At 46.3% G+C, this 55,188-nt stretch carries 63 protein-coding genes and 1 other RNA gene (2 of these 64 only partly in view); 27 read left to right on the top strand and 37 right to left on the bottom strand.

The features are described 5' to 3' along the window. A protein-coding gene (locus OU814_RS15690) for an orange carotenoid-binding protein (RefSeq protein WP_017287658.1) crosses the window boundary here: on the bottom strand, positions 1–589 show its 5' portion. 371 nt of this gene lie to the left of the window's left edge; the window shows 589 of its 960 coding nt (coding positions 1–589); it begins with the start codon at positions 587–589; its stop codon lies off the left edge, out of view. A 256-nt stretch (positions 590–845) separates the two neighbouring features. On the opposite strand from OU814_RS15690, the gene OU814_RS15695 reads away from it, so the two are divergent. The 3 genes from OU814_RS15695 (at position 846) to OU814_RS15705 (ending at position 3,777) form a co-directional block, all read left to right on the top strand. Continuing rightward, the gene (locus OU814_RS15695; protein WP_268184149.1) at positions 846–1,865 is read left to right on the top strand and encodes an ABC transporter ATP-binding protein; all 1,020 of its coding nucleotides are present in this window, start codon (positions 846–848) and stop codon (positions 1,863–1,865) included. A gap of 6 nt (positions 1,866–1,871) precedes the next feature. Beyond that, the gene (locus OU814_RS15700) at positions 1,872–2,747 is read left to right on the top strand and encodes an ABC transporter permease (protein ID WP_268184150.1); all 876 of its coding nucleotides are present in this window, start codon (positions 1,872–1,874) and stop codon (positions 2,745–2,747) included. A gap of 382 nt (positions 2,748–3,129) precedes the next feature. Then, positions 3,130–3,777 carry a Uma2 family endonuclease gene (locus tag OU814_RS15705; RefSeq protein WP_268184151.1) on the top strand — a complete coding sequence of 216 codons (648 nt, stop codon included), beginning with the start codon at positions 3,130–3,132 and terminating at the stop codon, positions 3,775–3,777. Positions 3,778–3,871: 94 nt separating this feature from the next. Here the strand turns inward: OU814_RS15705 and OU814_RS15710 are convergent, their stop codons facing one another. Next, a complete protein-coding gene (locus OU814_RS15710) occupies positions 3,872–4,927 on the bottom strand; it encodes an EAL domain-containing protein (protein ID WP_017287662.1) in 1,056 nt (351 codons plus the stop codon). 259 nt (positions 4,928–5,186) lie between these two features. Here OU814_RS15710 and trpD point away from each other — a divergent pair, with 259 nt between their 5' ends. Beyond that, complete coding sequence (gene trpD / locus OU814_RS15715; RefSeq protein ID WP_017287663.1) at positions 5,187–6,224, top strand: anthranilate phosphoribosyltransferase; 1,038 nt, start codon at positions 5,187–5,189, stop codon at positions 6,222–6,224. 2 nt (positions 6,225–6,226) lie between these two features. Then, the gene (locus OU814_RS15720; RefSeq protein WP_326498310.1) at positions 6,227–7,426 is read left to right on the top strand and encodes a glutathione S-transferase family protein; all 1,200 of its coding nucleotides are present in this window, start codon (positions 6,227–6,229) and stop codon (positions 7,424–7,426) included. A 23-nt stretch (positions 7,427–7,449) separates the two neighbouring features. Here the strand turns inward: OU814_RS15720 and OU814_RS15725 are convergent, their stop codons facing one another. The 3 genes from OU814_RS15725 to OU814_RS15735 all read right to left on the bottom strand — a co-directional run bounded on the left by OU814_RS15725 (position 7,450) and on the right by OU814_RS15735 (position 9,009). Further along, the gene (locus OU814_RS15725; protein ID WP_268184152.1) at positions 7,450–7,782 is read right to left on the bottom strand and encodes a DUF5615 family PIN-like protein; all 333 of its coding nucleotides are present in this window, start codon (positions 7,780–7,782) and stop codon (positions 7,450–7,452) included. A gap of 5 nt (positions 7,783–7,787) precedes the next feature. Continuing rightward, positions 7,788–8,009 carry a DUF433 domain-containing protein gene (locus OU814_RS15730; RefSeq protein WP_026148565.1) on the bottom strand — a complete coding sequence of 74 codons (222 nt, stop codon included), beginning with the start codon at positions 8,007–8,009 and terminating at the stop codon, positions 7,788–7,790. A gap of 205 nt (positions 8,010–8,214) precedes the next feature. After that, a complete protein-coding gene (locus OU814_RS15735; RefSeq protein ID WP_268184154.1) occupies positions 8,215–9,009 on the bottom strand; it encodes a winged helix-turn-helix transcriptional regulator in 795 nt (264 codons plus the stop codon). Between the two features lie 81 nt (positions 9,010–9,090). Here OU814_RS15735 and OU814_RS15740 point away from each other — a divergent pair, with 81 nt between their 5' ends. After that, on the top strand, positions 9,091–10,242 hold the full coding sequence (locus OU814_RS15740; RefSeq protein WP_268184155.1) for an acyl-CoA dehydrogenase family protein: 1,152 nt from the start codon (positions 9,091–9,093) through the stop codon (positions 10,240–10,242). Between the two features lie 143 nt (positions 10,243–10,385). On the opposite strand, the gene OU814_RS15745 is transcribed toward OU814_RS15740, so the two are convergent. The 8 genes from OU814_RS15745 to OU814_RS15780 all read right to left on the bottom strand — a co-directional run bounded on the left by OU814_RS15745 (position 10,386) and on the right by OU814_RS15780 (position 16,619). Next, positions 10,386–10,874, bottom strand: a complete 489-nt coding sequence (locus OU814_RS15745) for an AAC(3)-I family aminoglycoside N-acetyltransferase (RefSeq protein WP_268184156.1) — start codon at positions 10,872–10,874, stop codon at positions 10,386–10,388. Positions 10,875–11,425: 551 nt separating this feature from the next. Beyond that, on the bottom strand, positions 11,426–12,172 hold the full coding sequence (locus OU814_RS15750) for an anti-sigma factor (RefSeq protein WP_268184158.1): 747 nt from the start codon (positions 12,170–12,172) through the stop codon (positions 11,426–11,428). Positions 12,173–12,191: 19 nt separating this feature from the next. Then, on the bottom strand, positions 12,192–12,779 hold the full coding sequence (locus OU814_RS15755; RefSeq protein WP_268184159.1) for a sigma-70 family RNA polymerase sigma factor: 588 nt from the start codon (positions 12,777–12,779) through the stop codon (positions 12,192–12,194). Positions 12,780–13,034: 255 nt separating this feature from the next. Continuing rightward, positions 13,035–13,676, bottom strand: coding sequence for a CHRD domain-containing protein (locus tag OU814_RS15760; protein ID WP_017287672.1), 642 nt, complete (start codon positions 13,674–13,676; stop codon positions 13,035–13,037). Between the two features lie 337 nt (positions 13,677–14,013). Beyond that, positions 14,014–14,466, bottom strand: coding sequence for an HNH endonuclease (locus tag OU814_RS15765; protein ID WP_268184160.1), 453 nt, complete (start codon positions 14,464–14,466; stop codon positions 14,014–14,016). Next, positions 14,463–14,846: a hypothetical protein gene (locus tag OU814_RS15770; RefSeq protein ID WP_268184161.1), complete on the bottom strand. Its 384-nt coding sequence runs from the start codon at positions 14,844–14,846 to the stop codon at positions 14,463–14,465. Before OU814_RS15770 ends, OU814_RS15765 begins: the two co-directional genes overlap by 4 nt. After that, positions 14,846–15,409 (bottom strand): hypothetical protein, encoded by a 564-nt coding sequence (locus OU814_RS15775; protein WP_268184162.1) that lies wholly within the window; start codon positions 15,407–15,409, stop codon positions 14,846–14,848. The genes OU814_RS15770 and OU814_RS15775 overlap by 1 nt, the downstream gene beginning before the upstream one ends. Before the next feature lie 34 nt (positions 15,410–15,443). Next, the gene (locus OU814_RS15780) at positions 15,444–16,619 is read right to left on the bottom strand and encodes an anion transporter (protein WP_268184732.1); all 1,176 of its coding nucleotides are present in this window, start codon (positions 16,617–16,619) and stop codon (positions 15,444–15,446) included. A 100-nt stretch (positions 16,620–16,719) separates the two neighbouring features. On the opposite strand from OU814_RS15780, the gene OU814_RS15785 reads away from it, so the two are divergent. Next, complete coding sequence (locus tag OU814_RS15785) at positions 16,720–17,007, top strand: YkvA family protein (RefSeq protein ID WP_268184164.1); 288 nt, start codon at positions 16,720–16,722, stop codon at positions 17,005–17,007. 133 nt (positions 17,008–17,140) lie between these two features. Here OU814_RS15785 and OU814_RS15790 read toward each other — a convergent pair whose 3' ends face one another. The 3 genes from OU814_RS15790 to OU814_RS15800 form a co-directional block, all read right to left on the bottom strand. Further along, positions 17,141–17,494, bottom strand: coding sequence for a DUF1257 domain-containing protein (locus tag OU814_RS15790; RefSeq protein WP_017287678.1), 354 nt, complete (start codon positions 17,492–17,494; stop codon positions 17,141–17,143). A gap of 170 nt (positions 17,495–17,664) precedes the next feature. Beyond that, positions 17,665–19,173 (bottom strand): stress-responsive protein Ycf46, encoded by a 1,509-nt coding sequence (gene ycf46, locus OU814_RS15795; RefSeq protein ID WP_268184165.1) that lies wholly within the window; start codon positions 19,171–19,173, stop codon positions 17,665–17,667. Positions 19,174–19,238: 65 nt separating this feature from the next. Further along, the gene (locus OU814_RS15800) at positions 19,239–19,568 is read right to left on the bottom strand and encodes a hypothetical protein (RefSeq protein WP_017287680.1); all 330 of its coding nucleotides are present in this window, start codon (positions 19,566–19,568) and stop codon (positions 19,239–19,241) included. Positions 19,569–19,677: 109 nt separating this feature from the next. On the opposite strand from OU814_RS15800, the gene OU814_RS15805 reads away from it, so the two are divergent. From OU814_RS15805 to OU814_RS15820, 4 genes are all read left to right on the top strand, one after another. After that, the gene (locus OU814_RS15805) at positions 19,678–20,163 is read left to right on the top strand and encodes a hypothetical protein (protein ID WP_017287681.1); all 486 of its coding nucleotides are present in this window, start codon (positions 19,678–19,680) and stop codon (positions 20,161–20,163) included. A 108-nt stretch (positions 20,164–20,271) separates the two neighbouring features. After that, positions 20,272–21,042, top strand: coding sequence for an imidazole glycerol phosphate synthase subunit HisF (gene hisF / locus OU814_RS15810; protein ID WP_017287682.1), 771 nt, complete (start codon positions 20,272–20,274; stop codon positions 21,040–21,042). A 139-nt stretch (positions 21,043–21,181) separates the two neighbouring features. Beyond that, the gene (locus OU814_RS15815) at positions 21,182–21,502 is read left to right on the top strand and encodes a hypothetical protein (RefSeq protein WP_017287683.1); all 321 of its coding nucleotides are present in this window, start codon (positions 21,182–21,184) and stop codon (positions 21,500–21,502) included. An 80-nt stretch (positions 21,503–21,582) separates the two neighbouring features. Next, entirely contained in the window at positions 21,583–22,818 is a 1,236-nt protein-coding gene (locus OU814_RS15820; RefSeq protein ID WP_268184169.1) for an AAA family ATPase, read from the top strand. 55 nt (positions 22,819–22,873) lie between these two features. On the opposite strand, the gene OU814_RS15825 is transcribed toward OU814_RS15820, so the two are convergent. The 3 genes from OU814_RS15825 to OU814_RS15835 are packed head-to-tail and all read right to left on the bottom strand — an operon-like array spanning position 22,874 to position 24,798. Further along, positions 22,874–23,329, bottom strand: coding sequence for a DUF29 domain-containing protein (locus OU814_RS15825; RefSeq protein ID WP_268184171.1), 456 nt, complete (start codon positions 23,327–23,329; stop codon positions 22,874–22,876). 30 nt (positions 23,330–23,359) lie between these two features. Then, positions 23,360–24,244: an alpha/beta fold hydrolase gene (locus OU814_RS15830; protein ID WP_017287686.1), complete on the bottom strand. Its 885-nt coding sequence runs from the start codon at positions 24,242–24,244 to the stop codon at positions 23,360–23,362. Continuing rightward, positions 24,241–24,798: a 2'-5' RNA ligase family protein gene (locus OU814_RS15835; protein ID WP_017287687.1), complete on the bottom strand. Its 558-nt coding sequence runs from the start codon at positions 24,796–24,798 to the stop codon at positions 24,241–24,243. Before OU814_RS15835 ends, OU814_RS15830 begins: the two co-directional genes overlap by 4 nt. A gap of 130 nt (positions 24,799–24,928) precedes the next feature. Between OU814_RS15835 and OU814_RS15840 the strand changes: the two genes are divergently transcribed. The 3 genes from OU814_RS15840 to OU814_RS15850 all read left to right on the top strand — a co-directional run bounded on the left by OU814_RS15840 (position 24,929) and on the right by OU814_RS15850 (position 25,825). Continuing rightward, positions 24,929–25,195, top strand: a complete 267-nt coding sequence (locus tag OU814_RS15840; RefSeq protein ID WP_017287688.1) for a YciI family protein — start codon at positions 24,929–24,931, stop codon at positions 25,193–25,195. 49 nt (positions 25,196–25,244) lie between these two features. Continuing rightward, an RNA gene (gene ffs / locus OU814_RS15845) (signal recognition particle sRNA small type) lies at positions 25,245–25,341 on the top strand. A 112-nt stretch (positions 25,342–25,453) separates the two neighbouring features. Next, positions 25,454–25,825, top strand: a complete 372-nt coding sequence (locus tag OU814_RS15850; protein ID WP_017287689.1) for a phasin family protein — start codon at positions 25,454–25,456, stop codon at positions 25,823–25,825. A gap of 131 nt (positions 25,826–25,956) precedes the next feature. Here OU814_RS15850 and corA read toward each other — a convergent pair whose 3' ends face one another. Continuing rightward, positions 25,957–27,117: a magnesium/cobalt transporter CorA gene (gene corA / locus OU814_RS15855; protein ID WP_017287690.1), complete on the bottom strand. Its 1,161-nt coding sequence runs from the start codon at positions 27,115–27,117 to the stop codon at positions 25,957–25,959. Positions 27,118–27,225: 108 nt separating this feature from the next. On the opposite strand from corA, the gene OU814_RS15860 reads away from it, so the two are divergent. The 5 genes from OU814_RS15860 to OU814_RS15880 all read left to right on the top strand — a co-directional run bounded on the left by OU814_RS15860 (position 27,226) and on the right by OU814_RS15880 (position 31,609). Then, positions 27,226–28,029 carry an MlaE family lipid ABC transporter permease subunit gene (locus tag OU814_RS15860; RefSeq protein ID WP_017287691.1) on the top strand — a complete coding sequence of 268 codons (804 nt, stop codon included), beginning with the start codon at positions 27,226–27,228 and terminating at the stop codon, positions 28,027–28,029. A 213-nt stretch (positions 28,030–28,242) separates the two neighbouring features. Further along, positions 28,243–28,779 (top strand): P-loop NTPase family protein, encoded by a 537-nt coding sequence (locus OU814_RS15865; protein ID WP_017287692.1) that lies wholly within the window; start codon positions 28,243–28,245, stop codon positions 28,777–28,779. A gap of 65 nt (positions 28,780–28,844) precedes the next feature. Next, positions 28,845–29,426 carry a dCTP deaminase gene (dcd, locus tag OU814_RS15870; RefSeq protein ID WP_017287693.1) on the top strand — a complete coding sequence of 194 codons (582 nt, stop codon included), beginning with the start codon at positions 28,845–28,847 and terminating at the stop codon, positions 29,424–29,426. 186 nt (positions 29,427–29,612) lie between these two features. After that, a complete protein-coding gene (gene gntT / locus OU814_RS15875; protein ID WP_017287694.1) occupies positions 29,613–30,923 on the top strand; it encodes a guanitoxin biosynthesis MATE family efflux transporter GntT in 1,311 nt (436 codons plus the stop codon). A 311-nt stretch (positions 30,924–31,234) separates the two neighbouring features. Then, positions 31,235–31,609 (top strand): hypothetical protein, encoded by a 375-nt coding sequence (locus OU814_RS15880; RefSeq protein WP_017287695.1) that lies wholly within the window; start codon positions 31,235–31,237, stop codon positions 31,607–31,609. A gap of 61 nt (positions 31,610–31,670) precedes the next feature. On the opposite strand, the gene cobT is transcribed toward OU814_RS15880, so the two are convergent. The 5 genes from cobT to OU814_RS15905 all read right to left on the bottom strand — a co-directional run bounded on the left by cobT (position 31,671) and on the right by OU814_RS15905 (position 35,074). After that, entirely contained in the window at positions 31,671–32,774 is a 1,104-nt protein-coding gene (gene cobT, locus OU814_RS15885; protein WP_268184177.1) for a nicotinate mononucleotide-dependent phosphoribosyltransferase CobT, read from the bottom strand. After that, the gene (locus OU814_RS15890; RefSeq protein ID WP_268184180.1) at positions 32,767–33,504 is read right to left on the bottom strand and encodes a DUF2232 domain-containing protein; all 738 of its coding nucleotides are present in this window, start codon (positions 33,502–33,504) and stop codon (positions 32,767–32,769) included. Before OU814_RS15890 ends, cobT begins: the two co-directional genes overlap by 8 nt. After that, on the bottom strand, positions 33,497–33,874 hold the full coding sequence (locus OU814_RS15895; RefSeq protein ID WP_051077856.1) for a hypothetical protein: 378 nt from the start codon (positions 33,872–33,874) through the stop codon (positions 33,497–33,499). Before OU814_RS15895 ends, OU814_RS15890 begins: the two co-directional genes overlap by 8 nt. 87 nt (positions 33,875–33,961) lie before the next feature. Continuing rightward, a complete protein-coding gene (locus tag OU814_RS15900; RefSeq protein ID WP_017287699.1) occupies positions 33,962–34,315 on the bottom strand; it encodes a hypothetical protein in 354 nt (117 codons plus the stop codon). Positions 34,316–34,495: 180 nt separating this feature from the next. Further along, a complete protein-coding gene (locus OU814_RS15905) occupies positions 34,496–35,074 on the bottom strand; it encodes an L-threonylcarbamoyladenylate synthase (protein ID WP_268184183.1) in 579 nt (192 codons plus the stop codon). A gap of 170 nt (positions 35,075–35,244) precedes the next feature. Here OU814_RS15905 and OU814_RS15910 point away from each other — a divergent pair, with 170 nt between their 5' ends. Together OU814_RS15910 and OU814_RS15915 are read left to right on the top strand one after the other, a co-directional pair. Further along, the gene (locus OU814_RS15910) at positions 35,245–35,511 is read left to right on the top strand and encodes a BrnT family toxin (protein ID WP_017287701.1); all 267 of its coding nucleotides are present in this window, start codon (positions 35,245–35,247) and stop codon (positions 35,509–35,511) included. Between the two features lie 2 nt (positions 35,512–35,513). Then, positions 35,514–35,771 (top strand): BrnA antitoxin family protein, encoded by a 258-nt coding sequence (locus OU814_RS15915; protein WP_017287702.1) that lies wholly within the window; start codon positions 35,514–35,516, stop codon positions 35,769–35,771. A 66-nt stretch (positions 35,772–35,837) separates the two neighbouring features. On the opposite strand, the gene OU814_RS15920 is transcribed toward OU814_RS15915, so the two are convergent. Together OU814_RS15920 and OU814_RS15925 are read right to left on the bottom strand one after the other, a co-directional pair. After that, positions 35,838–36,794 (bottom strand): XdhC family protein, encoded by a 957-nt coding sequence (locus OU814_RS15920; RefSeq protein ID WP_268184186.1) that lies wholly within the window; start codon positions 36,792–36,794, stop codon positions 35,838–35,840. 3 nt (positions 36,795–36,797) lie between these two features. After that, positions 36,798–37,367 (bottom strand): hypothetical protein, encoded by a 570-nt coding sequence (locus tag OU814_RS15925; RefSeq protein ID WP_144056187.1) that lies wholly within the window; start codon positions 37,365–37,367, stop codon positions 36,798–36,800. A 153-nt stretch (positions 37,368–37,520) separates the two neighbouring features. Between OU814_RS15925 and OU814_RS15930 the strand changes: the two genes are divergently transcribed. Beyond that, positions 37,521–40,385 carry a methyl-accepting chemotaxis protein gene (locus OU814_RS15930; RefSeq protein WP_190652840.1) on the top strand — a complete coding sequence of 955 codons (2,865 nt, stop codon included), beginning with the start codon at positions 37,521–37,523 and terminating at the stop codon, positions 40,383–40,385. Positions 40,386–40,447: 62 nt separating this feature from the next. After that, positions 40,448–41,515: a potassium channel family protein gene (locus tag OU814_RS15935; protein WP_017287707.1), complete on the top strand. Its 1,068-nt coding sequence runs from the start codon at positions 40,448–40,450 to the stop codon at positions 41,513–41,515. Positions 41,516–41,631: 116 nt separating this feature from the next. Here the strand turns inward: OU814_RS15935 and OU814_RS15940 are convergent, their stop codons facing one another. The 9 genes from OU814_RS15940 to mgtE form a co-directional block, all read right to left on the bottom strand. Continuing rightward, on the bottom strand, positions 41,632–41,982 hold the full coding sequence (locus tag OU814_RS15940; RefSeq protein WP_268184188.1) for a type II toxin-antitoxin system PemK/MazF family toxin: 351 nt from the start codon (positions 41,980–41,982) through the stop codon (positions 41,632–41,634). Beyond that, positions 41,983–42,213, bottom strand: a complete 231-nt coding sequence (locus OU814_RS15945; protein WP_017287709.1) for an Arc family DNA-binding protein — start codon at positions 42,211–42,213, stop codon at positions 41,983–41,985. A 45-nt stretch (positions 42,214–42,258) separates the two neighbouring features. Further along, on the bottom strand, positions 42,259–43,761 hold the full coding sequence (gene crtH, locus OU814_RS15950) for a carotenoid isomerase (RefSeq protein ID WP_017287710.1): 1,503 nt from the start codon (positions 43,759–43,761) through the stop codon (positions 42,259–42,261). Between the two features lie 122 nt (positions 43,762–43,883). Then, positions 43,884–44,879 carry an aspartate carbamoyltransferase catalytic subunit gene (locus tag OU814_RS15955; protein WP_268184191.1) on the bottom strand — a complete coding sequence of 332 codons (996 nt, stop codon included), beginning with the start codon at positions 44,877–44,879 and terminating at the stop codon, positions 43,884–43,886. 72 nt (positions 44,880–44,951) lie between these two features. Continuing rightward, positions 44,952–46,271, bottom strand: coding sequence for an AAA family ATPase (locus tag OU814_RS15960; protein WP_268184193.1), 1,320 nt, complete (start codon positions 46,269–46,271; stop codon positions 44,952–44,954). Positions 46,272–46,277: 6 nt separating this feature from the next. After that, positions 46,278–48,794, bottom strand: a complete 2,517-nt coding sequence (locus OU814_RS15965) for an nSTAND1 domain-containing NTPase (protein WP_268184195.1) — start codon at positions 48,792–48,794, stop codon at positions 46,278–46,280. Positions 48,795–48,979: 185 nt separating this feature from the next. Next, a complete protein-coding gene (locus OU814_RS15970; protein ID WP_268184197.1) occupies positions 48,980–49,312 on the bottom strand; it encodes a DUF5615 family PIN-like protein in 333 nt (110 codons plus the stop codon). Next, positions 49,309–49,539, bottom strand: a complete 231-nt coding sequence (locus tag OU814_RS15975; RefSeq protein ID WP_268184199.1) for a DUF433 domain-containing protein — start codon at positions 49,537–49,539, stop codon at positions 49,309–49,311. Before OU814_RS15975 ends, OU814_RS15970 begins: the two co-directional genes overlap by 4 nt. 284 nt (positions 49,540–49,823) lie before the next feature. Beyond that, on the bottom strand, positions 49,824–51,176 hold the full coding sequence (mgtE, locus tag OU814_RS15980; RefSeq protein WP_268184201.1) for a magnesium transporter: 1,353 nt from the start codon (positions 51,174–51,176) through the stop codon (positions 49,824–49,826). 95 nt (positions 51,177–51,271) lie between these two features. On the opposite strand from mgtE, the gene OU814_RS15985 reads away from it, so the two are divergent. The 3 genes from OU814_RS15985 to OU814_RS15995 all read left to right on the top strand — a co-directional run bounded on the left by OU814_RS15985 (position 51,272) and on the right by OU814_RS15995 (position 53,968). Next, entirely contained in the window at positions 51,272–51,964 is a 693-nt protein-coding gene (locus OU814_RS15985) for a GerMN domain-containing protein (RefSeq protein ID WP_268184203.1), read from the top strand. 147 nt (positions 51,965–52,111) lie between these two features. After that, positions 52,112–52,234: a hypothetical protein gene (locus OU814_RS15990; RefSeq protein WP_036044547.1), complete on the top strand. Its 123-nt coding sequence runs from the start codon at positions 52,112–52,114 to the stop codon at positions 52,232–52,234. A 90-nt stretch (positions 52,235–52,324) separates the two neighbouring features. Beyond that, positions 52,325–53,968 (top strand): MBL fold metallo-hydrolase, encoded by a 1,644-nt coding sequence (locus tag OU814_RS15995; RefSeq protein ID WP_017287714.1) that lies wholly within the window; start codon positions 52,325–52,327, stop codon positions 53,966–53,968. Here OU814_RS15995 and msrA read toward each other — a convergent pair. Next, on the bottom strand, positions 53,953–54,597 hold the full coding sequence (gene msrA / locus OU814_RS16000; RefSeq protein WP_017287715.1) for a peptide-methionine (S)-S-oxide reductase MsrA: 645 nt from the start codon (positions 54,595–54,597) through the stop codon (positions 53,953–53,955). The genes OU814_RS15995 and msrA overlap by 16 nt on opposite strands. 282 nt (positions 54,598–54,879) lie before the next feature. On the opposite strand from msrA, the gene OU814_RS16005 reads away from it, so the two are divergent. Further along, on the top strand, positions 54,880–55,188 hold the 5' portion of the coding sequence (locus tag OU814_RS16005) for a LabA-like NYN domain-containing protein (protein ID WP_017287716.1). 297 nt of this gene lie beyond the right edge of the window; only the first 309 of its 606 coding nucleotides appear in the window; the start codon lies at positions 54,880–54,882; its stop codon lies beyond the right edge, outside the window.

Genomic DNA, 55,188 nt, shown 5'->3' on the forward strand with positions numbered 1-55,188 from the left:
TGTCGATACCTTCAATCTTGACTTGAGTACGCTGAGCTTCTGCTTTTGGAGCGACGACGGGTTCAGAAACTCGGTTGTAGCTGCCCAGTTTATTGACGTCGTAGCCCATGTTGACGACTGAATTACGCAACACAGTAATTTGCTGACCTTGATCTAGACCTCTCAAGGATTGCAGCACTGCAGAAGCGTTGGCAGATAAGGTGTATCCGGTTGGAATGGGGGCGACGATGCCTTGCTCCATCCATTGTCCAAGCTGATACCAGAAACCAAGTTTGATGTTTGCCGACCAGGTGGAGTAGGTACGGCAAATCGGCGTGTCGGCATTGTTTGCTAAGTCACACATGACCTGAGTTTGCTCAGAAAACGGCATTCTCTTGATTTGCGCTAGGGTCGATTCTGCAAATTGCATGCTTGCAGCGCCGGGAGCCGCGATCGTGATCGTCTTGCCCATTTCGAGGAAGGCAAACCATGTCCAGGCGAGCTGGTCTTCTGCACTCAATTGATTGAATCGAGCAGTGAGGGCAGGTACAGCATCGGCTGCGAGAGTGTTGGGGAAAATACTACGCGCTGAGTCAATCGTAATCGCCATAAGAATACCTGCAATATTGGAGTGAATTCAGTGGGAAGTGTCACTCAGAACACTTGGGTCGCTCTGTTTCCTCACTAACCATTAGTCTACATCAAAGTTAACAATTCTCTTTATATTTATTTACATTTTTCTAATCTGGCGAAATCAATGCTGCATTTTTCATAAATATCGCCAATTCATCAGAAATCAAGGCATACAGTTCTTAGAATAGGGAGGAGAAGTCTTCATGTTTTGATACAAATCTAGGAGCGGTGGTATGACTTCTGCGGTACGAATTGAGAAATTACAGAAGCGCTACGGCTCAGTTGAAGCCGTGAAAGAGGTTTCGCTAGAGATTCAGCCTGGTGAGATTTTTGGGCTTTTAGGGCCAAATGGAGCCGGGAAAACAACGACGTTGCGGTGTTTGTGTACGTTGACGGAACCGGATGCGGGAAAAATCGAAGTGTCGGGAATTAGCGCGATCGACAATCCCCGGGCTGCGCGTCAAAAACTGGGCTACGTGGCGCAAGAAGTCGCGATCGATAAAGTTCTCACGGGTCGCGAACTGCTCGAACTGCAAGCCGCCCTTTACCATTTGCCAAAGCAATCGATTCAGGAACGAATTGCCGAGGTTCTCAATTTATTAGGACTCAACGAATGGGCGGATAAAAAGAGCGGCACTTATTCTGGAGGCTTGAAAAAACGGCTCGATCTAGCGGCGGGATTGCTTCATCAACCAGACGTACTGGTTCTGGATGAACCCACGGTTGGATTAGATATTGAAAGCCGAGTGGTCGTTTGGAATTTCCTGCGCCAGTTACGCGAGCAAGGCACGACCGTTTTAATTACGAGCCATTATTTAGAAGAGATTGATGCACTTGCCGATCGCGTAGCGATTATCGATCGCGGAGTGGTGATTGCATCGGGAACGCCTTCGGAGTTGAAAGATCAAGTGGGAGGCGATCGCATTACGCTACGCATTCGAGAGTTCTCTCCGATCGAGGAAGCAGAAAAGGCAAAGTCTTTATTAGAATCAATTCCGGTCGTTCAAGAAGTGATTATTAATGAGGCACAGGGGAATTCGTTAAATCTCGTTGTTGCGCCCAATAGTGATGCACTGATGACGGTGCAGCAAGCGCTTCAGCAAGCGGGGTTACCGACCTTTGGCATTGCTCAGGCTCGTCCGAGTTTGGATGATGTCTATCTTGCAGCAACGGGTCGAACTTTAATGGATGCGGAACTTGCGGCAGCCGCAAGCCGAGATCCAAAAGCAGAACGTAAACAAAGCATGAGGTAGTCAATTATGAGCACAACGATTACTCCTTCAAAACCTGCGTCAGAGCAGAAAATCGCGATCGCTCAACCGAATTTGTTGGGCGAGTTTCTACAAGAAACATTGGCGATGACGCGCCGCTTGTTTATTCAACTGCAACGCCGCCCTTCTACTTTGGTTGCGGGTATTGTTCAACCGTTGATGTGGTTGATTTTATTTGGAGCACTGTTTCAGAATGCGCCGCAAGGATTGTTTGGCAATCAGGTGAATTATGGACAGTTCCTCGGCGCGGGCGTGATTGTATTTACAGCATTTGGAGGAGCGCTGAATGCCGGACTTCCAGTGATGTTCGATCGAGAATTTGGATTTCTCAATCGGTTACTCGTCGCACCATTGGCTTCTCGGTTCTCGATTGTGATGGCTTCTGCAATTTTCATCACGACTTTGAGTTTGATTCAGACTGCGGCGATTATTGCGATGAGCGCATTTTTAGGCTCAGGATTGCCGAGTGCGATCGGGCTTGCATTAGTCGCTTTGATCGTGTTGCTGTTAGTTGTTGCAGTCACAGCATTAAGTTTAGGATTGGCGTTTGCGTTGCCGGGACATATTGAGTTGCTTGCCGTGATTTTTGTCACGAATTTGCCGCTACTGTTTGCAAGTACTGCGTTAGTTCCGTTGTCGTTTATGCCGACTTGGTTGCAAGTTGTCGCAACTTTGAATCCTTTGAGTTATGCGATCGAGCCGATTCGCTATCTCTATTTGCATCCAGACTGGAATCTCGGCAGTGTGATCATGCACGCTCCGTTTGGCAATGTGACTTTGGGTGGAGCCTTGCTAATTTTGGTAGGGCTTTGTGCGATCGCGCTGATCAGTGTTCAGCCTTTGATGAAGCGCCGCTTGGCTTAAGCGGGTATTCCCCAGGTCAAAATTCTTCGTTAGAGTTAGGTTTCGACCTCGCTCAGCCCTGGATGTTACACCCATCTCACTCCAGGTTAGAAAAAGAGCAAAAATCCCCGCGCATTTCACTTTGTCTCAAATGTGCGGGGATTTTTGCTCTTTTATAGATACCAAGAAAGTCGTGCTTCTAGATAATCACGATCATCCCTCTTCACTGTGCAAAAATTATGGCTACTAGCGTCTGTACTCTAGCACTCACCGAATCTATACCAAAACTTCGGCATTCGGCTCAATTCCGGTAATCACTTCTTTTCTCACTGACTCAATCAAGCCACTCTGTTGACTTCTTCTCACAAATAACATTTCTCACTCTAGAAAACGGGTTGACATCATGACGCTTACTATTCCAATCAAGGCGCTTCAACTTGCTCCTGGCAGCACTGTTAGCATTCATAACGTTTCATGGCAAGACTTTGAAACGCTTCTCGCTGACTTAGGTGAAAAGCGAAACACGCGCATTGCATACTATCAAGGCACACTAGAAATCATGTCTCCACTGGCCCGCCACGAACGTCCTCACCGAATTATTGCGCATATTCTGACCGTCATTCTCGAATTACAGGGGCGCGATTGGGAAGATTTTGGTTTCACAACCCTTAAACGTCCTGAAGTCGCTGGCATTGAGCCTGATACTTGTTTCTACATTCAAAATGCTCACCGAGTTCAAGGCTGTACTGACCTCGATCTAGACATCTATCCCCCGCCCGACCTTGCGATTGAGGCTGATGTGACCTCGCTCACAACAGTCAGCGCTTATCAAGCCATGAAAGTTCCTGAAATCTGGGTGTACCGTAAACAGACTCTAAAAATTAGTGTTCTTGATGGAGATCGCTACGTTGACTCTTCGAGCAGTCCAACCTTCCCCAATTTGCCCATCACAACCTTGATTCCTCAACTGGTACAAAGTGCGATCGATCAAGGGACGAGCCAAATGCTACGGAACCTTAGAACTCAATTCCGTCAATCTAATGAACCATGAGTGACTTCCACGTTCAAGATGGCTCTGCACCTTACTTCTCTAACTCGATGAGAAATCAAACTTAGAGAAAAGTCTCATCTCAGGAAAGCAAGTTTTAGCAGACAACTTTTTCAGGCGTTGCGCCGATCGGAGTTTGACCGGGCATACCCAAACCGAAGCCTTGACCGAGGTTGACTCCAATCGATCGACAAAATTCGATGTCTTCTAGGGTTTCTAACCCTTCCGCCAAGACCGTAATTTCAAGCTCTTGGGCAGCTTGAACAAAGCTCTTGACCATGACTTGCTTCATTTCGTATCGGCTACAGCCGTGGACAATTCGACGATCGAGCTTAATCACATCTGGTCGCAACTCGGTACAGTAATGATCGAGCGCAACATTACTTCCCAAATCATCGAGTGCTAATCCGAACCCATTCGCCCGAATTTGGTGAATGACTTTATGCAGATTGGGATGATGGGTCAACGCTTCAACTTCGGTCAGTTCAAATACGATTTGCCCTGGATGCAGCCCTAAATCGAGAATCTGCTGAAAATTCTGTTCTAACGATTCGGGATTATGTGCGATCGCATTCGGTAAGACGTTAATAAAAAAGATGGGACGATCAGACTGATTCCATTCTGCTAGGGCTGTTAAGCAAATCGATCGTGCCAAATTATCAAATTCGCGCGTCAAATTCATCGACAGTGCTGCATCGATCAATTGCTGTCCATTGAACTGTTGCCCTTGAGCATTGCGCGCTCTGGCTAAACATTCATGTGCGACCACCCGACGCGAATCGAGATCAAAAATCGGCTGGTAATTAAAAAATAATTGTTGCTTTGCCAGAACTTGGAAAAACCAGGCGTGTTTGACCAGCTTTGTCATTTGGTGCAGCGGCTGGGCTTTCAGAAATTCATGTAGCAAATGTTGAGCATCTAACGGCGATCTCGTCAGAACATAGCGTGACATCGCTTGACCAATCTCAGAAACTCGCTGGCAAAGCCCAACAAAGAGCGCAGAGAGTTCAAATTCGCTGACTGCACGATAGAGCAGTTGCGGCAAAGCTGCAACTTTCTGAAACCCCAATTGATACAATGCTAAATGCGTTTCTCGATCTCCCGGCTGGACGACTAAATTCAGCGAGGGATTGAATTGATTCTGAATCTGCACAAACAAACACCCTTTCCTTTGCAAGCTGAATGCTAATAATGCAATGGAGATGACCTGATACCCTTCTCAGCACAAGTCGCGAAAAATTTGCTACTTGATTTGGCGGATAAATAATCCGCATCTCCACGGTATCAAGGATTGATCGAATCTTGGGTCATTTGCCCATTACTTCATGTAATTTCCACAATTTGGGTGAAAAATCCGCAAGAAATCCGATGCATGAGATTATTTTAAAGCGCTATTTCGCCCTATATTTTCTATGATTTCCCCGACAATAGAGACTAATCAATGGTCAGAACTGCTTCAGCAAATTCTCGATCGAGATTCTTTATCGATCGAACAAGCTTCAACCCTCATGCAGGGCTGGCTCAATGATCAGATTCCGCCCGTTCTATCGGGTGCGATTTTAGCTGCATTACAGTCGAAGGGGGTTTCAGCCGCAGAATTGGCGGGGATGGCAACGGTTTTGCAGTCTCAGGCACACGTGAGCGATCGCCTGGCTTTCCCTGTGATTGATACTTGCGGAACGGGGGGAGATGGGGCTTCAACGTTTAATATTTCGACGGCAGTTGCGTTTGTGGCGGCGGCAGCAGGGCTGCGTGTGGCAAAACATGGCAATCGATCGGCATCAAGTCGAGTCGGCTCGGCAGATGTTCTAGAAGCGTTAGGTGTCAATTTGGCAGCATCGCCGGATCAGATTCAAGCAGCAATTTCTGAAGTCGGTATTACGTTTCTTTTTGCTCCGGGTTGGCATCCTGCGCTGAAAGTGGTCGCTCCGATGCGACGAATGCTGAAAGTCCGAACGGTGTTCAACCTGCTAGGACCTTTAGTTAATCCGATGCAGCCGACAGGACAGGTCATTGGTGTGTTTAATGCGACGTTACTCGAACCGATCGCGGAAGCTTTGAAAATGTTAGGGAAAGAATCTGCGATCGTGCTTCACGGTCGAGAAAAACTCGACGAAGCAGGACTCGGAGACTTAACCGATATGGCAGTTCTTAATCAGGGACAGGTTGAACTGACGAGCATTGACCCGCAGGAATTTGGTTTACAGAAAGCTGCGATCGAGTCATTGCGCGGCGGAGATGTGGATGAGAACTCCGAAATTCTCAAATCAGTGCTACAAGGAAAAGGGACGCAAGCCCAACAAGAAGCTGTAGCGTTAAATGCTGCATTAGCGCTCCGCGTCGGGCAAGCCGTGGATTCCTATCAGCAAGGCGTCGATCGCGCAAAAGAGGTCATTGCTTCTGGTGCGGCTTGGGACAAACTGAATCAACTGGTGGAATTTCTAAAATAACTATGGCTGCTCTTAGTTGGGAAGAACTGGAAGCTCTGACAGATTTTCAGATCGATCGAGTCAATGGCAATACCAATGCTCAGTCTCGATTGCGTCTGTTTGGCAAGTCCGAATCAGATGTCAGAGTGACGCTATATCGCGATCATCATGCGTGGTGTCCCTATTGTCAGAAAGTCTGGCTCTGGCTCGAAGAGAAGCAAATCCCCTATCGAATCGAGAAAGTGACGATGTTTTGCTATGGGGAAAAGGAGAGTTGGTATAAGCGGAAAGTGCCTTCGGGTATGCTACCTGCGATCGAGCTAGACGGACGGATCATTACTGAAAGCGATGATATTCTCATGGCGCTAGAGCGAGAATTCGGTGCCTTGGGTTGGAGTATGAATGATCCTAAGGTTGTTCCTCTGCGGCGTTTGGAGCGGTTGTTGTTTCGCGCCTGGTGTGCGTGGCTCTGTTATCCGGCGAATTCAGCCCGGGAAGACCAGCGCAATCGGGAGCAGTTTGTGCGGATTATGGCTCAAGTTGAAGCAGCATTGAGTCAAACGCCTGGGGCGTATTTCTTAGAAGACTTCGGCATTGTCGATGTGGTCTTCACTCCCTATGTAGAGCGGATGAATGCCAGTCTTTATTACTACAAAGGCTATTCGATGCGAGAAGAGAATCCGCGCATGTCGGCTTGGTTTGATGCGATGGAAACTCGATCGACGTATCGCGGGACTCAAAGCGATTTCCATACGCATGCGCATGATCTACCGCCGCAAATGGGTGGGTGCTATGAGAATCAAGATCCTCAGACTCAGATCAATCAGTCCCGCGTCGATCGCGGAGCATGGGACGGTTTACCGGATGTGACTTATCCAGAACCTGAAACGTCTCGTGCAGAGGCATTACATCGGGTGGTGAAGCATCATCAGAACATTATTCGCGTCAATCCGGCAGACGATCGCTTAATGGATGAAGCTTTGCGTTGTGCGTTGACATTCATGATGACGGGCGAAATTTGTACGCCACCTGCTGGCTCAGACGTGGCTTTGAGATATTTGCGCGATCGCATTAGTGTTCCGCGCGATATGTCGATTTATGCTGCAAAACGATTGAGAACTGCATTAGAAAAAACGGCGGCATTAGTTGGCAATCAACAGGGTACACCTATTCCTGTTAGACATCGACGCGATCAAGATCCAGCGAATTTTGTCAGCTTGTAACGTGCTGCTTTCTCAATGAAGCATTACGATAGAGCAAGCAGCGATAAGTTCTGATCTTCATAGAATGATTTGATTGCGTTAAAGTCTCGACGTAGTAACTGTTCAACTTGCGATGTTGAACAGTTGCCTAGACGAAGCCAAATCACTTTTGGGGGATTCCCAAATAATAAGCTCAGGTCATGCATGTCTGCATCTTTTGAGACAATCATCAAATCATTGTCTTTTGCATAATCCCAAACAATCGGATCGATTGTTGCTTTCATGCCCACATCTCGAACATGAAGCGAGTTTGGAAAAAGATCAATCAAACGATTCGGCAACTTGGGGGACAAGTTTTCATCAAAAAGTAACTTCATGCGGATCAGGGAGCGATCATAACTCGACGCTCACGATCGGCGGCATAAGCAATGCAAGCTTTTAAGTCTTCTCGCGTCAAATCTGGAAAATCCTCGAGAATTTCTGCTTCGGTCATCTCGGAGGCTAGATACTCAAGTACTTCATAAACTGTAATTCTTAAGCCACGTACGCAGGGCTTTCCACCACGTTTATTGGGTTCAATTGTGATGAAGTCTCGGTAATTCATAGTTTTAGTCATTCATCATTATTGGCATTTTGGAATAATTTTGTAGCAAGCTTAAAAACCATTGAATGTCTTGCGTGTAATAGCTTTAATCTCTTGCCCCAGATAACCTTTGTCTTTCACCGATCACTCAGCATCGTTTTGTGACAGCAAAATTATTATAAAGCGATCGCTGATTCAGTCGAGCTAGAAAATAATCCTAACTTCGTTAAGAGCCAGAAATTTCATTGCATTCCGCAGCAATATGCTTGTTATTAGCCTGTATTAGCTGCATTGCAGAGTGATCAATTCCCATACCATAACGCCATTCACCGTTGAGATATAACCAAGCTGGCACCTGACGCACGAGATTGCGATCGCCCTCCAAACAGATTGTCTCTTGCTGAAGGGCAAGCTTCAGAGGCGTATATCCCATCCAGACATGGGTGAACACACTCAAATCAGCTGATATTAAGACATCGACTTCAAAGCCTGGATTTTTTTGACACACATCGACTTCTCCACCTTCGATCACCAGCCACCAACTGCGATGAGTTTTGCGCGTTTTGGTTAATCCTTGAAAGTCAAACTGTAGGACTAGCTTTTGCGAGGGTACAGCCTCAAGGTTCACTCGCCGTCTCATTCCCCACATTAATAAGGCATCATCCAAATCTTCTGGGGCAATTTGTTCACTCCCCCATTGTTGTGCCCAAACACCCATTGCTTCAACAATCGGGCGTAGCGCTTCTCCGGCTGGCGTTAGCAGATACTCATACCCTTGCCCTGTTTCTTTTTCATGGCTCATGACAACACCCATCTTCTCAAGTTCTTTGAGCCGTTGAGATAAGAGGGCACGAGACATTAAGGGCACGCCTCGACTGATGTCATTAAAGTAGCGATTGCCATACAGCATTTCTCGCAGCACAAGGAGCGCCCAGCGATCACCAACGACTTCCGCTGCCTTTGCTACCGGACAGAATTGCCCATACCCCTTTCTCATAATGCTTTGGGAGAGAATTGCCATCAGGTTCAGATATTGAACTTGTAGCACTTTATTCGCTCAATCAGAATGGGAGCATCACAAGACTTAAAGGAGCCATGATTTATGCCGGAACTACAAACTATATCGATGGTGCAGCAGCAAGTTGTGGATTGGGCATCCCTAGCAGAATCTTTAGGTAAACAGTTTGCAGCACGAGAAACTGAAGCAGATGAATCAGACTTATTTGTTGCTGATAATATTGCCAGATTAAAATCAGTTGGCCTGACTGCTGCGGGTGTTCCAAGTGAACTGGGTGGAGGGGGTGCTAGTTATGCTGATCTCTGTACTGTACTGCGTATCTTAGGACGCTATTGCAGTTCAACTGCGCTTGCCTTTTCAATGCATACCCATCAGGTGATGATACCGACTTGGCGATGGCAACATCAAAATGCTCCAGTGGATGGATTGCTGAAACGGGTCGCGGCTGAGCAACTTGTGCTGCTGAGCAGTGGGGGTTCAGATTGGCTACAGAGTGCTGGTACGGCTGTCAAAGTAGAGGGTGGATTTCTAATTAGCGCTCGTAAAGTATTTGCGAGTGGTGCGCCTGTGGCGAATTTATTAATGACGAGCGCGGTTTATCAAGACCCAGAACTAGGATCTACAGTCCTACATTTTGGCGTGCCGATGACTGCCCAAGGCGTTTCGATTGAACCGACTTGGCAAGCAATGGGGATGCGGGGAACGGGTTCCCATGATGTGGTGTTGTCTGATGTGTTTGTCCCGGATGCGGCAGTTGCTCTACGGCGAGAACAAGGAAAGTGGCATTTTATTTTTCACCTGATCTCGATGATCGCGATTCCATTAATCTATTCCGTTTATGTTGGGGTTGCAGAAGCGGCACGCGATCGCGCAGTTCAACTCGCAATGAAACGTCATACCGATGAACATTGCTGCTATATGGTGGGAGGTTTAGACAATGAATTGATGGCGGCAAAGTTAGCGCTTCAGCATATGATTTCTACTGCTGTTGTCAGTCAACCTAGCTTTGAAACTACAAATCAGATCATGACGGGACGGACACTGGTTGCGAAAGCCGTTCTCAATGTCGCTGATCTAGCAATGGAAGCTGCGGGGGGAAGTGCGTTCTATCGCAAACTGGGGCTAGAAAAATTGTTCCGTGATGTGCAGGGAGCGCGCTATCATCCTTTGCGGGAAGAGACTCAGCGCAAGCTGTCGGGACAACTGGCACTCGGGTGGGATACGTCTTCTTTGTAGAGCAGTGTCTTTTGTGTAGAGCGATCGCTTTTTTAGAGAGTAAAAAAGCGATCGCTCTTTCCCTGCCAACTTTCTAAGTGAGCGGCGGCGAGTAACTTTGGCAATTCAATATCTTTCAACTGCTCCCTGCATTTGGATCGATGTTATGCGTCGTCATCGCTATTCACAACAGCAATATCGAAATGAAGGACATCTTCGCGTGTTCCAAGCTTGGTATAAAGTGCGATCGCAGGATCATCTCCGAGATCTGCCTGTACGAAAATCACATAGGCTGATCGCGCGACAGCAATCTTCTTCAGTTCCTGAATTAGTGCGGTGGCAATGCCTTCGCGTCGATGCGCTGCTGCAACAGCGAGATCGTAAATATAAATTTCACTACGCTCCTGCTCAAACTTCTGAAGTTCATAAGCAGCAAGACCTCCAACGACTGAACCATTCTTTAACGCTGCAAGCGCGATGAAATAATCGCTGCTGAGCAACCGCTTGAGATAGGTATGACTTGGGCGAAATGAGTTATAGGTATCAACTTCGTCGAAAGCCTCACCGAAGGTAGCCAATAAGTCTTCCATCAGTGTCAAGTCGTTGGAGGTAAGCTGACGAATGCTAATTGGCTCAGAAGATGGCGTTTTCATATCTATTGATTGGGGCAACGCAGAAAAATGATGGGTGAAAATGTATAATGTCTCGCTTTACTTGCTGCAAGGAGCTTTCGGACTTCAATAATCTCGGTTCTAAACGGCCGGGTGTGGGTTGTTGGACATAGCTACTATATCCTTCTCAAACCTTTATCTTTCTTAAACCTATCTTATTAGCGCCAATTGTCTAATACAAAAACGTCTACTCGATTGTAACCAGGCTCGTTTGGTCTCTGCATAACGACATCTACAGGTTCAGTGTAGAAAACGTTGAGCAAGCATCTTGGTATAGGCTGTCTCATGACTCGTATTCACTCCAGCAACTAGATGTAGCAGTTTTTGTACGGTCGGTGTGCAGAGGGAGTTATGGGTAGACAAGAGCAGTACCGGAATGATCAATTCCCACACCATATCGTCATTCACCCTTGAGATATAACCAAGTTGGCACCTGACGCACGCGATCGCCCTCAAAACATTGCCATAAATCACACGATGAGGGGAGCAAAACGATGCGTTGGCAGAAACACTACATTGTGAAATTAGCCTCCTCACAGATTTGCGATCAGAATGGGCGCACCCGTATGTTTTTGAGGAGCATCGCTATCTTCAATTGTGACTGCAACTTTCGTCACCAGTTTTTTAGAACGGTAGGCTTTGGGAACTGAGAGCGTTTGGGAAAATTCGCTGCGATCATTGACCTGGAAAGCTTCTGTCAAGATTGCCTGTTTCTGGTCTGTAGTGAAGGGGGCATCTGGTTTCAAAACAGTCCATAAGGCATAAACTTTGCCCGGGGGTAGAGGCGGTAAGTTCTTGACGACAAGCGTTGCTTCTAGTGTGTTTGGATTGACCACCATTGTTGCAGACCCCTGGTTACCACTCGTTGCATCTAGAATATAAGTCAGTGCCGCATAGCGCTGTGTTTCAGTTTGGCTAGTTTGTAGAGCTTGCCGCAACCCGTAATTGTTAATTCCTAACGCAATAATCAGGACTGCTGCCGCAACCTCCATTCCACTTCGCCAAGAAAGAGATCGACCCGGTCTGGAGACAGTCCGTATGCTGGTTTTAGAATTAGCTATCTGGGCATTCTCTAAAATCATGGAACGTAGAGAAATTGGAGGTGCCAACTCGGGTGAAACGTGAGACACTTCTAGAGCTTTTTGCATTTGGGTAATTTCTTCTGCGATCGCTGGCTCTCGCTCCAATAAACGCTCAAATTCTGCTGCCTCCTCTGGGCTGAGGTCACCTAGGACATAACCTGCAATGAGTAGCTGTAACTCTTCTGAAGGCATCGACATCGCCATCCCCATCAACTCTTTAGTTTAAACTTGTCAGCGCTTTGCGTAATTTGAGCAGTCCTGTTCTCGCTCTCCCTTTTACCGTACCCAGTGGAATCTCCAGTTGTTTAGCAATTTCTGATTGGCTAAGCCCATCATAGTAAGCCATTTTCAAAATTTGCTGTTGATCGTCTGACAACTGAGCTAAGGCGTTACGGACTTCCTGGGATTGCTCGTGTTGAAAGGCACGCTCAAGCGGAACATTCGGGGCGCTCTCAGCCTGTCTACCCAGTTTCCAACGATTGAGCGTTTGACGCGCACTGTTGCGCGATCGCAATCGATCCCGTGCCCGCGATCGCGTCAAAATTGCCAGAAAAGTACGGAGAGATCCGCGCTTCGGGTCGTAGGTTGTCCCTTTTGCCAGTGTCAGAAAGATATCTTGGGTTAAGTCTTCAGCCTCTTGAGCATTGCTAAGGGTACTGAGTGCGATTCCGTAGACTAACCCGGCGTGGCGATCATAAATTACACCGAGCGCAACAGTCTGACCATTGCTCAATGCCAGAATTAATTCTGCATCTGTCTGGTTCGACTCGGGGGAGGCTTGGTTAGCAGACGGCTCAGACGGCATACACAAAACAATTTGTTTTTGGGGACGAGGGCATAGAGTCGGAAGTTTGCAGAAAACGAATAAAGATGAAAAACACAGGCAATCTCAAGCTCTGGCGCGGCAGAAGCTACCGAATCCGTCCAAGAGTTTGCCCGTGAGTTGGTTAAATTATCCTTGCAAGTATACTACGCTGTTCGCAGAAGGCTACGCTTGCTAGATATCGTTATTGCTACTTTAGCCCTCATTTTGGCACGGTTTTCAATCAAAGCATCTGGATTAGAGTGCTCGAAAAATGCCGCGCAATTCTCCAGCCCGATTCTGCTTGGTGTGAATATCGACGTAGAGGTTGCCTTCAGAGAGTGCCTGAAGCTGTTCAGCCGTCAGAGTATACTCTCCGGCAAATCTACCGCCCATTGCAGTATCGTTCAATGTTACAGTTAGCGCATATTGGAAGGGGCCGTTCTGGTTAGGTTCGCCCCGATGGATGTGAACCGCAGAGGTGATGTTAGGATTCGGAGGATTAACGGGGTCTGCTGCATAGTCACGTAAGCCACTAGATAGCCCCCCAAAGTCTCCCCGAACAATGAGACGATCTCCTGCCAATGCTGCGCCAGCTACACCCGTTGCAGAAGTTGAGGGTGCGTTCGGTACTACATTATTGTTCGTCAAGATGGCTGCATAGCGTTGCAAAGAACTGCTAGACATTCCTTGAGCCATGAGAACGGACTCAGCTTCTTGTAAATCTGCCATCAAATGCTGATTGATTGGATTCTGAATCTGGGTTGGTTGAGCCGATTGGAATGTGTTGAAGGATGGTGCAATTTTACTCAAAGAAGCTGCTGTTGAGAGACCAATTATCAATACACAGGCGATCGTGCCAAGCAGAAAATTGGAGAGTACTCGCTTTGTCTTATTCATCAGGACTAGCCTTAGTTAGTAGATTTCTGGCAATAGTACGAAGCAGGCGATGATTTGGATGTATGGGGATTCTAATTTTTTAGTTTTTAGAGAAGAGCATTCGTCGGCTTGCAAACAGAATCGGTTGGGAAAACAGCGTGGCTAAGCGTTCGATGGTGATTCTGTGCTCTCTTTAAAACAGTTCGACTAAGAGTTCTGGCATTACGAATTGCCTATTGCGCAGTTGAGTGTATCAACAGGTCTGATAAAATGTCGCCCTCGTTTGAGTTGTGCGGAGTTGGCATATGCGGCATGACGATTATTTGGACTGAAAGATACTGAATTGTGTGATCTTCCGTTAGCTCTGTTTTAGAGATCGTAGTAATTCCCTTGGTCTTGCATCTCGAATCACAGGATATCGATCGAGGTAATTGACATAAATATAATGCTCGTACTCATACCAATTCATTTCAGCTTTTTCGCGATTACACTGCTGGCAAATCACCCAGAAGTTTCGGAAATCCATTGAGAGCCAAGGATATTGTGCGCGGGGCAATTTGTGATCGATCGTTCTGCCACTTTTGAACGAATATTTCTGATCACAAATCGGACAGTCTCGATCGGAATGTTCTTTGACCCAGGTTTGGCTCTCTAACGTCGTTCCACATTCACTATCCCCATTGACATATCGCCAATAGTCATATTTTCGATAGTCCTCAAAATCCTGAGCCGTCAGCTTGTTATATCGTTTGTTTCCAACTACAGCGGCAAGTTTGAAGAGTTCTTCTAAGCTTTTATCGTCAAGATTCATCGTCTGGGCTTGGGTTTAGAGAAGTCAATGATTTCAGGTTCCGTATCAGGAAATTGTCGATCGACTAATTCTCCGATTTCGGCAACTTCTTTGGCGAGCTTTTGATTAAATTCTTCAATCTCTTCTTGGGTTTGGTATTTCTTGCCAATCCGATCGACTTCGAGAAAGAGTTCTTCGAGTGAGAGATCTTCAGAAGCGCGATCGCTGTCGAGTAACTCTTGGATACGTTGATGCAGTGCAATCACATTATCCCACCCGACATTCTTAAGTCTGCTTGCTTTTAAGAGATTTTGGCTTTCTTGACTAAGCTGCGATCGAGCCTGTGAGTTTGCTTTTTGCAGCTCACGATAGTTCATTCCTTGAAAAGTTCGTTTCGTCATTATCCGAGCGTCCAACGAAACAACCGAATAATCGCTTTCCGAAGCTGACTATCTTCGTACTGCAACAGTTCTTTAGTATCTCTTGCTAATCGCAGCTTGATCGCATCGACAAACGTTTTTAATGCTTTGTTATCTTTTTTCAATTGCTCATTTGCTCCAACCAGTTCAACATTCTGTGCAGAGAGCGTCTCAACTTTTGTCGATAGCTGTTGAACTTCATTAGAAAGCTGTGCGTACTCTTGTTCTAATTGTTGTTTACGATCGAGTAATTTCAATTTATCAGCTTCGATCGAGGAGATGGATGCCTCTAATTCTTGATACTCAACTTGCAATGATTTGAGTTCAGCTTCTGCCTTGCTTTTGAGCCTGCCATAGTAAGCATTATTGCTTCCTAAGCTAGAATTCTTGACTGCAAAGGATTCGACTAATTTTGCAGTACTCGGCTCAAGACTTAACACATCTAACAAGCGTTCACACTCCTCTTTGCTCAACGCTTGGCTAATATTTTTATTGATTCCGTATTTTGCTTTCAAAACACTTTGAAGCTGATCCTTTGATGCCATACTCGACCTCGTAAGCTTCACTTATTATACGAATTCAACGAATCCAGAAATAAGTCATACATAAAGTTATCAGTGTCAATGGCAACCCAAATTTCAAATGCTCCAAAAACGATAATCGATATCCTAATCTCCCCGCTGCTTCAATCATGATCAAATTCGCAACCGAGCCAAAAATCGTCAAATTGCCCGCTAATGTCGAACCTGCTGCAAGCCGTAACCAAGATTGAGTATCGTTCTGTGCAATCAAAGGATGCAATAACAGCACGGCTGGAACATTAGAAACAAGATTCGACAAAATTGCAGTCACGCTGAGAAATTTAGCTGGATGATCAATCGCTTGAGTCAGTGGTGCAAATACATTCAAATCTTGGGTTGCTTTAGTCAGAATAAACAATCCCGAAAATAGAACTAGCAGATTCCAATCAACAGGTTGCAGTAAGCGATCGGGCTTTAATCTCCGAGTAACCAACAAAATACTAGCAGCGACCAAAGCCGATTCTGCCAAAGGCAATCCCACCACAAATGCAAGCAACATTCCCACCGTCACAATTACAGTCTTGATCAGCAAAGGTCGATAGACGCGAGGTTGCGGCAGCGAAAATTCTTGTGGAGCCGTCGATCGAACTTCGGGATACATCCAATACAGCAATACAAGTTGAACGCATAAGCCAAAAATTGCGATCGGAGTCAGTGCCTTAGCAAAGTCCAAATAGCTGATTTTAGAAAACGATCCAATCAAAATATTTTGTGGATTCCCACTAATTGTCGCAACAGAGCCAATATTCGTTGCTCCTGCCATTGCGAGTAAATAAGGAATCGGATTGATCCGCAAGGTTCGCGCCAAATCCAAAATCAGTGGCGTGAAAATCAGCGCCATTGCATCATTCAGAAAGAAAGCTGATAATACAGCGACTCCAAACGTAAGGACGGTTAGTAACCCAAATGGACTATGGGTAATGTTGAGAAGCTGAGCGATCGCGAGTTGAAAAAATCCCGCTTGGGATAACCCTGCATTCACAATCATCGTGCTGAGTAAAAATACGATCGTATTCACGTCGATCGCCTGCCAAGCTTCTTGCAGATTCAATACGCCTAAAGCAATGAGAAAGCCTGAACTCGCAAGGGCAATCGTAGCGCGATTCATGCGCAGTCCCGGAAAAAAACCGATCGCTAAACCGAGATATGCGATCGCAATCACGAAATACTTCACCAATAGACGGTTTCTCCCCCTTCTTTAGACAGTTTTCCCCCCAAGACAGCTTCTCTAGGATTTGACATGATAAGAGCATCAAGTGAGAGCACACCAAATTATGAAGCTTCCATTTTACGATTGGTATCGCAATCTCGTTCGCAACTCGAAATACCGCTGGTTGATTGTTGCAGGAACCCTAATTTATTTGTTTAGCCCGATCGACTTACTCCCTGACATGATTCCTCTGATCGGTCAGATTGATGATACCGTCGTTCTCGGCTTATTGGTTGCTGAAGTCTCTTCAATGCTGATGGATCGTCTCAAAGCCCAAAAGGGTAAAACAACTGCTACGGTCGATGGCACACCTGCTGAAGCAGTGGATGTTGAAGCAAAAACGATTAGCTAAAGAAAATGAGCGAATGGGGAGTAAGGAAAAGATTTCTTACCCCCCCATTCCCCTAATTCCCCACTCCCCCAAGCACACAAAAAAACGGGCTAACTCAAAAGCTAACCCGCCAGCTTGGGAACGCGCAGAGAAACTAATTTTGAACGACCAACTTCACGTTAGCGTTGTTCAAGCCAGGGCGCTTGACTTCAGCCAAGGTCTTGTTAACCGCATACTTCTGGTTGATCGAATTGATCAATTCGGTTTGATTGTGCTTCTTCGCTACACCCCAAAGGTCAGCGATCAAATCGAAGGAACCATCAGCGTTCCGCGACCAGCCCAAATCATACTCGCCATCGAGAACTGCAACGATGTCAGAACGAACCCGCTGACCGTTGTAGCCGCGAACATCAGCTTCGGTCTTAACCGAGATGCCCAAATCGCGCAGAGAAGACTTGAGGATTTCTGCGTCGGTGATCTTGGTGCGAAGAGTGCTAAAGTGAGACATTTTAGGGTTTCCTCCGTGGAAAGTTGAAAACAACGACAACGTTTAGGTTTAGATGTTTTGAGGCTTACATGCTCAAAAAATGGTTTGTGCATTCAAGCTTTCAAAACGGTGTTCAAACTGCTGGTACTAGCCCAGCCCTTCATCCTGTTGGGAAGACAGGAGAAAGCCTTTTAGAACTCCAGTCGCTGATATTCAGCAACTGATGCTGCCGCAGGTCGCGCTCGCTGCCTAGCCCAATCCCGAAGGGCTGTTACCTGCTCAGTCATAGTCTTGGACAACGGCATTGTCGCTCTTGATGCTGCAATGATGTCCAACTGAGTAAACTCTCGATCTTGAGCAAAAGCTTCATACATCGCTGCAACTAACGCTTGCTCAATTTCAGCTCCAGAAAAGCCATCACAGACACTTGCTAACTGCTCGAGATCGAAGCGTTCAATTTCTCGACGGCGTTTTGCAAGGTGGATTCTGAAAATTTCTTTCCGCTCTTCTGCATTCGGGAGATCGACGAAGAAGATCTCGTCGAATCGTCCTTTCCTTAAAAACTCGCCAGGTAAACGTTCAACTCGGTTCGCAGTTGCCATCACAAACACTGGAGAAGTCTTTTCTTGCATCCAGGTCAGGAATGACCCGAAGATCCGGCTTGAAGTTCCACCGTCTGAATCGGCTGATCCGGATGTTCCAGCAAACGCTTTGTCCATTTCATCAATAAACAAGATTGCCGGAGAAATCGATTCAGCAGTCTTCAAAGCATTTCGCAGGTTTGCTTCTGATCGACCCACCATCGAGCCATCATAGACACGACCCATATCTAATCTCAGCAAAGGCAATCCCCACAGTCGGGAAGTTGTCTTGGCAATGAGAGATTTTCCACACCCCGGAACCCCGAGAATTAACATCCCTTTCGGCTGGGGTAATCCATACTCTCTTGCTCGCTCAGTGAAGGCGTTCGATCGCTGTTTTAGCCAGTGCTTCAATTCGTCTAAGCCACCAACTGCCTCAAGCGTCTCATCTTCTTCCATGAACTCTAGGATGCCGTTCCGACGAATCAGCTGCTTCTTCTCAGAAAGAACAATATCAACTTCTTCTTCGGTCAAACGCCCGTTCGTAACCTGAGCCTTACGGTAAACTTTTTCTGCCTCATCTCGCGTCAACCCTAATGCTGCTTTTAACAACTTCTCGCGGGTTTCAGTCGTAATGCGGCGATTTCGGATCTGATCTAATTGAGTAGTGAGAACCTGATTCAACTCAGTCATCGTTGGAAGTGGGAAGTCCAGAACGATAACCTCTTTCTCTAGCTCAATCGGAACCGTTTGAACCGGAGACATTAAGACGATCGCTTTTTGCGTGCCTTTGAAAGATGCGATCGCATCGCGCAGCCATCGATTCACAGCGGGCGAATCAATAAACGGATGCAAGTCTTTGAAAACAAAGAGTCCAGGCTCTCGCTGGCGCATCACCCACTCGATCGCGGCTTCGGGAGAAACCGTATTGTGCTGGGTCACACTGCGGGGCTGACCATACTCGACAATCCCGTGAGTCACCGTCCACAAATACAATCGCTTGGGGGGCTTGGTTTGGGCAAGCAGGGCAAGTGCTTGCTCTGCCCGTTCCTCTTCTGAGGTTACAAGATAAATTAGAGGATATTGAGCCTGTAATAGGATGTTTAACTCTTCTTGCATAACCGCGACCCACTAGAGTGTAAAGCGAACCTGTTCAGGCTGCGAACGCTACTGAGGATAAATCCTTAGCAGGGAACGACCACCTTTTCCTCACTGGAAGATCCGATCGAAACGGTCGATAGCTCATCTTCGAGAATGATGTCTGAGTTTTGCCCTAAAGCGGTCAGTTCACCATTCTTTAAAACAACCGGAGTGGTACAACTGGGACAGTCATAAATCCGGTGAGTTTGTCCATGAGCTTCCTCTTGCTCAACTACCTCCGGGTATGTGAGGTAAAAGCTGAGTGCCCTCTCTGCGAGGACGGACATTGCCTCTGAACTCATTGCAGCTTGGATTTTTAGCTTGCGGTGAAGTTCGGGCGGAAGATACAACGTAACTTTCTGCTTGTCTTGCATAGAACTTTCAGTCGTTTTACCCGGGTATGTGATTACGATATCTGCCTAATCTCAGGCTGTCAAGACAGTATGCCCGCATGACAGCATTATTGTTACAATCGTTTACATTATGAAGCAAGGTTTGAGTTGGATTTTGATAAGTTTGATAGGTTTGACAGGGTGCAATGACTTGCCGTGGAGCGGTTCGCAGTCTCAGCAGGAGCGGCTTCCCGATCGCTGGCAGACCTATCGCAATGAACGCTATGGCTTTGAGTTTTTGCATCCGGAGGGATGGATTGATTCCATACCGCCGGAAGCCCAGGATGGAATTGCCTTTAGTGATCCGAGAAATCCGGGCGTAGAGATTCGGGGTTGGGCGGAGTTAAAGCGATCGACCGATAAAAAATCTCAGAATCCGAAGTCGAACTTTACGACTGATCAGGGAGTTCCTGCGCGTTTAGATATCGCGGTTGAGAATCAGTCGAGTGTGATGACGTTGACGATTCATCAGAAGGATGTGGAATATCACTGGCGGGCGACGGCTCCGACTGTGCAGTTTGGCAACTACTATCGATTCTTCGACTTTATTGCGAAGCGATATCGTGTCTCGCAGTGATAGGATTCTGTTTTACAAATTTCTGTGCAGGTAGATGGATCTCCACTGAGATGTAGAGAAACGACGATCGACACTTTTGTACAGAATCAATTCAAGAGGAAATCGGGAATGCTGGCGAAGCGAATTTTGCCTTGCTTGGACGTGAAAGCAGGGCGTGTAGTCAAAGGAGTCAATTTTGTTGATCTGAGAGATGCAGGCGATCCGGTGGAACTTGCACAGGCTTATAACGAAGCGGGTGCGGATGAATTGGTGTTTCTTGATATCACCGCGACTCATGAAGATCGCGACATTATTTATGATGTGGTGTATCGCACAGCAGAACAAGTTTTTATTCCACTGACGGTTGGCGGTGGAATTCAGAATCTCGACACGATTAAGAAATTATTGAGAGCCGGAGCCGATAAAGTCAGTATTAATTCGGCAGCCGTTCGAGATCCGGATTTGATTAATCGAGCCAGCGATCGCTTTGGAGTCCAATGCATTGTCGTTGCCATTGATGCGCGTCGTCGCCAAGATCCTGAAAATCCAGGTTGGGATGTTTACGTTCGAGGTGGACGGGAAAATACCGGAATTGATGCGGTTTCTTGGGCAAAGGAAATGGCGCAGCGAGGTGCAGGAGAATTACTGATCACCAGCATGGATGCGGATGGAACGCAAGCCGGATACGATTTGGATTTGACTTCAACGATCGCGTCTCAAGTTGAAATTCCTGTAATTGCCTCAGGAGGTGCAGGAAATTGTGAACATATTTATCAAGCTGTAACAGAAGGTAAAGCTGAGGCGGCTTTATTAGCGTCTTTGTTACATTACGGTCAGTTAAGCGTTCAACAAATAAAGACATACTTAAGCGATCGTGCAATCACCGTTCGAGCGACATAGAATGACGAGACTCAGAGCGGACGAGCATTTTCAAAATCGACTGATAAGAATCTGCTACCACCAAGATTAGAAAAATGCGATTCAAATCGTGTTTCTACAGGGATGCTCTTTTCTGAGCATCTGTTACAATGTGTAAACTATGGTGATAACAATCTTATTTATTGTCATTGCTCTTGTAGCTTGGGCATTGCACCTAATGCAAGAAGCGATCGAGCAGAAAGAGTTTTCCCTGATGCTGGCTGGCACATTGGTCGCAGTGGCAGCATCAGCACTGGTTGGTGTCTATTTTGTCATGGGCAATTACATGGGATATGTGAGTCATCTCTCTCCCCGTGAGACTGCCTTGAATCAAGAAGCCTACGAGTCGGTTGCCCGCTATTTAGAAGAACAAGATCAGATGTATATGAGTGCTTCGGCATCTCGCTCAATTTCTCAGGCTGTGCGAAACATTTCGCCATAAATTCGATTACGATAAACAAGTGTTATGAAATTTTGACAAATGGGGTAAGTCGTCTTACGCCATTTTTTAGTGGGATTTTTATGAGTTATTACATCGCTCCCCGTTTCCTCGATAAGCTTGCGGTTCATATTACAAAGAACTATCTGGCGCTGCCGAATGTGAAAGCACCTCTAATTTTGGGCATTCACGGGCGCAAAGGTGAAGGAAAATCGTTCCAGTGCGATCTGGTGTTTGAGCGCATGGGACTTGAGGCAGTTTATATGTCAGCCGGGGAATTAGAAAGTCCTGATGCGGGCGATCCAGGACGGTTGATTCGACTGAGATACCGAGAAGCAGGCGAATTGGTGAAAGTTCGCGGCAAAATGGCGGTTCTGCTAATTAATGATTTTGATGCGGGTGCGGGACGGGTTGATCAGTTCACGCAGTACACCGTCAATACGCAACTGGTGCATGGGACATTGATGAACATTGCGGATAATCCGACTAATGTTCAGCTTCCAGGCAGTTATGATGCCGAGCCGACGCAACGGATTCCGATTATTTTGACCGGAAATGATTTCTCGACGTTGTATGCGCCGCTGACCCGTGACGGACGGATGGATAAGTTTTTCTGGGAACCCGATCGTGACGATCGCGTTGGAATTGTCAGCGGAATTTTTGAAATCGATCAAGTTGCACAGCGCGATATTGAACAACTTGTCGATCACTTTCCAGATCAATCGATCGATTTCTTTGGTGCATTGCGATCGCGGCTTTATGATGAGCAAATTCGCAGATTGATCGATGATGTCGGACTCGATCGTATTTCTCAGCGAGTGGTCAATAGTACAGAAAAACCGCCAGAGTTCCGCCGACCAGATTTCAGTCTGCCTCACTTACTAGAAGTGGGCGCGGCAATGGTGCGCGAACAGAAACGATTACAAGAATTGCGTTTGGTTGAGGAATACAATCAAACGATTAAGAATCGAGGATTGGGCGAAATTAAAATGACTCCCGACCCTGAACCTGAACCCGCTCGTAGCTATAGCGGCAAGCCTTCGAGTACGCGGCTTACTTCTGAAATTGTTGGAGAGGTGAATCGTATTTTGGGACAAGGACAGCGACTCGGCATTGAAGTCGTAGACGATCGCCGATTCAAAATGAATTCCTGGAGCTGTTATGGCATGTTTGAAGGAGATGGAGCAGCAGCAATTGCAGCGTTAGAGACTTGCTTGAATGAGCATCAGAAAGATTACATTCGATTAGTTGGAATTCGCGATCGTCAAAGAGTGACGGAAACGATCGTGCATCGTCCTGCTTACAATCATGCAGGCTAGGAATCTCAATGCTAAAGGAGGTTCATGCTCTGGCTAAGCAGCCATTCAATCATTCTCAATCTGGCAGATACTCAGAATTCAGTACTTGCTCAGGAAAATAAGGGCAATTCACGGGAAAAGTTTCTAACGGCAAACCCGTTTCGTCTGCTGCCTGCTCACGAGCATTCGCATAGCATTCCGCAAAAACCTCTTGAAAATAGGGAGTTAAGCTTGGTGAATCTTTCAAGTCATCGTTGACTCGCCGACGATGTTCTCGAATACTGCCCCGCCAACTTCCACTTCGCAACTCTGGTTGATGTTGCCATTTCAGTAGGTGAAGCAGAATCACCACGAGATTGCTTTTGAGACTTTTCCGCTCCCGTCTTGACATATCTTCGATTTCTTCGATCAGGTTTTGCCAATCCACACAACTGTAGTTTTGAGATCGCAATTGCTCCACTGTCGTCTCAATCCATTGAACAAAATCGGTTTCATAAAGAGTTTTTTGACTGGCTTTCAGTTCAGTTGACATCGCTATGCCTCATGATTTTTTGGTTTATTGTCACTCAGATCGTTCGGAGTGCGATCGCACAAACCCCGCAATACTATCCACAAATTCCTGAGTCGATTCATAGGGCAATACATTTCGACCGGGAATGATGACACCTTCAGAATTCGGAAAATGTTCGAGGTAATCGGTTAAGCGATCTTCCACTTTCTCCCCTTTCCCTTCGCGGCTAATACTCGAAGCTTTATCTCCAAAAACTGCCAAAACAGGTTGCTGAATCTTTGTCATTCTGTCTGTGTAATCCTGCCGCCAAAAGCTCGATAAAAACGCAAACACCGCATGACGACTTTCTAAATCGTCTGATCCTTGTTTCAACGTCGATAGCCATTCAGAATCAACTTGAGTTTCATCCGCAAACAGTTGGCGAATCGAAAATCGTCTTAGGAATTCAGTGCGACGAGCATAGCGATAAAAGGCATTTCCAAACGGAGAATCGAACAGATTCCAGGCGATTCGATGGGAGGTTTCTGAAGTGTCTCGACTTAACAGCGACATTGCAGGAGAACCGCTCAGCACGATCGCTTTAACAAGATCCGGTTCGATATTGGCAAGCTCGATCGCGACTGGAGATAGCGCTCCTTGAGCAACCACGATCGCAGGCGTTTTGATCACGGTTTGCAAAAAGAATTGCAGTTGACGTGCCCAATCGATCGGCGCATAAGCAATTCGCGGCATATCAGAGTCGCCACAGCCGAGTAAATCAGGGTTGTAAATCGGATTCGGTCGCCAGGAATTGATGAATCGTTGCCAGAACTGACGCGAAAGACCAACCCCGATTGGATGAATTAACAGCAGCGGAACACCCTGACCTTCGTGAAAGTCATAGGCGCATCGATACTGATTCCATTGATAAAACTGGGTTTTGTTAAGTTGCTTCATCTCTCCACTTTAAAGGGAAATTCAGCATGAATTTGCCAGCGTTGCCCATCGTGTTTAAGTAGTGTCAGATGAGTCGCGTCAAATTCAAAATGTAACGGTTGCGCTTTAAATTCTTTCCAGGCAAGTTTAAAATTCTCTGGGGTTAGATCGCGAAATGCGACCGTCATATGGGGTGCATAGGGACGGGAGTTCTCTCTGGGATCACTAAGTTCGATTGAGGTTTCTAGGTGCTCAATCAACTTTTGATGGAGATTTAAGAGCGCATCAGAGCGATCGACATGAATAAAAATCACACGCGGTGGAAAAGCCCCGAAGCCATCTAGTGTAATAGAAATAGCAGGGTGTTTCGTCGTAAAAGTAGCAAGAGATTCAGTCAGTATATCTAAGCGCTGATGTCTCCATTTAAATGGGGGAAATAGCGTGATATGCGGAGGTGAGTTGAAAGCATGACGACTGTCATAGTACTGATCAAAATGGCATTTAACTTCGGTAGCATAGTTTTGAATTGCTTGTGGGGGTAGCAACGCAATGAAAAATAAGTGCTCTGCGTTCATAAGCTGCTCTACTTAGGAAAAAACTGACTCACGCCCCTTAAAGTCACGTAAAAACTTTACTCCACTGCTGTCGCGATCTTAAGCTACAGCATAGGTTCCCTTTGACAAAAATGATAGAGGAAAGCGGTCAATGCCTTGGTTCGTCAAAATTGAAGAAGGAATTGTCGATAAAGCGACATTTGATCGGTACGTGCCAGCCCATAAAGCATTTGTAAAAGATTTGATTGCGAAGGGCTATGAGGCAAAGACCGGGTATTGGGGTTGTTTTGGCGGTGGAATGTTGATGTTTAAGGCAAAATCGATGGATGAAGCCGAAAAAATCATTCTTGAAGATCCGCTGATTCGCAATCACTGTGTCCATTACAAGCTGTATGAATGGAAGGTGGTCGTGGAATAACTTCAGAATTTGTCATCGGTCTGTCACAGAGAGTGCTATGCTAGTAAATGACTCGGATCTATGCGATCGTAACGCCCAAACTTTGTCAGGACCGGAAGGTAGCAGCAATACGGGATGCTTATGGTAGGCGTAGTCTCCGGGTCACCTTCGTTTTAAAGGGTCGGTTCTCTTCACCTCGACTCGTCGGATTTTTCACTCTGGGCAATCGGTAGAATTCTGCGTATCTTGGAGGTAACGAGTACCAGGAGCGCGATTGTTATGGGTTTGGGAGATATTGTACAAAAAGCGATGTATTTAGGGATTGGAGTTGCTTCCTACGCGGGTGAGAAAGCTGGCGAGAAGTTGACCGAACTGCGATCGCAGGTGCAAAAGTTGGCGGATGAGATGGTGGCACGCGGCGAGATGAGTTCAGAAGAGGCGCGCCGTTTTGTCGATGAGATGGTGCAGCGAGCGCAACAACCTAGTGTGTCTGCTCCAACTTCAGAGAGTGAAAAGCCGACTGAGCCGCGCAAAATCGAGATTTTAGATGATGATGAGCCTGCACCCACGCAGACGACAACAACAGTCGATGAGATGCGTCAACAGGTTGCAGATTTACAGGAAGAATTGCGGCGATTGAAGAAGAATTAGAGTAGGGTTCCTAGTCATCAGCAATTTTGGATTGGGGAGGGGGAGAGAATGCAAACTTAGATGGCTCCCCCTCTCCCTATCAATCGTGGTGAATTAGTAGAGATTTCTGAACACTCTACTTTTTGAAAGCCTTATTTTTTGACAGTGGTGGCAAAATCTTCAAACCAGCCTTTGCGTTTGAAATAGAAGACTAGCGCGATCGCGATCGACAACATGACTGCCCAGCAGACCGGATATCCCCAATACCAATTCAATTCGGGCATATTTAACGGCGACTTCTCCGGATTGAAATTCATTCCATAAACGCCAGCTACAAACGTCAAGGGAATGAAAATGGTTGAAATTACAGTGAGCACTTTCATGATTTCATTCATTCGATTGCTGACTGAGGAAAGATACACATCCATCAAACTTGCAGCCAGTTCGCGATAGGTTTCAACCATGTCTAGTACCTGAACCGTGTGATCGTAGCAATCCCGCAGATAGATCTTCGCCTCTTCACTGACAAGATCATTGCTGCTATCGCGGATCAGAGAATTGATGGCATCCCGGAGCGGCCAGATCGATCGACGTAGCGTTAAAAGTTCTCGCTTGACGTGATGAATTTTTTCTAATGTCTGCCGACTTGGACTCTCAACGACTTCTTCTTCGAGTTCTTCAATTTCCTCTCCATAGACTTCGAGAATCGGGAAAAAGCCATCTACGATCGCGTCTAGTAAGGCATAGGCAAGATAATCTGCATTGCGTTTGCGAATCGAACCTTTTCCAGAACGAATGCGATCGCGCACGATACCAAAGCAGTCATGTTTCGATTCTTCCTGAACCGATAAAACGTAATGTTTGCCCAGAATCAAACTCACCTGTTCTGAATAAAATCCTTTGCCTGACTCTTTCAAAACGACCATTCGCGTAATAATGACCACCTGGTCATCGTATTCCTCCATTTTTGGACGCTGCGGCACATTCACCACGTCTTCCAACAACAGCGGATGCAGACTAAAGACTCGTCCCAGTCGCAGCAAGATATCTTCACTTCCTAAGCCACGCACATCGACCCAAGAAACCGATTCTGTATCAAGGTAAGGTTGGCATTTTTCAGGTTGATCAATGGGCAAACGCACAGCATTTTCCTCGTTGTAATCGATCAGATCAATCACTGGAGGTTCTGCGTCTTTGGGAATTGTTAGCGTTCCAGGAACCGTTCCGGGAGCATCGTAGTGATATTCGATCGATTGATCGTCATCGTCCGGATCGACGACCAGACTCGTCAGTTGAATTCGCTTTCCTACCATGCTCAATCCCCTTACAATCAACAGAAGTCTTTCTACTGTAATCGAATCAAACTCAGCTATAACTAATACCTGATATGCTTCGATCGACTTTGAACAAGGGAGTGCCCTTTGACTGAATCGCCCGACAACTCTTCTTCTGCATTAGGACGATGGAGCCGACGCTTGATTGCCGCCATTTTACTGGGGGGACAAGTGATCGTCCATTTGTTGTCCCGTAAACTGAATCGTCGAAATACAGTGGAGCAGATGGCAGCCGTAGGCCCAGAATCGCTGTTGATTGCATTGTTGACGGCGATGTTTGTCGGCGCTGTATTTACGATTCAAGTCGCTCGCGAGTTTATTAATTTGGGTGCTGGAACGGCAGTTGGCGGAGTTTTGGCAATTTCGCTGTCCCGCGAGTTAGCTCCGGTTCTGACTGCGGTGATTTTAGCGGGACGGGTGGGGTCGGCATTTGCAGCAGAAATCGGGACAATGCGAGTGACAGAGCAGATTGATGCTTTGTATATGTTGAGAACTGATCCGATCGATTATCTGGTCATCCCCCGTGTGATTGCGTGCTGTTTGATGTTGCCGATTTTGACCTTGCTCTCTCTCGTAACAGGGATGACAGGGGGAATGTTTATTGCGGAATGGCTGTATGGCATCTCGCATAATGTTTTTCTGAATTCGGCAAAAAATTTCTTAAGTGTGTGGGATTTATGCAGTTCGCCGATTAAGGGATTTGTGTTTGGAGCGTTGATTGCGGTCATTGGGTCGAGTTGGGGACTAACGACAACCGGAGGCGCGAAAGGAGTGGGACAATCCACAACAACTGCCGTTGTCACGTCGCTGCTAGCTATTTTTGTCGTGAATTTCTTCTTGTCTTGGTTAATGTTTCAAGGCCCAGGACAGGCGCTTGGGCGAGGATTGTAGTTGTTTTCTGCAAAATTCATACGATTGATTGACAGTTTTTCTACTCAGAACGTCTGTACTTCTTGCAGATTTTTCTGTATCTTTATGGGCATCAGGGAAAATCTAGTCAGAAAGATCTTGACGCTTGACTATATGTAGTGTTTTATAGTGAAGCGGCTTGGAAAGAGACGCTATATCTAAATTCATTCGCCCTAATTTAGAGAGATAACCCCTATGGTTTCGCAAGTTGAGACACCGACGTTTGATGCACCACGATCGCGCAATCTGAGCGTGGAAGGATTGGTGCAGGTGTTTACCTCGTTTCATCGCAGTTTTTTTACTGGGGTGATGGCGCAGGCGATGCGGATCGCGGGGCAGGGCACACCTGTTTTGGTCGTGCAGTTTCTCAAAGGGGGCATCGGGCAGGGATACGATCGACCGATGCAGTTGAGCCAGAATCTCGATTGGATTCGGTGCAATGTGGTGCGGTGCATTGACACCCCTCAGATTGATCCACAAGAAGCGCGATCGCTGTTAGAGCTTTGGCAGCATACCCGCCGAGTCGTTGAGCAAAATCGTTACGACTTAGTGGTTTTAGACGAGCTAAGTTTAGCGATTCATTTTGGGTTTATTCCTGAGGTTGAAGTGCTTGACTTTTTGCAAAATCGCCCGCGTCATGTGGATGTGATTTTGACGGGACCTGATATGCCTGAAGCGATTTTAGATGTAGCCGATCAAATCACAGAACTGCGCCGCACTCACCAACCGTAGGATGATTTTGGCACCTGAATCCAAAATCCCGAATTCAAACTCCCCAATCTAAAACAAACAGCGTCATGATCAAGAACGACACCTGGATTTCGCAGATGGCACAAGAGGGCATGATTACACCTTTTGAGCCTCAGCTTGTACGCCGTGCTGAAGGGCTGCCTGTGATTTCGTACGGGTTGAGCAGCTACGGATATGATTTGCGCTTGTCGGCTTCTGAGTTTCGGATCTTTAAGCACATTCCAGGAACGGTGGTTGATCCGAAGAATTTTAGCGATGCAAATCTCGAACCTGCCCCCTTGCATCACGATGAGAATGGAAGCTTCTTTATTTTGCCGGCTCATTCTTATGGGTTGGGTGTGGCGCTGGAGCGGTTGGAAGTGCCGGATAATGTGACGGTGATTTGTATTGGCAAATCGACTTATGCGCGGATTGGATTGATTGCGAATTTGACTCCGGCAGAAGCAGGCTGGAGAGGGCATTTGACGCTTGAGTTCTCGAATTCGTCGAGTGCAGATTGTCGGATTTATGCCAATGAAGGCATTGTGCAATTGCTGTTCTTAGAAGGGTTGCCCTGTGCGGTGAGTTATGACGATCGACGCGGTAAATATCAAGATCAAGTTGAACGGGTGACCTTAGCACGAGTCTAAATTCTGGTTTGCGGATTTGCCAATTGAAGCTGTGGCGTTGTACAAGCGGGATATCCTGCTTGAGGTAGCGCCGCAGCTTTTTTAGGTTCATGGCTCTTGGTGCTTATGATGGATAGACCGCTGCATGAATGCCTTAGCAAATTTCATTCAGAGAGGATTTTCGATTCATCTCGTCATTGCTGAATGATGTCTTCTTATCCGTCGAATCTATTACACCGTTTCTTACAACTCGCGATCGTCAATATCATCTCGAATCTGCTCGTTCCGATCGCGGGCCTGCTCGATGTGGCATTTCTTGGACATTTGACTGAAATTCGTCACTTGGCAGGAGTCGCGATCGCGACTGTAATTTTTAACTATTTGTACTGGACGTTCGGATTTCTCCGCATGGGAACGACCGGGATGACCGCACAGGCGATCGGGCGCAATGATCCAGAAGCGGTCAGAATGATTGCGCTGCGTAATGGCGGAATTGCGATCGCAATTGGCATCTTGATTCTGATCTTTCAAACTCCTCTGCAAACGCTCGGGTTTGCCCTTCTCAGCGCGACTCCAGAAGTCAAAGCATCGGGGCAGGCTTTCTACAATGCACTGATTTGGGGTGCGCCTGCGACCTTAGTGAACTTTGTCTTGATCGGGTGGTTTTTAGGGCGATCGCAAAGTGGGAAAGTTCTGCTCTTGTCTGCGGTGAGCAACATTGCAAATGTCACTTTAGACTATCTATTTGTCGTCAAATGGGGCTGGGCAAGCACTGGAGCAGGCGCATCAACCGCTTTGGCTCAGTATTTGATGCTATGCGTCGGTTTGTTCATGAGTCGAGACATCTTTGGACAAGTTGCGATCGCGCAATTATTCGATCGGACTGAACTCAAAGCCATCTTTACCCTAAATCGCGATTTGCTGATTCGGACATTGGCACTGATTTCAACGTTTGCCATCTTCACGAATGTCAGCTCAACCTTGGGAACCACGGTTTTAACTGTTAATACGTTGCTGCTTCAGGTTGTCACGTTTTCGGCTTATTTCATTGATGGATTTGCTTTTGCGACAGAAACACTTGCCGGAACGTATTATCAATCGCGATCGCACTTAATCCGCTTGCTGAAAATCGCCGGCATTCATTGTGTCAGCGTTGGCATTTTGTTCGCGATCGTCTTTATTACATTTCCAACCGCTTTATTTCAGTTACTCACCAATCATCAATCCATTCTGGGCGAAATTCAGCACTTTACAGGCTGGCTCTTACCTGTCTTAGGATTTGGAGCAATTGCTTATTTATTAGATGGATATTTCTTAGGATTAACTGCCGGACGAAGTTTAAGAATCTCCTCACTTTGGGCGACATTCGTTGGATTTTTGCCAATTGCAGTATTCGCTACAGTTCTACGATCGAGCCATTTACTCTGGCTTGGATTGACGACTTTTATGTTAGTTAGAGCTGTGACCTTAGCGATACAAGTTCCATTGACCTTCCAATTGAAAGCTGCCAAGAATTGAAAGGATTTCTGTCGAGAATAGCCCAAATTTTAACTTCAAATTCGCGAAAGAAATTTCACCGTTTTTCATGTGGTTAGGATTTCACGAAAGCCTCATGAAGTCTAGGATTTCGGGGTTTATTTTTGCTTTAGATTTTAGCTTTGCTTTAGATTTACTTTACACTTAGAGACTTGGATTAAAGTACCTGCTCATGTGAATATTTCGCTACATTTTGAATCGCCACGAAACGTTAAATGATTCAGGAATAACCAAGTTCAATTGAAATTCATGACTACTATAGGTCGTAGAAAAGTAGGGGTAACAGGTTAACAATGGATACTATCCAAATTCAAATTAACGCTCTCAATAGCAAGGTTGATTCCCTGCATCAGATCATCGAAAATTTAGGGTCAAACGTCACACAAGCGCTGACTGAAATTCGATCTGACAACAATCAGGGCATCAGTCGATCGAGCTTTGGAACCTCGAATAGTCGGTTTAGCTATTCCTATGCGCGTTCTGGCAATGCTTCGCTCGAACACAAGGATGTTTTATCGGATGATCACACGGTTGAATCTACTTCTCAAACTGGCGAAAAATCTCTCTCGCCAGAGATCCAAATTCAACGCCTGACGGCTCAGTTGACGGCTGCTTACAATCGCATTGCAGCGTTAGAAGAGCAACTTTTGGCACAGCGCATTCACTAGCCCAAAGAAGTGAGTTGATGAATGTATCGATGTGTTCATAACTCAATCGAATAGATTGGCTCTATTCAATCTGTTGGTTTCTCTGTTCAATAAGGTGTTCGATCGCGGCTAATAATTCAGCCTGTCCCCAGCTCTGGAAGACCGTTGCTGCGATCGCGCATCCACCCGCTCCTACACCTTCTTTGACAAAGCCTTGTTCATACATTTGCAGGGCTTTCCATCGCGACTCTGCAAAGCTTAATCGAGTCGCAATTAGAGAAACATTTTGCAAAGTTTTCGCCAGCCCAACGGTATCCCCGGTTGGATCTTCTGCAACCCAGCGCGTTGTGCCGATGAGAATTTGCTCTGGATTCCACGCGATCGCTTTGGTCTGCACAATTGCTTCTGCTAACGCATAAACGGCTAACATCTGTGTGCCCCCTGCCAGCAATACGCCACAGATTCGGCTGGCTGCGATCGTCATACCTGCTACGACAATTTGCATCGGATCACCAACTGCAGCAACGACTGCAAACGGATCACCAACCTGATTACAGTGTGATTGTCTCAGTCCTTGCTGCACGAGTTCCCATTTCTGCGTGTGATTGCAAACTGGGTGACTGCTGTTGATTTTTCCGATCGCATCGATTCCTAAGCCCGTCAGCACAGCGAGAGCCGTCGTTGTGCCACCGACGACACATTCTCCTAAAACTAGATAGTCTGCACTTTGTGCTAGCTTTTCGCCCCATTTCAAGCCTTGGTTGAATAAGTGATGCACTATTTGCAGATCGATCGCGTTTCCAGTACTCACACATCGAGCAGGAGCACCGCCTAAATCTACGGCTAGAATTGCAGGCGATCGCGGTAATCCCGCATTCAAAACAGTCACCGGAATCTTCAAAGCCTCAATCACTGCGCGAGAAATAAAAACGGGAGAAATTCCCACATGTAAAGGTGGCAGCGGAAATTCAGGATTCGGTTGAATGCCATTCACCAGAAATTCGGCATCTGCGATCGCAGTAAATTGACGATCGTGCGGCGTTGCACCCGCAGCAGAAATTCCCGGAATTAACCCCGTGTCCGTAAATCCTAAAATGCAAGCAAAATGAGGCTTTTTCCCCTGATTCCGAGCGATCCAAGCCTTTGCTCGATCGACTTCTGTATAAATCGCGAGCGCATCAATCATTGTCAAATAGCACTTGAACCCAGTTCGGCGGACGAGGAATAGGAGAGTCTAAGCGATCCAATAACAGCCATGCGACGAGATGAACCACAGAGAGATAGATCGTATTCACCAGCAGAATAGATACAAATACAAACGCCTGCACCAAGACTAAAGAAGGCTGAATCATCAAGCCTACTAGCGTAAAAATCCAATCGAGAAAGTTCGTAATCTGAGCCGTACTGTAAAGCCACAGATCATCACCGAGCAGCAGCGAAACTAACCAAATTCGGAAAAACGATCCCAATACGCCGAGCAGCGTGCCGAGCGGAATCGAGACATACCAAGTCACCCGGCGATACCACAGCGCACCCAGTAAAACGCCCAAAAATCCATAGGGCATTACATATTGAATACTTCTGACCGGAGCCAATAAAACTGAGAGTAATAAAGCTGCGATCGCGCATCCCATCCAAGCTGCCCGACTTCCCCAACGTAGATAAATTAACGCGATCGGAATGGGGAAAAAGATCTGCAAAATCGGACCCATTGGGAAATAGGTATTTACTAGCCAGACCAAACTGGCAGCACTCGCCATAAATGCAGTTTCGACCATAATGATCGGACTATCCGGATCGACTTGACGACGAACCGGACGGCGATCCTCAATATCGTGAGGGGTTGGATCGCTGTCCGGTATCCATTCTTCATCGAGTTCAGTCGGATCAATTCGATCGTTTGGCAAATCAGTCATTGAATTTGATACTGGCGGGCTGATCTACTTTAGTGCAAATTCTCACCAGCGATCGCAGGAAGCTTTCAACCTGTTTTCGTTGGAAAACCGCAACCAAATTCGTGATCAGACAGAGACTGCCAAGACTCAACAAAATATAAGTCGGCATCATCACGACACCCACTAAAAACCAGGTGAGCACATGCAACACCATGACCCCTGAAAATAGCGATGCAAAACCAGCAGCAATTAAAACTTGGCGAGTGGGGCGACCTAGACCTGTCAGCGTCAAGGTCAAACCAGTGAGCAACAAATTGGTGGGAACCAGCACCGCGCAAATCCCGACACAATTTGCTCTAGAGAGTTCAAATAGTAAGTTTAAATCCAGCATTTTCTTAAAGGGTTGCAAGCCTCTCAATAGTCGCATCGGACTTCAAAGAATGCCGCATTTTTCAACTAAACTTTATGAAATTCTGTGTCAAAGGTGGTCTTGCAAGAAGTTGAGATCGAGGCTATCTTCCCACGGTGGCTCTGGGTAGAGCAGTGCCAAATGATAGTCGATATCCCGTTCAACTTCGTTCATGTCAATGCGATCGAACCAACTTGACATAATGGCGAGATCTTGATCGCGCAAAGGCGAAATCGGGGCAGCATGATCAAACGGCTCTGCTCGATAGCGCCGCCGATTGACCGTCTTAACATAGCGCCACGGATTGACAGGAGGCGGATCAAGGCTGAGACGCTCCAGAGATCGAATCGGCGGCAGAGAGGGACTTTCATGAAGCGGAGTCTCGTCGATCGAGTCATGATCCGCGGGTGACACGTTTAACATAAGACAATCAGGCTGAAAGGCTGTGAGAGTAAACCCTGAGATCAAACGCCCTGAAGTCAAGTCTGAGTTGAGAAATAAGCAGAATGCGTGGATCTACTGTATCGAGAAATAGGTAGAACCTCAATCGGTCTTTTGTCATGTGCAGTTCAGTCGAATCTCAGCCGCATCATTGTGCGATCGTCACAGTTTGACTGCCCCTTGTCTCAAGACTGCCCAGTCTTCTCCTGTCCATTTCACCACAGTTGAAGGTGTGCCAGATAAAGGTTCTGCTGATTCAATCGGCAACATAAGCACGTCTGGAAATTCGGTTGCGATCGCATCCATTGACAGTAAAGCGGGCTGTCCAGAACGATTAGCGCTTGTTGTCGCTAATGCCCCAGTTTGTGCCAAAATCTGTCGCGCCAGCGTATGATTTGGAACCCTTACGCCGATCGTCGTGGGATCAGTGGGATTCATTGTGGCTGGAACACGATCGCTCGATGGTAAAACAAGCGTTAAAGCTCCGGGTAAATATTTTTGGGCAGTTTCGTTCCAGATTTCAAGTTCTCGATCGCTGCCTTTGACGTATTGCCAGAGTTCGTCGATCTCACTTGCCATCAGAATCAGCGGTTTGTCGAGACTGCGTTGTTTAGCGGTGAAGATGAGATCGGCTCGATCGGGTTTGGCAGCGAGTGCAGGGACGGTATCGGTCGGGAAGCTAGCAAGATGAGTTCCAGCCCGAACGGAGGTAACTAGGGCCGCTAGGGAGACTTGAGGCATAAAAGAAAGTTGGAATGAATGTGGCTCTTGGATAGAGTTGCATGTTTGGGAAGATCCCAAGCGCTGAAAAATCAATTTAATACAACTTGGGATGCTTAATTTCCCAAGTCAGCAGAGGTAATAGAGCTAAGCCCCTAGTAGTATGTACAAGTGTGCATACTATAATTGAGATGGTTTACCAATGGAATAGAGACAAGGCAGCAGCCAATCTTCGCAAGCATGGTATTGACTTCGCTGATGCAGTATCCGTTTTCTCGGATGATCTGGCAATCACTATTCCAGATGAGCGGTTTGACGAAGAGCGATTTGTCACGATCGGTGTCGATGCATTTGGAAGAGTTTTGGTGGTTGTCTACACCTTGCGGGACGATGAAATCCGGGTTATCTCGGCTCGCAGAGCGACTCGGCAAGAACGGCAGCAGTATGAGGAAGGATAATTATGGAAGCTGAATACGATTTTAGCCAGGGGAAACGAGGGGCGATCGACCCAACACCAGCAGGAAAAACTCGGATCACCATTCGATTAGATGACGAGGTTTTAACATGGTTTCGTGAACAAGCTCACAGTGCAGGCGGAGGGAATTATCAAACAATGATTAACGAAGCTTTACGCCAGCACATTCAACAGAGCCATGAGCCTTTAGAAGAAACCCTACGTAGAGTTGTTCGTGAAGAATTAGAGCGTATTGAGCAGTGAGGTTTTACTGAGGGTTAATCGTTCGCGGTGGCGGACAGACGAAAGATACTGATGCTGAGTTTAAGGCTATCTGCCGCTGCTGCTGTTTGCCGTTCTCAATCTTTCTGACAGCGATCGACCTGTTCCTCCCCGTCGCACCATAATCAACTCTGCACAGATACTCACTGCAATTTCTTCTGGCGTTAAGGCTCCAATCTCTAATCCAATCGGTGCGTAAATCGATCGTAATTTCTCCGGGTCAATCTCTAACGTCTGATAAACCTTTCTCACTCGCTTCTCGCTGCCGATCATGCCCAAATAGCGGCAAGGCAATTTTCGATTCAATAAAGCTTGTAATGCAGTAAGGTCGTACTGATAACCGCGTGTTACTAAAGCTGCATAGAGTTCCGTGTGATTCGCAAGTTCATCGACAACTTCGTCGATCGCACAATGAGCAACTCTTGCCTGCGGATACAACTCTGCATTTGCCCACTCTGCTCGATCGTCTTGCACGATTACCTGAAATCCAACCAAATCTGCAACCTTTGCCAACTGAATACCGCAGTGACCCGCTCCGACAATCAGCAGCGTTGGTGCAGGGTGCAGCGTTTCGATAAAGGCTTGCTCCGGGCAGTCTTGCGACAAATAAGGAAAGCGATCGTCAAAAGGAGTCACGATCGATACTGTTTGTCCCGATTCCAGCATCGTCATCATTTGACGAACTAGAGAAAGCGATCGCTCACCTTGCCAGCGTTCTAACCAAACTCGCATTGTGCCGCCGCAAATTCCTTGGGTTTCTCGGTTTGGCGCACCTGTGAGATCGATCTCAACCCATTGTTTACGACCTGTTTCGAGAATGGCGCGAGCTTGCTGAATCACTTTCGCTTCCCCTGCACCGCCCCCAATCGTTCCCAAAATGCGACCATCTGCACAAATCAGCATCTTTGCACCCACTTCACGCGGAACAGAACCTTGGGTTTGAATCACGGTTGCGAGTACCGCAGGCATGGTTTCTAGAACTTGCGCAAATTGGCGATCGAACATGGACTATTCACATCCAAATTGACTTTGTTGACGGCATTGGCGATCGCCTTGAATCGTACCATTCAAGCTTTCTAGAGGCAGTATCGTGAAATGATAAAACTTTCGCCCGTCATTTGCTTCTTTGAAGGCAGTCGTGCGATATCCAAACTGCTTGCCGCGAAAATATCGATTTTCTACTGAATGATAGTCAACCTTCGCAATATATTGCGAGGCGCGAAAATCATTGGCGATCGCACTGCTATAAATCCGGCGAATCAAATCCAAATTTTGCCGAGTAAATCCAGCAAACGGCTCAGCCGTAGCGAATGCGATTGTTTCTCTTTGCGAAATTTTATCTTGACGATCCGGACTCATCGAAAACACAACCGTACCATTAGATAGCGTGGCTTGACTCGTATAGAAGGGCAACCCACTTAACTCTGCAATCCCTCGACCTAACGGCGATAAAAGCGAATGTTGTTTCGCCCAATTTTTCACGGTTTGCACAGAATTACCCGGAACTGCGTGTGCAGAAGTATTGAAATTACACAGTAGAGAAAATCCGACACTCAGAATAATCAGATTGCGTTTCATAGATGGCGAGCAAGACAACACCGAATGCTACAGCATAAAATTCAGCGAATCCTGATGCATTCAAAGTTTTCCATACGGAAAAACTCAGTGCAAAAAACACACTCAAAATACCCAGATCTCCTTTAATATTCAATTGCCGAAATACTCGCACCTATGTTAGACAGTCGCCGTCCTAGTTCTCAATCTCCAAAATCTCGTCCTGCTTGGATCAACTGGTTCTACAACTTACCGATCGGGCGCAAACAACTTCTCGCCTTAACGCTGTGTGAATTCATTCCCATGGTGGGATTTGGGATTGGCTCGACCTTCGTGCTCACCAACAGTTTGAGAACTCAACTGCTGTCTCAAGCCAAATCCGAACTCGCGGTCACGGAAACGAACTACAACATCAAAGTCAATCAGATGGGATTTGGCTCTCGGGGTCAATCTGACAATTCCGCCGTGATCGCAGCGACTAAAAATCATCAAAACAATCAAGCTCCACCTGCGGACTTGCAAAAGATTTTGCAAAACGAAGTCAAAGCCCGCCGCATGGAATATGCCACGCTCGTTGGCAAGGATTTACGCATCATTGCCAGTGCCAATAATTCGCGATCGAAGGAAACGATCACTTCACCCAAACTCGTCGCCCTGATTCAGCAAGTTCTCAAAGACGGCAATCAAATCAAAGCCAACGAAATCGTCAGTGGAGACGAACTCAGCAAAGAAGCTCCACCGCTTCCAGACGGATTCAAACCTCAAGATGCTTTAATTCGCTATGTCGTCACGCCTGTTCGTGATCCGGACAACGAGAACGTTCTCGGCGTGCTGATTTTTGGAGACATTGCCAATCGCAAACTCCCGATCGTTGAAAATACCCTCAATTCATTTGGTGGCGGCTATAGTGCGATTTATCTACGCCGCGCAGATGGCAACTTTAGCTTAGCTACCTCACTCACAAAAGACGATTCCCAACAGTCTCAAATTGATGTCGCACTGGCTGATCCTGCGATTCTCCAATCCGCGATCGCGGCCAACGGAGAAACTGTGACTCAACGACTTGAGATTAATGGACAAATGCATACCGTCGCGGTCAAAGCTTTGCCAAATCGAATTATCGAAACCCCAGAGCGAGCCGTTCGCATCAATGCGGATCAACCCACTGCGCTGATTGTCCGGGGAACTCCTGAAGGCGCTTTGAATCAATTGCTCTGGGAGAGTATGCAGCAACAAGGCATGGCGTTTGCGCTGGCATTCGTGACGATCGTGGCTTGGACGGCTCTGTTCCGTCGGATGGTCGTTAAACCGATTCAGAACCTTCAGCAAACGACAGAAGCATTTGCGGACGGGGATCGCACAGTCCGAGCCGAAATCTATGCGAAAGATGAAGTCGGGAAACTGGCGATGGCGTTTAATCACATGGCGGATAGCATTCGGTCTTCGGAAAGTGCGCTCGAAACGGAAGTTTCGCGTCAAGAAGAACAGACCCGAGAAGCAAGAGCCTTGAGCGAGATTACGGTGCGAATGCGGCGATCGTTGAATGCTGCTCAGATTTTGCAAACGGCAATCACTGAAACTCGGAATTTTCTCAAGCTCGATCGTGTGATTGTGTATCAATTCCAAAATCCGGAAACGCTTGATGCGCTGATCTCGAATGAATCGATCGGCAATGAAAGCTTTAGTGTCATCCATCAATCCATTCAAGATCCCCTAGGACTGCAACGCATTGAGCAATATCAGTTCCAGTCACCTTGGGTGATTCAGAACTCAGCTGCAGAACCCAACGATACGTACAGACAGCAAGCCGCAACCCTGAATACAAAAGCTGAACTGATCGTCCCGCTCAAGCAGAATGAGCAAGTTACAGGATTAGTGTGTGCTCAGATGTGTAATTCCCCGCACAAGTGGCAACAATCTGAGGTCAATTTCCTGTCTCAACTGGTGACACAAATCGGTTACGCGCTCGATCAAGCAAATCTGCTTCAAGAGCACCAACGCGCGCTACAAGATGCCGAAACTCGCAAAGATTCCTTACAGCGGCAAATCATTCAACTCTTAGGCGAAGTGCAAAACGTTTCCGCCGGAGATTTGACCGTGCATGCCAATACGAATGCTGGTGATTTAGGTATCGTCGCAGACTTCTTTAATGCGATCGTCGAAAATCTCCGCACGATCGTTGTCAAAGTCAAACAATCGTCTGCACAAGTGAATGACCTGCTCAGCCAAAACGAAGGCGAAGTCGAACAGCTTGCCGTGCAAGCGAGACAGCAAGCTCAGGAAACAATTCGGACGTTAGATTCGGTTGAGCAAATGACGCAAGCCATGCAAGCTGTAGCAGAACGGGCGCAAAAAGCAGCGATCTCTGCCGAACAAGCTGCGATCGCGGCTGAATCTGGCGAAACGATCATGGATTCAACCGTGACCAGCATTTACAGCCTCAGAGCAACCGTTGAAGATGCGACGCGCAAAGTCAAACAACTCGGCGAATCGTCTCAACACATTGGACGAGTCGTATCGCTGATTAATGATTTAGCAACTCAAACGGATTTACTCGCCATTAATGCCAGTATTGAAGCAACTCGCGCTGGCGAACACGGACGAGGATTCAGCATTGTGGCAAATGAAATTGCAGAATTAGCCTCTCGATCAGCAAATGCAACTCGCGAAATTGCTGCCATTATTGAAACGATCCAGCAGCAAACGGGTGAAGTTGTAAGCACGATGACGCATGGTGCAACTCAAGCCGTCGAAAGCGCTCATTCTGCCCGCAATGCGAAGCAGAGCTTGCTGCATGTGGTTCAAGTCTCTCAACAGATGGATCAGCTCGTGAAATCGATTTCGGAAACGATGGCAGCTCAAGCGATGACTTCTCGCTCAGTCACGAGCTTGATTCAAGAAGTTGCCGAAGTGTCAAATCGCACATCTGATTCTTCGCTGCGAGTTTCAGATGCATTGCGGCAAACGGTTGGTGTAGCTGAAGAACTGCAATCCTCAGTGGAAATGTTTAAAATCCAGGCAGGCGATCGAGCAGATATATAGCGAACATTCAAAAGCGCGATCGATCTGCGAAGATAAGCATCCAATCTTGTTGAATCGTCATCATGCAATCCCCACTCAGGCGAATTCTCACGGGAGTCATCTTCTTTCTCATCACAGTTTTGGCGGCAACAGGCGGCTATATTTTAGCGGGCTGGTCGCCGCTCGATGCGATCTATATGGTTGTGATTACGGTGTTTGGGGTGGGCTTCGGGGAAGTGCAACCGATTAATACACCCGCTCTGAAGGTCTTTACCATTTTGGTGATTATTAGTGGCACATCTTCAGCTGTATATGCGGTTGGAGGATTTGTGCAGATGATTACAGAAGGCGAAATCAACCAGCTTTTAGGAAAACGACGTATGACGCGCACGATCGAAGGTTTGAAAGACCATGTGATTATTTGCGGCTTTGGGCGTATGGGTCAAATTCTGGCAAAAAGACTGACAGACTCGCTCGTTCCGTTTGTGGTGATTGATAACAATGCTGAGCGGATTGAGCAAGCCGAAACGTTAGGGTATTTGGTCTACACCGGCAATGCAACCGATGACACTGTGCTGTATCAAGTGGGTATCGATCGAGCAAGAGCTCTAACAACCGTTCTCCCAGATGATGCGGCAAACGTTTTCATTACGTTGACAGCTCGTGAACTGAATCCCAAATTAATGATTGTGTCGCGGGGTGAATTGCCTTCAACTGAAAAGAAATTACGTTTAGCAGGCGCGGATCAAGTGGTGCTTCCGGCTTCAATTAGTGCGTTCCGTATGGCACATATGATCACTCATCCAGCGACACTCGATTTCTTCAGCCAAGGCGATGAGCGCGCGACGTTGAATGAGTTGCTAGGACAACTCGATATTCAAGTCGATGAATTGCTGATTGATTCAGCGTCTGGACTAATTGGAGCGACGATCGGGGATATTGAACTTCGGGGCAAAGGCACGATGATTATTGTGGCGCTGCGACGAGCGGACGGGACAACGGTGACGCATCCGTCTCAGTCTACTTTCTTGCATGAAGGCGATGCCGTGATTATCTTAGGTCATCAAGTGGATATGCCGCATGTAATGCGGAACTTAGGTGCGCGTCGAAAAATGCGGTATCGCGGCTCATCGCGAGTCTGGAAAGGCTAAAGCCCCAAATCAACAGCAACTCGATGCGCACAAGCAAACCCCGAGAATGCCACTGCATTTAAACCTTGTCCCGGAAATGTGCTATCTCCTACACAGTAAAGATTCGCGATCGCGGTTCAAGATTCATCAGGTTGTACAGGCTTCAACATCTGCCAAATTGCTGCATCAACTTGCACCAGATATTCTGACTCTAGCTGTCCAATCTTGCGGATGATGCGTTTTCGATCGATTGCCCGCATTTGGAAAACCATTGCGACTGACGGTAAGGTCAACCCATTCTGCTTCGACGGCTTGATTTCTACCGTAAATGAGAAACGGAGCGCTCCCAACGAAGATGTAATGGGGATAACCATCAACATTGGGGAGTTTCCAAGATCGGTCTGTACTGCGATCGCAGGTCGGTTGCCTTTTTCTTCTCGCTTATCTGAATCTGGCAGACTGACCAGGAGAATGTCTCCTCTTGCCATCTAGTTCTCCTGAGATGCCAGTGTTGCGTCTAAATTGATCCAATCCTCATCGCTTGCAGCTTCCCAATCCGCAAATTCTTGTGCGAGAGATGAATCGTCGATCAAGGAAGCAAGCAGTGAGACAATTTCGCTATTGACAGATTTTCCTTGTCCCTGTGCCCGATGCGCGATCGCTTGATATAAGTTGATCGGCAACGTCACTTCTGTACTAATTGTGTCTGAAGCATTCATGACATCACTAATAATGAAGACGATTGTTTACATTATGACTTAGGATTAAAGCCCCAAATCGACTGCAACTCGATGCGCGCAAGCAAAGCCCGAAAACGCGACTGCATTTAAGCCTTGTCCCGGAAATGTACTATCTCCCACGCAATAAAGATTGGCGATCGCAGTTCGATTAAACGGCATTCCAAGCAATCCAGGCAATTTCCGTGCAGGAATCGGACCATAGGTGCCATTCTCCCGTCCTAAAAATCGTCGATGCGTTCTTGGGGTTCCGACTTCTTGGTAATCTAAGCCCTGAATTAAATTCGGGAAAAGTTGAGTTAAGCGATCGATTAATCGATTCGCTGCTGCCTCTTTTTTCGCCTTATATTCACTGGGTGAAAGATTCTCCCATTCCTGCATCCAACTGGGCGTAAAGGTATGCACAATATGATGTCCTTCAGGCGCTAAGCTCGGATCAAGCAAGGTTGGAATCGAGACAAAGATTGTGCCTTGTTCGGCTTCCATTTCATCCCAAGTTTCCAGCAAAATGTGATGACATTCTACATCCGCAGGCAATGCTTCAGCTTTGACTCCTAAATGCAAACTTAAGAAACTAGGAGATTGTTGATAGCGTTGTTGCCATTTTGTTTCTGAGTTGGGCTTTTGCGATGCAGGAAGTAACTTTTCAAACGTATCCCATCGTGTTGCATTTGAAACCACTCTCTTGGCTCGCAATGTTTCACCGGATGCGAGTTTCACGCCGACTGCGCGATTGTTTTCAATCAAAATTTCTGTGACGCGCGTCTTGTATTTAATCTGACTACCCGCCTTTTCTAACCCTTCAACTAGCTTCTGCGCGATTTGTCCAACGCCACCTTTGGGATAGTTAATTCCGCCGTAATGGCGATCGCTAAACACCATGCCCGCATTGATCATCGGCGTACGATCGGCTGGCACAACTGACCAGATATAGCACTCTGCATCGATGAACTTCAGCAATTGCGGATCGTGAATGTATCGACGTGCAATATCTCCAGCATTTTGCGGCAAATATTTGACTAATCCTAAACAAGCAAAAGGATGCTGGAAAAACACTCGCGTCAAGTATCCCAATTCCTCAAGCGAGAGTAGCTCCATCACATTGAGACAGTTAAACACTTTCCAGCATTCATCATAAAACTGCCGAATGCCTTTCTCTTCATGGGGAAAGTAAGCGATCAATTCTTGGAGAAACTTCTCATAGTCTTTGTGAACTTTGAGATCTAACCCATCGGGCAAATGATAGTGAACTTGTACCGGATCAGGAATTGTTTCGATCGACATTCCGACCCCATCCAATGCCCGAGTCAGTAAATTGGTTGTGCCTTTATCGCCAAATCCAAAAATCATTGATGCACCGACATCAAAGCGATAGCCACTGTCGCGATCGAAATAGCCAGCACTCCCACCAGGAATCAAATACCGTTCTAAGACTAAAACATTTGCTCCTTTTGCCGCGAGTTGGGAAGCGGTGACTAATCCGCCAATGCCAGACCCAATCACAATTACGTCGTAGTCGGTAGAACTCATGAAATTTAGCGATCGCTCAACTTTACAGTTCTTAGTGTATAGGGATTTGGGGACGAAGTGGGGAGTGGGGAGATAGGGAGTGGGGAGATAGGGCGATCAACGACTCTCTACTCCCCACTTCTCTATCCAACTTTGCCTCCTCCCATCAAATACAACAATGCCATCCGCACCGCGACCCCACTTGTCACTTGCTGCGAAATCAAACTCAGCACCGGATCATCCATCAAATCCGAACTGATCTCAACGCCTCGATTCACCGGGCCGGGATGCAGCACTCTCACGTCTGGATTACACAGCTTTAAGCGATCGCGCGTGATCCCGAATTGTTGATGATACTCACGCAAACTCGGCAACAGATGGCTGGTCATTCGTTCTTTTTGCAAGCGCAATGTCATGACAAAATCTGCATCAATTAGCGCAGGCTCTAATGTCCAATGAATGAACAATTTTCGAGAAATTTCTGGATTGCTTGTTTTAACAAAATCCGCGAACTCTTTTGGCAGCAATGTCGGGGGCGCAGCTAAGTGAACTTCTGCTCCACTAGCAGTCAAGCTCCAAATGTTGGATCGAGCCACCCGCGAATGCAAGATATCGCCCACGATCGCAATTTTTTTGCCTTCGAGTAACGTCGATCGCGGTTTTTCAACATCCATCAACGAACAAATCGTAAACAGATCAAGCAACGCTTGAGACGGATGCTCATGTTGCCCATCACCTGCATTAAGCACTCCGACTTTGACATTTAAGCGATCCATTTCATCAGCGATCGCTTGTGGCACTCCGGCTTCTTTATGTCGAATCACCATCATGTCCGTTCCCATTGCTAAATATGTTTTAGCTGTATCTAGAATGGTTTCTCCTTTGGTGATCGAAGAAGTACTCGCGGCAAAGTTCAATGTATCGGCTGACAACCGTTTCGCTGCGAGTTCAAAACTGCTGCGGGTTCGAGTCGAAGGTTCAAAAAACAAATTTGCTACAACTTGACCTTGCAGCGTCGGAACCTTTTTAGTGCGACGAGTCAACACTTCTCGAAAACTACTTGCCGTCTGCAAAACGGTGTCATATTCCGCAGGCGAAAAATCAGCAAGCGATAAAACGTGGCGACGATTCCAACTCATATAATGATTCGATGAGCGCATAGCTCATTATTCATACCGCAGAATGGAGTCATCAGCACAAGTTTTAATCATTCAAGTTCCGGGAAGCTTTGGAAATCCTCCAGTGGTTGCCATTTGCATAACGAAGTCCCATAACTGTTTCAGCGACTCCGGATTCTGCTTGACCCATTTCACTAACTCACCCATTTGATCGGCACGTTTCTGAGTTACAAGCTCACCCCAAACTTTACGTCGATCGTTCAATTGTTCTGGGTCACTGGATTCAATCTCCTTAAGAATCCACCATTGAAAGATCGGTGAGAAGAGATCCCAAGTCGGCGGGTTGTCCTGCGTCCGAATGAGAAGACCGCGTTCAGTTAATTCGTTGATTTCTCGATCCTTTGTTTCCAAAAAATCTGGCAAATCTCGCAATTCATATCGTGCACCTGTAACTTTACCTTCCAATTTTTGCAAGGTAATCAGCATGAGAAGCAATTTTTCAATTTCGCTAGTTCCTTGCCATAAGCCTTCTAAAATTGGTCTTGCTTCAGATTTAAATCGCTCTCCAATAGAACTTGGGTCACTCAAGGGAAGTTGTATGTCAAAACGTTGGTCAAAGAGTTCAGCAGCAGCAATTTGGATAAGGCGGGGATGATATCCAGATAAGTAAGCAATATAACGAGTTTCAGCAGGCGTAAATGGGGGTTGATTCGTTTGTTCAACTCGTTGGAGAAACTTGAGCAACTCAGATTCGCTGAAACTACGGAGACGGTAATTGGTGAAACCATTCTCAAATGCAGAGTAGTTAGGAGTTGTGAGGGGTTTACAGAGTTCTTGTAAGGAGTAGCGTGTTGCAACAACAAGATTTGCGCGATTAGAATCACGAGTCGTGAGAGAGCGAAAGCCTTGTAGAAAAGTACGGGTGTTATCAAAGTGTTCAGGACTAGTACGGATGAGACAATCAAAATCATCTAGAACTAGCACAATACGTTTTGCTGCTCCTGCTGCAACATCTAAAACCTCATGAAAATCATTATGATTAAGTTCATTACCCTCATCAATTCTGGTAAGTAAAGCTCGACATTTATCTTTGATAGGACTAGGTTCAAGTTTTCGATCAAGTTGTTTGATGGTTTGCAACCAAAAATTACTGATACTTAATGGAATAATTGTATCCTGGCAATTAAAAAAGATAGAAATATGATTTTGAAGATAAGCTTCTTTCCAATCTCTCGGTGGATTGGCAATATAGTTAAGCATCAAAGATTTACCAACACCACGCTCACCATAAATTCCTAAAGACCCTCCCTCTACTACTAATGGACTGAAGAAACGGCTATTCTTCTGAGGAGTAACCGTCGCTTGTTCGAGAGAAGTTGAGCTTTGTAAGAAAGGATTAATTTCTGGACTCATAAATTCCTAATCAGTCTTAATATAAGGTGCTAGCTTTACTTTGAGAGTTTTTCTAGAAGATAAGAAGAGAAAAGTAAATATTCCCATACATAAGAATGAGAAGCCTGCGATAAAAAAAGAAAAAAACAGGGTGAATTCTATAATAGGATTATCAAAAATATTAATTGTGCCCCCTATAAAAGCTGCAATTACAAAAGGAACAAATGAGCGAAAGAAGAAAGTAGAACTGGTTATGAGAGTGGATTGACGACTCACAAAACTATCAATTAATTTCTGTACTTCTAAATCTTCCAAAGCTTCTACCTTGAGAGATTTATCATTAATATTTAGCTTGTCAACTGTATACTCAAGCTTTATTCTTTTACGTAACTCATTTAATTCCTCTTTTAATTTTTGTTGCTCCTTTAAACTTTTTTCATGTAATTCATCCAATTCCGTCTTCGATTTTTGTTGCTCTTCTCTTCTACTCTTACGCAATTTTCCCAGCTCTTCCAATGCTTTTTGCCGCTCTTCTGTTATTTGCTGAATTTGATTTTCTAGAATATTGTTCTTGATATTTTGAGTGATTCTCTTCAACGAATGCAGTGTTTCCTGAAAACGATTAAGCTCATTTTCAGGAATTCCAATTATAAATTCTAATTCTTTCCAAATAGCCTTCTCTTCTACTTCTATTTCTTCTATCAATCTCTCGCTTTGAGAAATAAAAAGCGAAGTTCTATTAGTGCTGTTACAATCCCTTAACTCTTTTTCCAATATCTTTGTGAGTCTTCTCATCAAATCTATTACAAGCTTCTTCTGGTAAACTTCAGAATCTTGTATTTCACATAGTCTTTTGTAGTTCTGAATCGCTAGATCAAAATCGCCTCTTTCCTCAGCTATTAAAGAACTATCTTCCAGAGCTTGTGTCAGAGCAGCTAAGAAAAATTGATCATTCTCATATAACTTTTCCAAAGTGGCTATCTTAGCCTTCCAGTCATTACCATGTTCATATTGCTCCAGGATTGCTTGTAGCACTCGAATGTCTTTCGGCGCTTTTTCAAGTACTTTCTCATAACTGTCAAATTCTTTGACTAAACATCTAGCAAGCCCTTGAAACGCTTGATCACTGCTCCGTAATTCGATCTGCTCTCTATACAATTCAATTGCAAGTGAAAAATTCTCTTCCTGTTCAGTTTGTTGAACATAGATCGATAAAGCTTCTTCCAAAGAATTCTGGATTCTACTATCATACTGTCGTAGCTTCCGCAGAGTCTTGACTCTGTCAGCTAACTTTCCAGCTAACCGGTACGCCTCTGCTAATCCTTGCAATGCTTCAGGATAATTAGGCATTAAACTTAATGCTTCTTCATAGTCTTTTATTGCAATATCATAGCCTCCTGCTTGCCTTGCTTTCTCTGCAAACTCATATCTATAGCGTGCTTGTAAGCGTCGGATGTCTTCGCTTTCTTCTCGATTGGGTTCTACTAATATGTTCTCAGCAATCCAAAGTTCTATAATCTTGACCGAGATTCTGAGGTGCTGAGAGTTTCTTTGTAATAGATCCCAGGTCAATAAGCTTTCAAGAGTATTTGTTAATTCGTCAATGCTCAATTGAATATTACTTCTTACTAAGAGATTAGCAATTTTTTGGCGATCAATTAATTGATGTTCACTAGCTAACTGTGCAACTGCTGCCAAAACCCGTTCTTCAAGTGGAGGAACTTTTACGATGCTTGAGATCGCATTACTGTACGTTTCCAGCACATGAGGCACAATTTCATCAACATCGGCTGCCTCAACCAACTCCCGCTCCTGATCCACAGCTACTCTCTGAAAAACCTCTGACCCCAATGCTTGAGTTAAATGCGGTTGACCATTTGTAAGTTGATAAATTCTATCTATTGCTTCAGGTTGATAGGTTAGTAGGTTAGTAGCAGGAGTTTCAATTAATTCACGAGTCTCTTTATGCGAAAGAAACCCTAGACGAATGCTCTGTCCAGCACTTTCGATCGGATCATACTGAATTGGCAATTTTCCTGTCTGTCGTCCCAATGTCAAAACCCATTTCAATCGAGTCTCACTCGACACAAGCTGTCCCAAAAACGGAATCAAAGTCTGCATCGCTTGTGGAGCCGATTGCCCTTCTAAATTGTCAAACTCATCCACCAAAATTGCTAAATCACGATCGCCCAATTTCTCATAAACCTGAGGCAACCAAACATCCTGAAATAGAGCATGATTGGCTTCCCACTCTGGCAAACTTGGCGCAGTCAATTGCAATTCGCGCGCGATCGCTTCCGCAAGATGCCACTGAAACTGCGGCAAAGTATCTTGCACATACCGCTGAATATCAAAAATCACAGGAACTAAGGGAGCCTGAAATGCCTGCATTCCCTCAGCACTCTTGAGAAAAACCGATAATTGCTTCAGAAACGAAGTCTTTCCAATCCGCCGTTGACCTTGCAACAACACAACATTCGAGGTTTGCAAGGCTTTTTGAACCTTAGAGAGTAACTCCGATCGCCCATAAAAATCCGTTCCCATTACAGGAGGACCAACTTTGTAAGGATTGATCAGTAGCTTGCTCATAAGAACGTAGATCTACTTGGGTTTCTATTTTGATTATGAGCGAATTTACAAACCTCGTAGCTGCTTAGAATCAAGAAAAAATCTATAGAATCTATGATTGCACTCCTCTAATTTCATAAAAATCTCAGGTTTTGCGTGTCTTACAGCAACTCTAGACAATGCAGATTCGGATTATTAATTAATTCTTGAATCGCTTCTGCCCCAGCACGAATCAAAGCTTCCACCTGCTGAGTCGGCGCATTTCCGCATCGAAGCCATATTACTTTAGGTGGAGAACCATACAGACGACTTCGTTCAGCAAAATCTGCATCCTGAGTCATAATACAAAAATCATGTGCTTTCGCAAATCCCCAGATCTCTGTATCTGTGTCTTCTGCTAACTCATGAAACTGAACATGGCTGGAATTCGGAAAAATGTCTGCTAATCGAGTGACTAACTTCCGACTCAAGTTTTGGTCAAAGAGCAGTTTCAAGCTGCACCTACTGAAGCAATGAGACGATGATCCCGATCAGCAGCAAATTCTAAACAAGCTCTGATGTCAAGTTCTGTCAGTTCAGGGAAATCTTCTAAAATCTCAGCATGAGACATCCCCGCCGCCAGCCAACCCAAAACATCATACACAGTAATTCTCATTCGGCGAATGCAAGGTTTGCCGCCCCGTTTGTCTGGTTCGATCGTAATAATGTCTCGATAGCTCATCGTTTTACCTGAATCATTATTTTCATTCTCTAATTTTTACAGATGCAACCTTGTTTGCGTGAAATGATTATCGGTTCTGATGTAATTCTTTATCGCGATTTCATTGAGTGGGGCAGAAGCGATAATCATTTCACCACGCTTTTGAATGAAACCCCTTGGCGACAAAATCACATTTACGATCGCTTAATTCCCTTTCCTAGCCTCACTGCTTGGTATGGCAATCCCGGTACAGACTACAGTTATTCTGGAATTCACAGAAAGAATCAACCTGACGTTTCGCACACTCAAGTCGGAAGTTTGAGAACATTTAAGCTGAATGTAATCAAAGTTAGAAACGTAATAAAGCCGATCGTATCTAGCAAAGTCGTCACCAATGGACCACTCACCAACGCGGGATCGAGTTTCAATCGCTTCAATCCCATCGGCAGCAGCGTTCCCAACGTGACCGCAACAATACTATTCGATGCCATCACAAAGCCCGCTACAAATCCAACCCACCGTTCCTCCGGCTTTGTCCAAATCAACGACAGCAATAACATCGTCAATCCCAATGCCAGTGCCGTTCCAACTCCTGCAATCAATTCTTTTCGCAGAATTTTCATCGTATCTTTTGAAGATACTTCTCCAACGCCGAGCGATCGAATCGTCACCGTCAACGCCTGAATTCCAACCGTTCCACCCGTATTCGAGAACAACGGCATAATTACCGCCAAAACTGGAACAGCCGCGATCGTCGTTTGAAACGGCGCGATCGCACTCGACGCTCCAATATAAAGCGCCATAATCCCCAACAACCAAGGCAACCGATTGCGAATTTTGTCGATCGGCAGCGACAGCGAAGACTCATCGCCACCGCCACCGCCAAGTTTTTGGATATCCTCGGTTGCTTCTTGTTCGAGAATATCGACGACATCATCGACCGTGATAATTCCAACTAGACGATCTTCGCGATCGACCACTGGAACTGCTAGCAAGTCATAGCGTTTCATCAACTGCGCTACTTCTTCTTGCTGCATTTCAGTCCGGGCTTTGATCACACGATCGCTGCCAATGTCTTCGATTCTGGCATCCGGGATCGAAAATAATAATTGTCGCAGCGAAACCACCTGCTTCAGCTTGCGGTTATTATCCGTGACGTAAGCGTAGTAAATCGTTTCCTTATCTCGGTCAGCGAGTCGAATCTTACTCAACGCCTCGCCCACTGTCAGTCCTTCTCGCAAGCGGACATACTCGGTCGTCATCACCCGACCTGCTGTCCCCTCGGCGTACCCCAAAATTGTTGCCGTCGCTTGCCGTTCTTCTGGACTCAGTTGTTGAACAAGCCGTTTGACAATCCCCGCAGGCAATTCATCAAATAATTCTGCGCGATCGTCAGGACGCATCGATTCGACAATTTGACAAACCTGGATATTGTGCAGCGAACCAATCAGCGATTCGCGCACATCCGGTGGCAAATACTCGAAGACATCCGTTGCCTGAGTTTTATTTAATAAGCGAAATGTAATGGCTCGTTGTTCAGGAGCCAGGTCAGAAATATAGTCGCCTACATCGATCGCAGGCAGTTCGTTTAGCTCTAACTTTAAGCGATTGAGATCCGAGATACGATCGAGCGTTGCTCGACTGTCTTGAGTCAGCATCTAACTTTCCCTCCATAATCTTCCGCGCGCTGGAAGACCTCAGAGGGTAACCAGGCTAGGAAATGCGTGTTGTGTTGCCTAAATGGACGTCGTCCATGAAATTAAAAAAAATCAACATCAATACCAGTTGCAGGCATTGCTACGCTTATGCTACCCCTGAAACAGCAATTTCACAATCTGTACAAGCGCATAAGATAGAAAATCCTATCTTTAGTCGAAAGAGACGCAGCACGATGCTCTACCGAGATTGGTATAGTTTCTCTTTCCAAGTACGGAAGCAAAAACAGGAAAATCATACGACGATGATGCGCAATCTATTTCTCTTGGGTGCCGTATTGCTGACACTGAGTAGCTGTCGATCGCCTGACCCGATCAAACTCGAAATATCTCCTTCCCCAGTTGCGGCTTCTCCGGTTGCTAAACCCACAACGAAAGGAAAGACGCTGACGATCAACATCTATCAGATTGATAGCGAATGCAACAAATTCAAGACGACCAAGGCAAGCGTTCCCGCGAATCAGCCTGTGACTCAAGCGATCGCTCAAACTTTAGAAAAAGCAAACAGTGAGAGTTTGGATGTTGCAGGATATCGCGTTAAAGTCAAATCTAGAGTTGCGACCGTCGATTTCCGTCCGGTTCCAAATGCACGAAAATCCTTAACCACGCTTGCGAACTGCGAACAACTTGCTTTATTTGGCAGTGTGCGACGCACGCTCACGCAAAATCCAGCCCTGAAAATTAAATCAGTCCGATTTACCGATCGCGGACAATTGATTAAACCGCAATAGTCTCTCCTTGGGTAAATCTGTGATTAATCTGTGATTTGATAAACTTTCAGCAATCTGGCTCTAAAATCGTTCACAGTTCGTAGCATCACTTTGTATTGTTGCTCCTGTACACTCATAAATAAAAGATTCAAAAGGTTGTAAGCGATTATGGATGTAAAACTCGTCTTACTAGTTCTCAGCGTCGTATTTACCGTCGCTTGTCTGTTCTTTGGCACGCGCAATGGGTTTTATGATACCGATAACTATCACGGCAATGGTTCCGCACACTAATCTCCAGAAAGCAGAATTCTGAGTTGCCCAATCCGTTCTCGGAATTCCGCCTTCTCTCCGCCGAATTCTGAATCGTTTTAGGGTGAATTCGTGACGCAACTGGACTGTTTTCCCTACGGTGCGGGACATGGCGACGAGGGAGTCGCACTCTTAGTTCGGATGGGTCCCTATCGGATTTTGCTGGATTGCGGACTCCCCGATATTTCCGCGCTCTCTGATAGTGCAGCCCCGCTCCCGGCAGACGTGGTTCTCTGCAGCCATGCCCATCCTGATCATGCTCAAGGCTTGCTTGCCTTATATCGATCGTTTCCCAAACTGCCAATTTACGCCAGCGAAGCAACCACTCAACTGTTGCCGCTCAACTGGATGGATGAGGCGGACAAAGTGCCGCAATTTGTCCAGGCTTTGCCTTGGCGATCGCCAGTTGAGTTTCAAGATGGTCTGACGGCTGAATTGTTTCCGGCGGGACATCTGCCAGGAGCAGCAGCGATTTTATTAACCTATGCGCCGAGTACGGGAGAACGTCCTTGCAGTGTTCTCTATACCGGAGATTTTTTCCTTTCCAATTCTCGATTAGTAGAAGGACTGCGCCTGGAAGAATTACGCGGATTGCATCCCGATGTCGTGATTATTGAAGGAACTTACGGCACGGCTCGATTTCCCCATCGACGACAGCAGGAAAATCAACTTGCAGAAAGAATCAGCCGAGCATTAAGCGATCGACATTCTGTTTTACTGCCCACTCCGATGATTGGATTGGGGCAAGAGTTGCTGATGTTGCTCAGAAGCCATCATTCGTTTACAGGGCGAGATCTTGATATTTGGGTGGATGGCATGGTCGCGGCAGGCTGTGATGCGTATTTAGATTTGCTGCCTCATCTGCCTGCTTCTGTGCAAAACTTTGCGCGTCATCAGTCTTTGTTTTGGGACGATCGCGTGCGTCCGAGAGTGCGACGATTGCATCCAGAACAGCGATCGACGGTCAGCGCGTCTCCGTGCATTGTGCTGACCGATTTCTCAGTCAATTGGGATGAGTTCTTTGACGATCAGCCAGAACGTTGGCTCACTTTACTACCGCAGAACCTTGAAGGATCTGTCTTTAACATTCCTCAGAACTATGCTGTCGAAACCTACCTGCTTGCGCAGCATTGTGATGGCGCAAGCACGACGCAATTTATTCACAATCTGCGCCCTCAACACGTAATTTTCGTCCACGGAAATCCGAGCTATTTGACAGATTTAACAGGACTCGATGAGTTGCACAATCGCTACCATCTGCATTGTCCTGCATCCGGCACGCTCGTTGAGTTACCGATCGGAGAAACATTCTTACAGCCTGTCTTGCCGGAGACAACTTACGAAGGAGAAATTACAGAACTGGCAACAGAAGTCATCGTCTCTTTACCCGAGGCAATTACGGCTGATCCGCGCTGGCGATCGCTGTCTGACACTGGATTAATCGAAGCGCGTTGGCAAGGACAGGATTTAATCTTGCGGGGATTGAATCAGCGAGAATTGATGAATCAAGATCGATCGTCGATTTGGTTAGAAGAAGCTGAAAGAGATAGCTGTTTTCGCTGTCGGCATTTCCGAGGGCAACGCTGTTGGAATCCAGCATCGCCCTTGTTTAATTTCAAAGTCACGCCGGAGGGATATTGTCCCGCGTTTGAGTCGGCGCGAACCGAGCTTGATCCACAGCCGACTCAACAAGATGCAGATCACGCACCGGGATAGCAGACTTTTGTACCACCTAAGCCACAGTAGCCATTGGGATTTTTAGCCAAATATTGCTGATGATAAGCTTCTGCGTAGTAAAACTCTGGTGCGTCCAGAATTTCGGTCGTGATGGCTTTGTAGCCTGCTTTCGCCAGTTCCGCCTGATAGGTTTTCAGAGAAGCCTCGGCGAACTGACGCTGCTCATCCGAATAGACATAAATGCCCGATCGATATTGCGTTCCCGCATCATTGCCTTGGCGCATTCCCTGAGTCGGATCATGGCTTTCCCAGAAGACTTTCAGAAGTTGCTCGTAGCTGATTTTTTTCGGGTCATAGACGACAAGAACGACTTCATTATGTCCAGTCATGCCAGAACACACTTCTTGATACGTTGGATTCGGCGTGTATCCGGCTGCATACCCGACGGCGGTTGTGTAAACGCCTTCTTGCTGCCAGAATTTGCGTTCTGCACCCCAGAAGCATCCTAATCCGAAAACGGCGGTTTCCAGACCTGCGGGAAACGGCGCTTGCAAAGGATGACCATTGACAAAGTGCTTCTCAGGAACGGGCATCTTTTCCGATCGCCCTTTTAAAGCCTCACTCTGCGACGGCATCGCTGATTTTTTCCCAAATCCAAATAACACCATTGATTTTGACGCTCACATGATTTTCCTTGGATTTTAACGCGATCGCTGATGGGGATTGCAGTGTGGATTGCCGATGTATGCAGTATCATGCTTTGAATCGCATCGGCAAAATCTAGCCTGAAATTCAGAATTTTCAGAATACTAAGATTTGTGTTCATATCCTCAGCCAGACCTGCATTTTCAAGAAAAATCAGGTTAAATCTAAAGAAAGTATTAAGTTATTAAAATTTCGTCGTTTTTGCCCTGTTATCAAAGTGTTCTTATCGTTTAGGAGCGGTTTCAATGCAGCTAGTCCCCAGACCGTCTCACTCCTCCTTTCCGGAAAATTCTTCTTTAGGCAAAACTTCTCAATACAAACAACTGATTCCCTCTGATCCAGAAGAACGAGTCGTCATCCTGATTGATGGTGCAAACCTGTTTTATGCAGCGATGCAGCTTGGCATGGAGATTGACTATACTCGCCTCTTACAATGCCTAACCGGAGATCGATCGCTGGTTCGCGCCTATTTCTACACCGGAGTCGATCGCGCTAACGAAAAGCAACAGCGATTTCTCTTATGGATGCGCCATAACGGATTCCGGGTTGTCTCT

Source organism: Leptolyngbya sp. GGD, assembly GCF_026735145.1.
Taxonomy (GTDB): Bacteria; Cyanobacteriota; Cyanobacteriia; order Leptolyngbyales; family Leptolyngbyaceae; genus Leptolyngbya; species Leptolyngbya boryana.

What these genes read in the sequence shown, in the direction of transcription:
- OU814_RS15890 (WP_268184180.1), bottom strand. Translation starts at nt 33,504, where the DNA reads ATGACTGATTTGCCAAACGATCGAATTGATCCGACTGAACTCGATGAA.
- OU814_RS15940 (WP_268184188.1), bottom strand. Translation starts at nt 41,982, where the DNA reads ATGGCAAGAGGAGACATTCTCCTGGTCAGTCTGCCAGATTCAGATAAG.
- OU814_RS15865 (WP_017287692.1), top strand. Translation starts at nt 28,243, where the DNA reads ATGGTTTCGCAAGTTGAGACACCGACGTTTGATGCACCACGATCGCGC.
- OU814_RS15785 (WP_268184164.1), top strand. Translation starts at nt 16,720, where the DNA reads ATGAAGCTTCCATTTTACGATTGGTATCGCAATCTCGTTCGCAACTCG.
- OU814_RS15935 (WP_017287707.1), top strand. Translation starts at nt 40,448, where the DNA reads ATGCAATCCCCACTCAGGCGAATTCTCACGGGAGTCATCTTCTTTCTC.
- OU814_RS15985 (WP_268184203.1), top strand. Translation starts at nt 51,272, where the DNA reads ATGAAATTAAAAAAAATCAACATCAATACCAGTTGCAGGCATTGCTAC.
- hisF (WP_017287682.1), top strand. Translation starts at nt 20,272, where the DNA reads ATGCTGGCGAAGCGAATTTTGCCTTGCTTGGACGTGAAAGCAGGGCGT.
- ycf46 (WP_268184165.1), bottom strand. Translation starts at nt 19,173, where the DNA reads ATGCAAGAAGAGTTAAACATCCTATTACAGGCTCAATATCCTCTAATT.
- OU814_RS15705 (WP_268184151.1), top strand. Translation starts at nt 3,130, where the DNA reads ATGACGCTTACTATTCCAATCAAGGCGCTTCAACTTGCTCCTGGCAGC.
- OU814_RS15895 (WP_051077856.1), bottom strand. Translation starts at nt 33,874, where the DNA reads ATGCTGGATTTAAACTTACTATTTGAACTCTCTAGAGCAAATTGTGTC.
- OU814_RS15920 (WP_268184186.1), bottom strand. Translation starts at nt 36,794, where the DNA reads ATGTTCGATCGCCAATTTGCGCAAGTTCTAGAAACCATGCCTGCGGTA.
- OU814_RS15740 (WP_268184155.1), top strand. Translation starts at nt 9,091, where the DNA reads ATGCCGGAACTACAAACTATATCGATGGTGCAGCAGCAAGTTGTGGAT.
- crtH (WP_017287710.1), bottom strand. Translation starts at nt 43,761, where the DNA reads ATGAGTTCTACCGACTACGACGTAATTGTGATTGGGTCTGGCATTGGC.
- OU814_RS15800 (WP_017287680.1), bottom strand. Translation starts at nt 19,568, where the DNA reads ATGCAAGACAAGCAGAAAGTTACGTTGTATCTTCCGCCCGAACTTCAC.
- OU814_RS15765 (WP_268184160.1), bottom strand. Translation starts at nt 14,466, where the DNA reads ATGAATCTTGACGATAAAAGCTTAGAAGAACTCTTCAAACTTGCCGCT.
- OU814_RS15900 (WP_017287699.1), bottom strand. Translation starts at nt 34,315, where the DNA reads ATGTTAAACGTGTCACCCGCGGATCATGACTCGATCGACGAGACTCCG.
- cobT (WP_268184177.1), bottom strand. Translation starts at nt 32,774, where the DNA reads ATGATTGATGCGCTCGCGATTTATACAGAAGTCGATCGAGCAAAGGCT.
- OU814_RS15805 (WP_017287681.1), top strand. Translation starts at nt 19,678, where the DNA reads ATGAAGCAAGGTTTGAGTTGGATTTTGATAAGTTTGATAGGTTTGACA.
- OU814_RS15835 (WP_017287687.1), bottom strand. Translation starts at nt 24,798, where the DNA reads ATGAACGCAGAGCACTTATTTTTCATTGCGTTGCTACCCCCACAAGCA.
- gntT (WP_017287694.1), top strand. Translation starts at nt 29,613, where the DNA reads ATGTCTTCTTATCCGTCGAATCTATTACACCGTTTCTTACAACTCGCG.
- OU814_RS15975 (WP_268184199.1), bottom strand. Translation starts at nt 49,539, where the DNA reads ATGAGCTATCGAGACATTATTACGATCGAACCAGACAAACGGGGCGGC.
- OU814_RS15700 (WP_268184150.1), top strand. Translation starts at nt 1,872, where the DNA reads ATGAGCACAACGATTACTCCTTCAAAACCTGCGTCAGAGCAGAAAATC.
- OU814_RS15775 (WP_268184162.1), bottom strand. Translation starts at nt 15,409, where the DNA reads ATGGCATCAAAGGATCAGCTTCAAAGTGTTTTGAAAGCAAAATACGGA.
- OU814_RS15965 (WP_268184195.1), bottom strand. Translation starts at nt 48,794, where the DNA reads ATGGGAACGGATTTTTATGGGCGATCGGAGTTACTCTCTAAGGTTCAA.
- OU814_RS15770 (WP_268184161.1), bottom strand. Translation starts at nt 14,846, where the DNA reads ATGACGAAACGAACTTTTCAAGGAATGAACTATCGTGAGCTGCAAAAA.
- OU814_RS15725 (WP_268184152.1), bottom strand. Translation starts at nt 7,782, where the DNA reads ATGAAGTTACTTTTTGATGAAAACTTGTCCCCCAAGTTGCCGAATCGT.
- OU814_RS15905 (WP_268184183.1), bottom strand. Translation starts at nt 35,074, where the DNA reads ATGCCTCAAGTCTCCCTAGCGGCCCTAGTTACCTCCGTTCGGGCTGGA.
- OU814_RS15695 (WP_268184149.1), top strand. Translation starts at nt 846, where the DNA reads ATGACTTCTGCGGTACGAATTGAGAAATTACAGAAGCGCTACGGCTCA.
- OU814_RS15760 (WP_017287672.1), bottom strand. Translation starts at nt 13,676, where the DNA reads ATGAATAAGACAAAGCGAGTACTCTCCAATTTTCTGCTTGGCACGATC.
- trpD (WP_017287663.1), top strand. Translation starts at nt 5,187, where the DNA reads ATGATTTCCCCGACAATAGAGACTAATCAATGGTCAGAACTGCTTCAG.
- OU814_RS15915 (WP_017287702.1), top strand. Translation starts at nt 35,514, where the DNA reads ATGGAAGCTGAATACGATTTTAGCCAGGGGAAACGAGGGGCGATCGAC.
- OU814_RS15990 (WP_036044547.1), top strand. Translation starts at nt 52,112, where the DNA reads ATGGATGTAAAACTCGTCTTACTAGTTCTCAGCGTCGTATTTACCGTC.
- mgtE (WP_268184201.1), bottom strand. Translation starts at nt 51,176, where the DNA reads ATGCTGACTCAAGACAGTCGAGCAACGCTCGATCGTATCTCGGATCTC.
- OU814_RS15735 (WP_268184154.1), bottom strand. Translation starts at nt 9,009, where the DNA reads ATGGCAATTCTCTCCCAAAGCATTATGAGAAAGGGGTATGGGCAATTC.
- OU814_RS15840 (WP_017287688.1), top strand. Translation starts at nt 24,929, where the DNA reads ATGCCTTGGTTCGTCAAAATTGAAGAAGGAATTGTCGATAAAGCGACA.
- OU814_RS15880 (WP_017287695.1), top strand. Translation starts at nt 31,235, where the DNA reads ATGGATACTATCCAAATTCAAATTAACGCTCTCAATAGCAAGGTTGAT.
- OU814_RS15815 (WP_017287683.1), top strand. Translation starts at nt 21,182, where the DNA reads ATGGTGATAACAATCTTATTTATTGTCATTGCTCTTGTAGCTTGGGCA.
- OU814_RS15955 (WP_268184191.1), bottom strand. Translation starts at nt 44,879, where the DNA reads ATGAGTTGGAATCGTCGCCACGTTTTATCGCTTGCTGATTTTTCGCCT.
- OU814_RS15830 (WP_017287686.1), bottom strand. Translation starts at nt 24,244, where the DNA reads ATGAAGCAACTTAACAAAACCCAGTTTTATCAATGGAATCAGTATCGA.
- OU814_RS15730 (WP_026148565.1), bottom strand. Translation starts at nt 8,009, where the DNA reads ATGAATTACCGAGACTTCATCACAATTGAACCCAATAAACGTGGTGGA.
- OU814_RS15925 (WP_144056187.1), bottom strand. Translation starts at nt 37,367, where the DNA reads ATGAAACGCAATCTGATTATTCTGAGTGTCGGATTTTCTCTACTGTGT.
- OU814_RS15820 (WP_268184169.1), top strand. Translation starts at nt 21,583, where the DNA reads ATGAGTTATTACATCGCTCCCCGTTTCCTCGATAAGCTTGCGGTTCAT.
- OU814_RS15755 (WP_268184159.1), bottom strand. Translation starts at nt 12,779, where the DNA reads ATGCCGTCTGAGCCGTCTGCTAACCAAGCCTCCCCCGAGTCGAACCAG.
- OU814_RS15960 (WP_268184193.1), bottom strand. Translation starts at nt 46,271, where the DNA reads ATGAGTCCAGAAATTAATCCTTTCTTACAAAGCTCAACTTCTCTCGAA.
- OU814_RS15720 (WP_326498310.1), top strand. Translation starts at nt 6,227, where the DNA reads ATGGCTGCTCTTAGTTGGGAAGAACTGGAAGCTCTGACAGATTTTCAG.
- OU814_RS15825 (WP_268184171.1), bottom strand. Translation starts at nt 23,329, where the DNA reads ATGTCAACTGAACTGAAAGCCAGTCAAAAAACTCTTTATGAAACCGAT.
- dcd (WP_017287693.1), top strand. Translation starts at nt 28,845, where the DNA reads ATGATCAAGAACGACACCTGGATTTCGCAGATGGCACAAGAGGGCATG.
- OU814_RS15850 (WP_017287689.1), top strand. Translation starts at nt 25,454, where the DNA reads ATGGGTTTGGGAGATATTGTACAAAAAGCGATGTATTTAGGGATTGGA.
- corA (WP_017287690.1), bottom strand. Translation starts at nt 27,117, where the DNA reads ATGGTAGGAAAGCGAATTCAACTGACGAGTCTGGTCGTCGATCCGGAC.
- OU814_RS15745 (WP_268184156.1), bottom strand. Translation starts at nt 10,874, where the DNA reads ATGAAAACGCCATCTTCTGAGCCAATTAGCATTCGTCAGCTTACCTCC.
- OU814_RS15790 (WP_017287678.1), bottom strand. Translation starts at nt 17,494, where the DNA reads ATGTCTCACTTTAGCACTCTTCGCACCAAGATCACCGACGCAGAAATC.
- OU814_RS15910 (WP_017287701.1), top strand. Translation starts at nt 35,245, where the DNA reads ATGGTTTACCAATGGAATAGAGACAAGGCAGCAGCCAATCTTCGCAAG.
- msrA (WP_017287715.1), bottom strand. Translation starts at nt 54,597, where the DNA reads ATGGTGTTATTTGGATTTGGGAAAAAATCAGCGATGCCGTCGCAGAGT.
- OU814_RS15750 (WP_268184158.1), bottom strand. Translation starts at nt 12,172, where the DNA reads ATGTCGATGCCTTCAGAAGAGTTACAGCTACTCATTGCAGGTTATGTC.
- OU814_RS15945 (WP_017287709.1), bottom strand. Translation starts at nt 42,213, where the DNA reads ATGAATGCTTCAGACACAATTAGTACAGAAGTGACGTTGCCGATCAAC.
- OU814_RS15930 (WP_190652840.1), top strand. Translation starts at nt 37,521, where the DNA reads ATGTTAGACAGTCGCCGTCCTAGTTCTCAATCTCCAAAATCTCGTCCT.